Annotated in this window: 62 protein-coding genes, 1 tRNA gene and 1 pseudogene (1 of these 64 only partly in view); 16 read left to right on the top strand and 48 right to left on the bottom strand. The window is 44.0% G+C overall.

The features are described from left to right. Nucleotides 1-332 (bottom strand): LysR substrate-binding domain-containing protein (locus ACS8E3_RS07430; RefSeq protein WP_439242812.1); only part of this gene is annotated, 332 nt, incomplete at its 3' end. A 20-nt stretch (nt 333-352) separates the two neighbouring features. Here ACS8E3_RS07430 and ACS8E3_RS07435 point away from each other — a divergent pair. The 3 genes and pseudogenes from ACS8E3_RS07435 to ACS8E3_RS07445 all read left to right on the top strand — a co-directional run bounded on the left by ACS8E3_RS07435 (nt 353) and on the right by ACS8E3_RS07445 (nt 2372). Further along, nucleotides 353-856: pseudogene (locus ACS8E3_RS07435) on the top strand (lactoylglutathione lyase family protein). 273 nt (nt 857-1129) lie between these two features. Then, on the top strand, nt 1130-1684 hold the full coding sequence (locus tag ACS8E3_RS07440) for a carboxymuconolactone decarboxylase family protein (protein WP_439242814.1): 555 nt from the start codon (nt 1130-1132) through the stop codon (nt 1682-1684). A 37-nt stretch (nt 1685-1721) separates the two neighbouring features. Beyond that, nucleotides 1722-2372: a DsbA family oxidoreductase gene (locus ACS8E3_RS07445; protein WP_439242816.1), complete on the top strand. Its 651-nt coding sequence runs from the start codon at nt 1722-1724 to the stop codon at nt 2370-2372. Nucleotides 2373-2528: 156 nt separating this feature from the next. Here the strand turns inward: ACS8E3_RS07445 and ACS8E3_RS07450 are convergent, their stop codons facing one another. Beyond that, nucleotides 2529-3137 carry a TetR/AcrR family transcriptional regulator gene (locus tag ACS8E3_RS07450; RefSeq protein WP_439242818.1) on the bottom strand — a complete coding sequence of 203 codons (609 nt, stop codon included), beginning with the start codon at nt 3135-3137 and terminating at the stop codon, nt 2529-2531. 651 nt (nt 3138-3788) lie between these two features. Here ACS8E3_RS07450 and ACS8E3_RS07455 point away from each other — a divergent pair. Both ACS8E3_RS07455 and ACS8E3_RS07460 read left to right on the top strand, forming a co-directional pair. After that, nucleotides 3789-4478, top strand: a complete 690-nt coding sequence (locus tag ACS8E3_RS07455; protein WP_439242820.1) for a haloacid dehalogenase type II — start codon at nt 3789-3791, stop codon at nt 4476-4478. Between the two features lie 138 nt (nt 4479-4616). Beyond that, nucleotides 4617-5156, top strand: coding sequence for a peroxiredoxin-like family protein (locus ACS8E3_RS07460; protein ID WP_439242822.1), 540 nt, complete (start codon nt 4617-4619; stop codon nt 5154-5156). A 392-nt stretch (nt 5157-5548) separates the two neighbouring features. On the opposite strand, the gene ACS8E3_RS07465 is transcribed toward ACS8E3_RS07460, so the two are convergent. From ACS8E3_RS07465 to glpK, 8 genes are all read right to left on the bottom strand, one after another. Further along, a complete protein-coding gene (locus ACS8E3_RS07465) occupies nt 5549-7231 on the bottom strand; it encodes an NAD-dependent malic enzyme (RefSeq protein ID WP_439242824.1) in 1683 nt (560 codons plus the stop codon). A 142-nt stretch (nt 7232-7373) separates the two neighbouring features. Further along, entirely contained in the window at nt 7374-8021 is a 648-nt protein-coding gene (locus tag ACS8E3_RS07470) for a glutathione S-transferase (RefSeq protein ID WP_439242826.1), read from the bottom strand. Nucleotides 8022-8090: 69 nt separating this feature from the next. Continuing rightward, nucleotides 8091-8504 carry an alternative ribosome rescue aminoacyl-tRNA hydrolase ArfB gene (gene arfB, locus ACS8E3_RS07475; RefSeq protein ID WP_439242828.1) on the bottom strand — a complete coding sequence of 138 codons (414 nt, stop codon included), beginning with the start codon at nt 8502-8504 and terminating at the stop codon, nt 8091-8093. 334 nt (nt 8505-8838) lie between these two features. Beyond that, a complete protein-coding gene (locus ACS8E3_RS07480) occupies nt 8839-9531 on the bottom strand; it encodes a TetR/AcrR family transcriptional regulator (protein WP_439243165.1) in 693 nt (230 codons plus the stop codon). Between the two features lie 214 nt (nt 9532-9745). After that, entirely contained in the window at nt 9746-10768 is a 1023-nt protein-coding gene (locus tag ACS8E3_RS07485) for an endonuclease/exonuclease/phosphatase family protein (protein ID WP_439242830.1), read from the bottom strand. A gap of 315 nt (nt 10769-11083) precedes the next feature. Further along, a complete protein-coding gene (locus tag ACS8E3_RS07490) occupies nt 11084-12451 on the bottom strand; it encodes a sodium:solute symporter family transporter (protein WP_439242832.1) in 1368 nt (455 codons plus the stop codon). 151 nt (nt 12452-12602) lie between these two features. Further along, complete coding sequence (locus ACS8E3_RS07495) at nt 12603-13139, bottom strand: hypothetical protein (RefSeq protein ID WP_439243167.1); 537 nt, start codon at nt 13137-13139, stop codon at nt 12603-12605. 461 nt (nt 13140-13600) lie between these two features. Continuing rightward, nucleotides 13601-15181 carry a glycerol kinase GlpK gene (glpK, locus tag ACS8E3_RS07500; protein WP_439242834.1) on the bottom strand — a complete coding sequence of 527 codons (1581 nt, stop codon included), beginning with the start codon at nt 15179-15181 and terminating at the stop codon, nt 13601-13603. A gap of 215 nt (nt 15182-15396) precedes the next feature. Between glpK and ACS8E3_RS07505 the strand changes: the two genes are divergently transcribed. The 5 genes from ACS8E3_RS07505 to ACS8E3_RS07525 all read left to right on the top strand — a co-directional run bounded on the left by ACS8E3_RS07505 (nt 15397) and on the right by ACS8E3_RS07525 (nt 21942). Then, the gene (locus tag ACS8E3_RS07505; RefSeq protein ID WP_439242836.1) at nt 15397-17049 is read left to right on the top strand and encodes a TolC family protein; all 1653 of its coding nucleotides are present in this window, start codon (nt 15397-15399) and stop codon (nt 17047-17049) included. A gap of 120 nt (nt 17050-17169) precedes the next feature. Next, nucleotides 17170-18027 (top strand): YihY/virulence factor BrkB family protein, encoded by an 858-nt coding sequence (locus ACS8E3_RS07510; RefSeq protein ID WP_439242838.1) that lies wholly within the window; start codon nt 17170-17172, stop codon nt 18025-18027. 181 nt (nt 18028-18208) lie between these two features. Next, nucleotides 18209-19396 (top strand): HlyD family secretion protein, encoded by a 1188-nt coding sequence (locus tag ACS8E3_RS07515; RefSeq protein WP_439242840.1) that lies wholly within the window; start codon nt 18209-18211, stop codon nt 19394-19396. A 6-nt stretch (nt 19397-19402) separates the two neighbouring features. After that, on the top strand, nt 19403-20704 hold the full coding sequence (locus tag ACS8E3_RS07520) for an ABC transporter permease (protein ID WP_439242842.1): 1302 nt from the start codon (nt 19403-19405) through the stop codon (nt 20702-20704). Next, complete coding sequence (locus ACS8E3_RS07525) at nt 20704-21942, top strand: ABC transporter permease (protein WP_439242844.1); 1239 nt, start codon at nt 20704-20706, stop codon at nt 21940-21942. The genes ACS8E3_RS07520 and ACS8E3_RS07525 overlap by 1 nt, the downstream gene beginning before the upstream one ends. A gap of 180 nt (nt 21943-22122) precedes the next feature. Here ACS8E3_RS07525 and sthA read toward each other — a convergent pair whose 3' ends face one another. The 3 genes from sthA to ACS8E3_RS07540 form a co-directional block, all read right to left on the bottom strand. Further along, entirely contained in the window at nt 22123-23772 is a 1650-nt protein-coding gene (sthA, locus tag ACS8E3_RS07530) for a Si-specific NAD(P)(+) transhydrogenase (protein WP_439242846.1), read from the bottom strand. Nucleotides 23773-23907: 135 nt separating this feature from the next. Next, nucleotides 23908-24324, bottom strand: coding sequence for a hypothetical protein (locus ACS8E3_RS07535; RefSeq protein WP_439242848.1), 417 nt, complete (start codon nt 24322-24324; stop codon nt 23908-23910). 62 nt (nt 24325-24386) lie between these two features. Continuing rightward, the gene (locus tag ACS8E3_RS07540; RefSeq protein ID WP_439243169.1) at nt 24387-25226 is read right to left on the bottom strand and encodes a pyruvate, water dikinase regulatory protein; all 840 of its coding nucleotides are present in this window, start codon (nt 25224-25226) and stop codon (nt 24387-24389) included. Nucleotides 25227-25757: 531 nt separating this feature from the next. On the opposite strand from ACS8E3_RS07540, the gene ppsA reads away from it, so the two are divergent. The 6 genes from ppsA (at nt 25758) to ACS8E3_RS07570 (ending at nt 31415) form a co-directional block, all read left to right on the top strand. Continuing rightward, on the top strand, nt 25758-28142 hold the full coding sequence (ppsA, locus tag ACS8E3_RS07545; RefSeq protein WP_439242850.1) for a phosphoenolpyruvate synthase: 2385 nt from the start codon (nt 25758-25760) through the stop codon (nt 28140-28142). Between the two features lie 322 nt (nt 28143-28464). Then, nucleotides 28465-29496: an RDD family protein gene (locus tag ACS8E3_RS07550; RefSeq protein ID WP_439242852.1), complete on the top strand. Its 1032-nt coding sequence runs from the start codon at nt 28465-28467 to the stop codon at nt 29494-29496. Nucleotides 29497-29775: 279 nt separating this feature from the next. Next, entirely contained in the window at nt 29776-30162 is a 387-nt protein-coding gene (gene rpsF / locus ACS8E3_RS07555; RefSeq protein WP_439242854.1) for a 30S ribosomal protein S6, read from the top strand. Between the two features lie 16 nt (nt 30163-30178). Further along, nucleotides 30179-30409 carry a 30S ribosomal protein S18 gene (gene rpsR / locus ACS8E3_RS07560; RefSeq protein ID WP_010198808.1) on the top strand — a complete coding sequence of 77 codons (231 nt, stop codon included), beginning with the start codon at nt 30179-30181 and terminating at the stop codon, nt 30407-30409. A 20-nt stretch (nt 30410-30429) separates the two neighbouring features. Next, nucleotides 30430-30942 carry a 50S ribosomal protein L9 gene (gene rplI, locus ACS8E3_RS07565; RefSeq protein WP_439242856.1) on the top strand — a complete coding sequence of 171 codons (513 nt, stop codon included), beginning with the start codon at nt 30430-30432 and terminating at the stop codon, nt 30940-30942. Nucleotides 30943-31175: 233 nt separating this feature from the next. Then, nucleotides 31176-31415: a hypothetical protein gene (locus tag ACS8E3_RS07570; RefSeq protein ID WP_439242858.1), complete on the top strand. Its 240-nt coding sequence runs from the start codon at nt 31176-31178 to the stop codon at nt 31413-31415. A gap of 332 nt (nt 31416-31747) precedes the next feature. Here ACS8E3_RS07570 and ACS8E3_RS07575 read toward each other — a convergent pair whose 3' ends face one another. The 35 genes from ACS8E3_RS07575 to ACS8E3_RS07745 all read right to left on the bottom strand — a co-directional run. Beyond that, nucleotides 31748-32242, bottom strand: coding sequence for a glycoside hydrolase family 108 protein (locus ACS8E3_RS07575; RefSeq protein ID WP_439242860.1), 495 nt, complete (start codon nt 32240-32242; stop codon nt 31748-31750). Between the two features lie 64 nt (nt 32243-32306). Then, a complete protein-coding gene (locus ACS8E3_RS07580; RefSeq protein ID WP_439242862.1) occupies nt 32307-32471 on the bottom strand; it encodes a hypothetical protein in 165 nt (54 codons plus the stop codon). Between the two features lie 24 nt (nt 32472-32495). Beyond that, nucleotides 32496-32906: a hypothetical protein gene (locus tag ACS8E3_RS07585; RefSeq protein ID WP_439242864.1), complete on the bottom strand. Its 411-nt coding sequence runs from the start codon at nt 32904-32906 to the stop codon at nt 32496-32498. A gap of 508 nt (nt 32907-33414) precedes the next feature. Beyond that, entirely contained in the window at nt 33415-34185 is a 771-nt protein-coding gene (locus tag ACS8E3_RS07590; protein WP_439242866.1) for a hypothetical protein, read from the bottom strand. 3 nt (nt 34186-34188) lie between these two features. After that, on the bottom strand, nt 34189-36945 hold the full coding sequence (locus tag ACS8E3_RS07595) for a pyocin knob domain-containing protein (protein WP_439242868.1): 2757 nt from the start codon (nt 36943-36945) through the stop codon (nt 34189-34191). A 62-nt stretch (nt 36946-37007) separates the two neighbouring features. Beyond that, nucleotides 37008-39812, bottom strand: coding sequence for a host specificity factor TipJ family phage tail protein (locus tag ACS8E3_RS07600; RefSeq protein WP_439242870.1), 2805 nt, complete (start codon nt 39810-39812; stop codon nt 37008-37010). Continuing rightward, complete coding sequence (locus tag ACS8E3_RS07605; RefSeq protein ID WP_439242872.1) at nt 39790-40161, bottom strand: hypothetical protein; 372 nt, start codon at nt 40159-40161, stop codon at nt 39790-39792. The genes ACS8E3_RS07600 and ACS8E3_RS07605 overlap by 23 nt, the downstream gene beginning before the upstream one ends. After that, nucleotides 40158-40685: a DUF1833 family protein gene (locus ACS8E3_RS07610; RefSeq protein WP_439242874.1), complete on the bottom strand. Its 528-nt coding sequence runs from the start codon at nt 40683-40685 to the stop codon at nt 40158-40160. The genes ACS8E3_RS07605 and ACS8E3_RS07610 overlap by 4 nt, the downstream gene beginning before the upstream one ends. Next, nucleotides 40685-41161 carry a hypothetical protein gene (locus ACS8E3_RS07615; protein ID WP_439242876.1) on the bottom strand — a complete coding sequence of 159 codons (477 nt, stop codon included), beginning with the start codon at nt 41159-41161 and terminating at the stop codon, nt 40685-40687. The genes ACS8E3_RS07610 and ACS8E3_RS07615 overlap by 1 nt, the downstream gene beginning before the upstream one ends. Continuing rightward, on the bottom strand, nt 41161-44385 hold the full coding sequence (locus ACS8E3_RS07620; protein WP_439242878.1) for a phage tail tape measure protein: 3225 nt from the start codon (nt 44383-44385) through the stop codon (nt 41161-41163). Before ACS8E3_RS07620 ends, ACS8E3_RS07615 begins: the two co-directional genes overlap by 1 nt. 105 nt (nt 44386-44490) lie before the next feature. Further along, on the bottom strand, nt 44491-45123 hold the full coding sequence (locus tag ACS8E3_RS07625; protein WP_439242880.1) for a hypothetical protein: 633 nt from the start codon (nt 45121-45123) through the stop codon (nt 44491-44493). 63 nt (nt 45124-45186) lie between these two features. Beyond that, nucleotides 45187-45441 carry a hypothetical protein gene (locus ACS8E3_RS07630; RefSeq protein ID WP_439242882.1) on the bottom strand — a complete coding sequence of 85 codons (255 nt, stop codon included), beginning with the start codon at nt 45439-45441 and terminating at the stop codon, nt 45187-45189. Nucleotides 45442-45476: 35 nt separating this feature from the next. Further along, nucleotides 45477-45896 carry a phage tail assembly chaperone family protein, TAC gene (locus ACS8E3_RS07635; protein WP_439242884.1) on the bottom strand — a complete coding sequence of 140 codons (420 nt, stop codon included), beginning with the start codon at nt 45894-45896 and terminating at the stop codon, nt 45477-45479. 77 nt (nt 45897-45973) lie between these two features. After that, the gene (locus ACS8E3_RS07640; RefSeq protein WP_439242886.1) at nt 45974-46465 is read right to left on the bottom strand and encodes a phage tail tube protein; all 492 of its coding nucleotides are present in this window, start codon (nt 46463-46465) and stop codon (nt 45974-45976) included. Between the two features lie 4 nt (nt 46466-46469). Continuing rightward, a complete protein-coding gene (locus ACS8E3_RS07645; protein ID WP_439242888.1) occupies nt 46470-46847 on the bottom strand; it encodes a DUF3168 domain-containing protein in 378 nt (125 codons plus the stop codon). Next, nucleotides 46844-47347 carry an HK97-gp10 family putative phage morphogenesis protein gene (locus ACS8E3_RS07650; protein ID WP_439242890.1) on the bottom strand — a complete coding sequence of 168 codons (504 nt, stop codon included), beginning with the start codon at nt 47345-47347 and terminating at the stop codon, nt 46844-46846. The genes ACS8E3_RS07645 and ACS8E3_RS07650 overlap by 4 nt, the downstream gene beginning before the upstream one ends. Nucleotides 47348-47349: 2 nt before the next feature. Further along, on the bottom strand, nt 47350-47706 hold the full coding sequence (locus ACS8E3_RS07655; protein WP_439242892.1) for a phage head closure protein: 357 nt from the start codon (nt 47704-47706) through the stop codon (nt 47350-47352). Between the two features lie 2 nt (nt 47707-47708). Next, entirely contained in the window at nt 47709-47942 is a 234-nt protein-coding gene (locus ACS8E3_RS07660) for a hypothetical protein (protein WP_439242894.1), read from the bottom strand. 17 nt (nt 47943-47959) lie between these two features. Continuing rightward, nucleotides 47960-48196, bottom strand: coding sequence for a hypothetical protein (locus tag ACS8E3_RS07665; RefSeq protein ID WP_439242896.1), 237 nt, complete (start codon nt 48194-48196; stop codon nt 47960-47962). 1 nt (nt 48197) lies between these two features. Next, entirely contained in the window at nt 48198-48506 is a 309-nt protein-coding gene (locus ACS8E3_RS07670; RefSeq protein WP_439242898.1) for a head-tail connector protein, read from the bottom strand. A 2-nt stretch (nt 48507-48508) separates the two neighbouring features. After that, nucleotides 48509-48685, bottom strand: coding sequence for a hypothetical protein (locus ACS8E3_RS07675; protein WP_439242900.1), 177 nt, complete (start codon nt 48683-48685; stop codon nt 48509-48511). 32 nt (nt 48686-48717) lie between these two features. Then, the gene (locus ACS8E3_RS07680; RefSeq protein WP_439242902.1) at nt 48718-49059 is read right to left on the bottom strand and encodes a hypothetical protein; all 342 of its coding nucleotides are present in this window, start codon (nt 49057-49059) and stop codon (nt 48718-48720) included. 110 nt (nt 49060-49169) lie between these two features. Continuing rightward, nucleotides 49170-50369 carry a phage major capsid protein gene (locus ACS8E3_RS07685; protein ID WP_439242904.1) on the bottom strand — a complete coding sequence of 400 codons (1200 nt, stop codon included), beginning with the start codon at nt 50367-50369 and terminating at the stop codon, nt 49170-49172. A 9-nt stretch (nt 50370-50378) separates the two neighbouring features. Beyond that, entirely contained in the window at nt 50379-51053 is a 675-nt protein-coding gene (locus ACS8E3_RS07690) for an HK97 family phage prohead protease (RefSeq protein WP_439242906.1), read from the bottom strand. Continuing rightward, on the bottom strand, nt 51025-52275 hold the full coding sequence (locus ACS8E3_RS07695) for a phage portal protein (RefSeq protein ID WP_439242908.1): 1251 nt from the start codon (nt 52273-52275) through the stop codon (nt 51025-51027). The genes ACS8E3_RS07690 and ACS8E3_RS07695 overlap by 29 nt, the downstream gene beginning before the upstream one ends. Then, nucleotides 52272-53975 carry a terminase large subunit gene (locus ACS8E3_RS07700; RefSeq protein ID WP_439242910.1) on the bottom strand — a complete coding sequence of 568 codons (1704 nt, stop codon included), beginning with the start codon at nt 53973-53975 and terminating at the stop codon, nt 52272-52274. Before ACS8E3_RS07700 ends, ACS8E3_RS07695 begins: the two co-directional genes overlap by 4 nt. Nucleotides 53976-54029: 54 nt before the next feature. After that, nucleotides 54030-54221, bottom strand: a complete 192-nt coding sequence (locus tag ACS8E3_RS07705) for a hypothetical protein (RefSeq protein WP_439242912.1) — start codon at nt 54219-54221, stop codon at nt 54030-54032. Nucleotides 54222-54229: 8 nt separating this feature from the next. Next, nucleotides 54230-54706 carry a phage terminase small subunit P27 family gene (locus ACS8E3_RS07710; protein WP_207988527.1) on the bottom strand — a complete coding sequence of 159 codons (477 nt, stop codon included), beginning with the start codon at nt 54704-54706 and terminating at the stop codon, nt 54230-54232. A gap of 148 nt (nt 54707-54854) precedes the next feature. Continuing rightward, nucleotides 54855-55079: a hypothetical protein gene (locus ACS8E3_RS07715; RefSeq protein ID WP_439242914.1), complete on the bottom strand. Its 225-nt coding sequence runs from the start codon at nt 55077-55079 to the stop codon at nt 54855-54857. A gap of 5 nt (nt 55080-55084) precedes the next feature. Beyond that, a complete protein-coding gene (locus ACS8E3_RS07720; RefSeq protein ID WP_439242916.1) occupies nt 55085-55429 on the bottom strand; it encodes an HNH endonuclease in 345 nt (114 codons plus the stop codon). Beyond that, on the bottom strand, nt 55429-55593 hold the full coding sequence (locus tag ACS8E3_RS07725) for a hypothetical protein (RefSeq protein WP_439242918.1): 165 nt from the start codon (nt 55591-55593) through the stop codon (nt 55429-55431). The genes ACS8E3_RS07720 and ACS8E3_RS07725 overlap by 1 nt, the downstream gene beginning before the upstream one ends. A gap of 96 nt (nt 55594-55689) precedes the next feature. After that, nucleotides 55690-56046, bottom strand: coding sequence for a hypothetical protein (locus ACS8E3_RS07730; RefSeq protein ID WP_439242920.1), 357 nt, complete (start codon nt 56044-56046; stop codon nt 55690-55692). Between the two features lie 102 nt (nt 56047-56148). After that, nucleotides 56149-56224, bottom strand: a tRNA-OTHER gene (locus ACS8E3_RS07735). Between the two features lie 175 nt (nt 56225-56399). Continuing rightward, the gene (locus ACS8E3_RS07740) at nt 56400-56624 is read right to left on the bottom strand and encodes a hypothetical protein (RefSeq protein WP_439242922.1); all 225 of its coding nucleotides are present in this window, start codon (nt 56622-56624) and stop codon (nt 56400-56402) included. A gap of 126 nt (nt 56625-56750) precedes the next feature. Next, on the bottom strand, nt 56751-57318 hold the 3' portion of the coding sequence (locus ACS8E3_RS07745; RefSeq protein WP_439242924.1) for a hypothetical protein. It continues 239 nt past the right edge of the window; only the last 568 of its 807 coding nucleotides appear in the window; its start codon lies off the right edge, out of view; it ends in the stop codon at nt 56751-56753.

Below are 57318 nucleotides of genomic sequence, written 5' to 3' on the forward strand. Positions count from 1 at the left end.
AACTTTGGATAATTGGCGCTGAGCAACATGCTGGCATGATGTGCGCCGTCAGGATGATCAATAAATCCAAGTTGTATTAGAGTATCCCAACTTGGCGTCTCAATACTAGCCGGCGTCACTAACATCAAAGCTTCTGTTGCAATAGCTTGACAGCTTATCGTCTCTGACGCTGAAATAGTTGTCATAAAACCTATGTCAATCTCATGATTAACAAGTGCCCGTTCGATATCTAGGTTTGGAGCAAAGCGATAGTCAATGATGAGCTTAGGGTGCTGCTGTTGTAATGATAATAGCTTGGGATAGAGCTTGAGCCCGACACTACCAGGTGACATTAAGCGCACCTTACCTTCAAATGCTGAGTCATGTTTACCCAAGAAGTTTTTCACATATTGGTCTGTCAGTCCCAGATTTAGCCGCCGCGGTTAAGTTTTATACCGAAGTCATGGGTTGGTACACTATTATGGAGCCGACTAATATTATTGAGGATGACAGAGCGATTGGTGAGATGTGTACTGAGGTGTTTGGCGCTGATTGAGGCAGCTTTCGTATCGCCCATTTATCAACAGGTGATCGCGTCGGTGTTGAAATATTTGAGTTCAAAAATCAAGAAGATCCTGAAAATAACTTTGAATACTGGAAGACAGGTATCTTTCATTTCTGTGTTCAAGATCCAAATGTAGAAGAGCTTGCTGAACGCATCGTCGCCGCTGGTGGTAAGAAGCGTATGCAAAAACCTCGTTACTACTATCCTGGTCAGAAGCCTTACCGTATGATCTATATGGAAGACCCGTTTGGTAATATTGTTGAGATATATAGCCATAGCTATGAGCTTATTTATAGCGAGGGCGCCTACTAACCTATATCTATAGCAATAGGTTTTTCAAAGCGGTCTTTATACGTAAAGACCGCTTTTGGCGTATTGCAACTCGGCTAAGAAAGCGGCAATGTTAACGAGAATTACAAATACTTGAGCAATCATTCAATTTATATTTGAGTGATTGCTCAAAATGGTTTATAGTGGTCTCATTAAGTCAGCTAACAATGTATTACTTGCGTTACATGCCTTAATTTCTAGCTATCCATCAAAACCATGCTTAATTTCACTAAAATATTCTGCTGAGGATTTTATATGACCGATTTTACTTTATACAATAAAGAAACTGCCCAAAAAAACAGCCAAGCTTTGTTAGATAACTCGCTTAGCGCCTTTGGTATGATCCCAAACTTGCACGCCGTTATGGCTGAAGCACCTGGTTTGCTTGAAGGGTATCAGCGTCTTCATCAACTGTTCTTAGATAGTAGCTTTAATGATGAAGAGACCACCGTTGTTTGGCAAACCATTAACGTCGAGCATGAGTGTCATTACTGCGTACCTGCCCATACTGGGATTGCACAAAGCATGAAAGTTGATGATGCTATCACTGATGCATTGCGTGACGAGACCCCTTTACCAACCGAAAAGTTAGAAGCGCTACGTGACTTTACACTCTCCGTCATCCGCAATCGTGGTAATGTCGATGATGAGGCAGTACAAGCATTTTTGGACGCAGGTTTTACTAAGCGCCAAGTATTAGAGGTGGTATTAGGGGCAGCGCAAAAAGTAATGAGTAATTACACCAATCATCTTGCCAATACCCCAGTAGATAAACCGTTTGAAAAATTTGCCTGGCAAAAAGCAGACTAATTGAGCGAAACGGTCTGTACAAGATCAGGGAGAGATTATGAATCAAGCAACCCCACTCAGAATAGATATCATCTCAGACGTGGTTTGCCCTTGGTGTGCCGTCGGTTATAGTCAATTGGCTGAAGCACTCAAGCAAACGAACACTGAGTATGAGATTCATTGGCATCCGTTTGAGTTAAATCCTGATACCCCAAGCGAAGGTAGAAACTGGCGTGAGCATATCGCCAATAAGTACGGCTCAAGCAAAGAGCAATCTGATGCCATGCGTGCTCGTATAACGGAGGCTGGCGCAGAGGTAGGTTTTGAGTTTAACTTCACCGAAGAGACGCGCACTTATAATACCTTTGATATGCATCAACTACTGCACTGGGCTGATCAGCAAGGCTGTATGCATGAGTTAAAACAAGCACTACTCGCCGCTCACTTCACTCATGCAAGAGCGCTCTCTAGTAGAGAGGTACTTGCAGATATTGCAGCGGAGATTGGCTTAGATCGTAAGGAAGCGCTTACCGTACTCGAAGACCAACGCTTTGCTGACAAAGTTCGTCAAGCGCAGCAGCAATGGCGGCAGCAAGGCATTCAAAGCGTACCCTCTGTTATTTTTAATCAACAACACTTGGTCAGCGGCGCTCAAGGGGTCGAGAATTTTAAAAGCATCTTGCAGCAGTTGGCAGATATGCCAAGATAGAGCACTAGTCAACAATAAGAATAAGGGACAAAGCACAAAAATCAAAAGGGCGACTTATAATATTAAGTCGTCCTTCTAGATTTTATCGATATAAGCGTTAATACTTATGGTTCTAGCTAAATACTGACAAAGCGCACTTATCAAGACTACGCTTACTTAGTGAACAGACTCGTCATTACGTAAGCTCTCTATCGATGATGCCATATCTTCTGCCAGCTCGTGTACCGCTTGGCTTTCGACATCACGCTGAGCAAAGGCACGCAAACCCATAACCTCTGCCTGTAATCGACGCGCCAGCCTAGTCGCATCAAGCGTGTCATCCATCTCGCCTAACCGCTGCGCCTCAGCGAAACACTCGCCAAAACGCGCCTCCATGCCCGCTAGTAATTTTTCTACCTTATCTAACGCTAATTGTTCACGCGTACCAAGCTCAAGCAAGCTTTTGACCAACATACAGGCCCGACTCGGTATATCTTTATCACGTATCCCGCCAAGCTGACGCATATATTCAGCCAGCCCGAATATAGGCGACTGGTGCTTGGCGAGTATACGTTCAAGCTCAGTCAATGAAGCTTGGGCATAATGATCCAGCGCCTCTTGAAACAGGCCATCCTTGTTACCAAAAGCAGCATAAATACTTCCTGGGCGCATATCGAGAGCTTGCTCAATATCTTTTAAAGAGGTGGCATGAAAACCTTTTTGCCAAAACAGCTGTATAGCGCGCTCCAAAGCTTCTTGACGATTATAAAGTGTAGTACGTGACATCAAACCTTCCAATTTTTAAAAGCTATGACTGATAATCGTTAAAGGATAAACAGTTATAGCGTCATTTTTGAGCTCTTACTCAATCTTATCTTGGTCTATCTTTAGAGTTTAGTTAAAGCTTTATAACCACTCTTTGGTTGTTCTCTGAGAGCTTATCTTACATACATTATACCCTATTTAAGGTGAAGCTTTTAGACCACTCTATCTCAGGATTACCAACTATTATAGCAACCTGACTGACTAACAGAATGAGTTACTTCTTGAACGGCTATATTAGCTCTATAGATCCTTTATAGATAAAGCATAATACAATAACGATATGATATTGTAATAATCAAAGTTGAACGATTACTCAAATTAACTTGAATGCTTGCTCAACTACAGTTACTGTAGGGGCAATTGCTTGATGCTTTGGGCTAATTGTGGCCGAGGGAAGACTTTTATATTGGGTGTAGTTGACACATTCTAAAACCGATACAGTGCTGCTGGTACAAATTTTACTTGCGTGCTGTGTCTACGCTGACAGAGGCTGCGCAAAATTTATCCCAGCAGCACGCTCATATTAGCGTATCGATTTATTTCGAACTGACTATAACAATACTAACCGAAATATCTCTGACCTATAGCACTATGACTTAAAAAGGATCTTTTATGCGCGCTCATTATTCACCTTCAGTCATCGTATTTGATGTCAATGAGACCTTACTTGATATCGACACCCTAGCGCCACTGTTTTCTCGGCTATTTACTGATGAGCGCATACTCAGAGAATGGTTCGCGCAGTTAGTGCTTTATTCACAAACCATGACCTTATCGGGTCTTTATACGCCTTTTGGCGAGCTTGGCGTTGGTGCGCTACAGATGACGGCTGATATTCATGAGATTACGCTAACAAATAAGGATATCACTGAGTTTAAGCAGCGTATGAGCGAGATGCCAGCTCATGCTGATGCCATACCAGCGTTAACCAAATTACGTGACGCAGGGTTTAGATTGGCCACTTTGACCAACTCAGCGAGTAGCGCCTCCCCTACGCCACTCGAAAATGCAGGATTAAGTAAGTTTTTTGAGCGCTCTTTTAGTGTTGAGAGCGTGGCTAAGTTTAAGCCTGCGCCTGAGACTTATCAAAGCGTAGCAAAGGCGCTCTCGGTTGAGATATCAGATCTATGCCTTGTCGCCTGTCACCTCTGGGATACTATTGGCGCGCAAGCAGCTGGTTGTCAAGGAGCATTTCTCAAACGTCCTTATAATGCCATGTTGCCTGCAACTAATGTGCCGACACCAAACTTTATGGCGCCAGATCTTATCACGCTCGCTGAGCAAATTATCTCTAAAAAATAATTAATAGCGCTACTGTGAATCTTGAAATGACAGCAATAGGGGTGGTTTTTCTACTTTTTTCGCCTTTAGCATTATGTTTAATATAAAAAAGTATTTTAATTTCATTCACTTTAATATAGCCCTAAAAAGGATATAACTATGCAATCGGATAATACTCAAAAACTTCAGGCTGGCAGTCAATTTCCTGAGATACAAGTGCACAAGCTAAATGGCGAGACGACAACACTTGGCAAACCTGAAAATGGTCATGACTGGAAATTAGTGGTGGTTTATCGCGGTAAACATTGCCCAATTTGTACCAAATACCTTAATCAGTTAGAAACCATAAAGGAATCATTTGCTGATGCGGGTGTTGATATCTTAGCGATATCAGGCGATAGCAAGCAGCAGTTGGAAGCGCATTTAGAAGAACTAGAGGATATCAATTTCCCAATAGCTTACGGCTTAACCGTTAAGCAAATGAATGAGCTGGGACTTTATATCTCTGATCCACGCTCAGAAAAAGAGACCGATCACCCCTTTGCAGAGCCTGGTGTATTCGTTATTAACGCCAAAGGCGAGATTCAAATCATTGATATCTCAAACGCTCCCTTTGCAAGACCTGAACTTGAAAGGCTTGCAGAAGGCTTATCATTTATTCGCGAAAATGATTACCCTATCCGTGGTACACATGGTTGAACGTCATTATAAATAAGAGCTGATTATGTTAGGTAATCCTAAGCCGAGAACACCGCTGATTTTGGATTACCTTAATACCTCCGCTACTCGTTCAATCAAATACTCTTTGACCGCATTAAATAGCGGGTCAATTAACCGCTGTTTTGGATAAATTAGATATAGCAGATACGTCTCCACTTGCCAGCCATCTACCGCCACCTCAGCGAGTCTACCTGCTTTTAAATCAGCAGCTATGACTAATGAGGCAACTAAGCAGCATTTTACGAAATGCTTAGATGGCGTGGATGATATTAGGGTTTGATAACAGGTCTTGTTTTTAGAATCAAGTTTTGAAAGAAAAGCCGACTACTATATTTAATCACAGTCGGCTTTTCTCTTTATATTTTATAAACCTAAAAAGAAGTACGGCGATAACTACGATATCTAGGTAACCAAAAGTTAGCTTGTAATCGACGTTGTAGGTTCTCTGCCGTCACCGGTAAAGCTAGCTTATCTTGCACCGCTTGTAGAGCTACAGCATAAGCAATTTCTTTACTAATTTCTTGAATAAACCTAATTGGCGGTAAGATAGCACCGGGTGCCTTTTCGTACTGCACTGAGATATCTGCTAGGGCTTGACTTGCTGCCATAAGCATATTATCGCTGATACCTGTCGCTCGTGCTGCCAAAACCCCTAAGCCAATACCTGGAAATATATAGCTATTATTACACTGTGACACCTCAAAAGACTGACCATTATAAGTGGTGTTAGCAAAAGGACTACCCGTAGCAATGATTGCGCGACCGTCGCTCCAGTTTGTCACTTCTTGCGGTGTGGCTTCGACACGAGACGTTGGGTTTGATAGCGGTAATACAATTGGGTTTTCAGTATTAGCGCATAAAAATTTAATCACCTCTTGTGTAAACAGACCTTTTTGCCCACTGACCCCAAACAATACGGTGATTTTTGCTTGTTTAACCACTTGCGCTAAACCAAGCTTTTGACTCTTATCCCAATGCTCAATATCTGCTTTTTTCTGTACTAAGGGCACTTGAAATTCTTGTAGTTCTGTCATGCTATCAGTCAGTAGGCCGTAACGGTCCACCATAAATACCTGTTTGCGTGCCTGCTCTTCAGTCAACCCTTCACGCTGCATTTGGCGAACAATATGCTCAGCGATACCGCAGCCTGCGGATCCTGCACCCAAAAACGCTATTTTTTGTTGACTAAGCTTTTCACCTTTTTCTAAACAGGCGGCAATCAAGGCACCGACTGAGACCGCAGCCGTTCCTTGAATATCATCGTTAAAGCAGCATATTTGATCGCGATATTTATTTAATAGTGGCGTCGCGTTTTCTTGCGCAAAATCTTCAAATTGCAATAATACTTCCGGCCAGCGCCGCTTAACCGCTTGAATAAATAGATCGACAAACTCATAATATTCGTCGCCTGAGATACGTGGGTTTCTCCAGCCCATATACATAGGGTCGTCAAGCAGTTGTTGGTTATTGGTGCCGACATCCAATAAGATCGGTAGACAATAAGCGGGACTAATACCGCCACAAGCGGTATATAAAGACAATTTTCCAATGGGAATGCCCATACCGCCAATGCCTTGATCGCCTAGGCCTAATATACGCTCACCGTCAGTGACTACGATCACTTTTACTTTTTGTTTGGTGGCATTTTGCAGCATATCATCGATTTTATGGCGCTCAGGATAAGAGATAAATATACCCCGTTTGCGGCGATAAATTTGTGAGAATTTCTCACAAGCCTGCCCAACTGTGGGGGTATAGATGAGCGGCATGACTTCTTCAATATGCTGTTCAATCAAATGATGAAATAAGGTTTCATTAGTATCTTGGATATTGCGCAAGTAAATATGCTTATCCATATCATCAGTGAATGAGCGAAGTTGATGATAAGCGCGCAGAGATTGCTCTTCAATGGTCTCAATATTGTGAGGTAACAATCCTGTTAAATTAAAGCTATCACGTTCTTCTGAGGTAAAAGCGCTGCCCTTGTTTAATAATGGAGTTTCTAATAGTATTGGTCCAGCGAAAGGAATATACAACGGACGTTTGTTTGGCATAATAAAATCTTCTAGTTAAAAGCGTATGGCTAAAGAAATGTTCTATCGTCTCATTATACATAGCATTAGCTTGTACTTGCCAATAGATGACTAATTCATTTTTTATAATGTCATTTTAAACTGGCTGAATGATATATCTACTTTAATTAGGAAATATGATTACCTCATCTCCTTCCTGCCAAGGATCAAACTTAGTCATAGCTTGCTTGAATAGCGGATGTTCCAGCCAATACTGTAACCACCTTTGCAGCTTTGGATAAGGCAGACCATAAAAAACGTCGCGGTCTACGTGAGCGAATTGGCGTACAAAAGGCATAATCCCAATATCAGCAATACTTGTGCTATCGCCTAGCAAATAAGCGTGTTTATTTAACTGTGCCTCTAAAACCTGTAAAAACACCTCGCCCCTTTGCCGATACTCTGTCTGACTCATCTCAGGATAACGGTCTGCATATTTGTAGCGATCTAGCCAGTGTTTAAATTCATGATCATTTTTTTCGAGTAAGTCATTCGCCTGCTTGAGAACCTTAGCATCAAGTAACCCTTGTCTATCTCTTTGCTCAAGCGCCCATATCATGATTTCTCGGCTTTCTTCAATCACCCTACCCTCATTCAGCTGCAAGACCGGCACTGTACCTTTCGGGCTAATCGCTAACATCTGGCTTGGTTTATTTTTCAGAACGATCTCTCGCAGCTCTACTGCTACTTCGGCGAACAATAGACTAAGACGAGCGCGCATGGCATAAGGGCAGCGACGGAATGAGTATAAACGAGGAGATAAAGAGTTCATAGAAGGGTCTCGCAATTTAATTAAAGTCTATGGATGTAACTGCAGTGCTCGATGCATTTAGAGCTTTAGTTAGTAATCAACCTTGCCCCTTAGCGCCTTGATTTTGCCGCGCTGAGTCTTATTATCTACTCGCTTACGTTTGGCATTACGGCTTGGCTTCGTTGCTTTTCGAGTTTTACTCACATAAGTGCCTTGCTTGATAAAGGCCTGTAAACGCTCGATGGCATCTATTTTATTACGCTCTTGGGTTCGGTATTGCTGCGCTTTGAGCACAAACACCCCCTCTTTATTGATCCGGCTGTCTTTGCTCTCTAGCAAACGCGATTTTAGTATGTCGCTTAGGCTTGAGGCTTTTATATCAAAACGCAGATGAATAGCAGAGGCCACTTTATTGACGTTTTGCCCGCCAGCGCCTTGGGCGCGTATGGCACTAACTTCTATCTCATGCTCATGAAGGCTAATGCTTTTAGTAATAAAAATCATAGTGTTAAGTCATAATTCTAATTATAGTTCTTGCGTTATTTACACTTATCATGAACGCTCATTAGCTATCCATGATAAGCGTAATTGAGTAAAATACAATAGATAGCTGTGCTCATTGGTGTCTCAGTGCTATAAAGACGCTATAAAAGGATAGCATCTTACTGAGGATTTACTTTTGAGATGCAGATTGTATGGCTGCTGTCATGCTAATAAACAGTAGGCTAAAAGTCATTCAATCGCCTTTAATTCATATTTCACTGAAAACTATACTCTCAATAATCAAAAAACCGACATATAGTCGGTTTCTTGATAGTAGATATATTTAAATTGGCGCTTAATTGTTTTTGCGCGGTAGCTTCTCTGGTAAGTAGCAGCGTAGATACGCGATTGATGCCGTTCCGGCTTCTTGTACATAGTGCTCTGTGATACTAGCGTGACGGCGATAAGATAAGGTGAATATCGCGTTGATAATGCCATAAGTCACTAACAAAATCTCTTTCATACTTTCAAAATCAGGCATCTCATAACGCTCAGATAAGCGCTTGTGGACCAGTTCGATGACCTGATGATCCATATCCTCACCGAAACCGTCACCCTCAAAGTCAGGAGTGTTAGTATCATATATCAGTTTGGCTTTGGTTTGATCATCATGAAAGATATCAACGCAGCGCTTAATAAGTGCAGTCAAATAACCCTGCCATCTGTCATAATCTTCGGTCTCAACGGTCGCTAATATCTCTAAGATATCGATCGCATTTAAGAATCTTAATGCCAAAAATATCGCTTCAATATTAGGAAAAAAGTGATACGCAGAAGCGCGCGGTATACCCGCTTCTTCACATACTGCCGCTAAAGTAATATCATTGATAGGCATTGTTTCACTGAGCTTTTTAGCGCCCATCAATAGTTTTTGACGGCGAGCACGGCCTTGTTGGCTGGTAAACTTAAATTTATTCGGTACCAGTTTTTTGGCCAGCTCTGAGTCTACTAACACATCTTCAATCTTGTCGTCTTTTTGTCCACTCATCATAAACCTCTTAATATTAACCCTATTTCTATGGCTCACCTTTATCATCTTATCAGCACTAAATTAAGTGCTTTAATAGCCCTACAATAATAGACGTATGATAGCTATTAATATCGCTCGCGAATGCTAATATTGCATCGTTTGCACTTGAGCTTCAGGAGGCAAGAATAGGAGTTGGTCGAAACCACAATGTAATAGCTAATGAAATATCGCACTAGCCATGAATTTTTATTTTCGCTCGTATAATACCATGATCAGTGACTCTATCAGCATAGTCCCATTTTAGATGGTCGTTAAAATAATCTACTCGCTCGACATGACCAAGGGCAAATTTACTCTCGGGCAAAAACTCTTCTGAGACAAACAACTGATCAATCACCTCTGGCATACCTTGATAAATATGAGTATATGCCACGTCCTTCATCCAGCCATAACGTGCTTGCACGCGAGCTGCATCGAATAATGATACATCGCGCATACTTTTATCATAATTTACCTCCCCTGTCTCTGTCATCAACTGAGTAGTCACACTGCCAGTGACATCGTTCATGTCGCCAAGTAGTATCAAAGGTTCTCGAGTATGCTTTAGGCGCTCTATAATCGTCATTCTTATAGATGCTGCCTCTGCAGCCCGCATACACAGACTACGCAGTTTGGCGCGAACCCGAATGTTAGGATCATCCATATCTTCTAACAAATTACCCGCGTCATCACGTAAGAAAAAAGCACGTTTACTTTTTAGGTGAGCGGTGATAATCGTTATAGGCTGACCATAGGCATTGACTCTGACTAATAATGGCGGACGTTTAAACTGACGATAAAGACCAATATCTGGAATATCGATTGTCGCTTCATCAACGACTGTTTCTAGCAAACTCGTCTCTATCGGATCAAAGCGGCTAATAATACCAACGGCAGGCGTACCTGTAGCGCCTTCTCCATGCGTATAAGGGCTTGCTTGATCATTACTGGCTAAAGGAATAATAACATCCTTAGGCTCAAACCCTAATGACACCGCCAACGACTCAACTGCCTCGCTATCCCAAGCTTCCTGCACGGCGATGATATCAGCATGAGCGTTGGATAATAAATTGCTTAACCCTTTTAATTTATGCTCGTACGTCTTATTGGTATAAGCTGGCGCGTTATCGTAAAAGATACGATTGGGATTGGCAAGATTCAATAAGTTAGCAGTCGCAATATAAAAACTATTATTACTGGCAGTCTCTTGGCTCATAAACAACCTATTATTTTTATTATATGTTTAAAACAGAGTATAGATAAAAAGTCAAAGCATGCAAAGCCTTCTAGGTGAGCATACTAGAATAACGTGCTATATAACATATTATGTATAGTCACTCATATATCTACTATAGTCCTCACAAAGCTGACTTAAACATCAACTGTCTTAACATAGCACAAGTAGCCTATTTTAGTGTTGAACACGTGTTCATAAAGTATGTTTGCTTTATTACTGAATAATAGAACCAATTTAAAGGTTTTTATTACAACTAATACTCGTCAATATAGCTTAGGCATTTTGTATAATCATTTATGCCTTCGGTTGCGCCCTTATATGTGCGAATATAAAAGCCAAGCAACCAATTAATGAGGCTATAACGCAAAGTATTAACAGCTTGACGTATTTGTGCTCTGCACCGAACAGCGGGGTCATTATAACGATATAACCCGCGTTTTCTAACATATAAACGATACCCGCTAGTAAAGCTGAAGCGAAGCTAGCGAGCAATGCCCAAGGCTTAACCTCCCAATCGGACCAAATACTAAAAAATACTACCGGCGCTAAAAATAGCGAAGCAGTACCACTGATAGCGACGGCGTCAAATAAGTCCTTGCTCCCAGTAGCAATAAAACCTAAGCCTGCCAGCAAAAAGCCGATCATGACTAATCTGCCGTTTCTAACCGTAGGCTTGATGAGCTTCATATCGACAGCGACGAGCTTAGCGGCACTCGCATAAGTTGAGTCGAGCGTCGATATCGCTGAAACTATCAATGCAAAACAAAATAACAGCATCACCGCTGGCGAAAATAAAGTGTTCAGTGTTTGCGTGACCTCAGTAGCACCGCCGGCATTATTCAACTGAGCAAATACACCGAGTAGACCAAATAGCATAATGCAAATCATGGAGATAGGCGCGGCATAATAAAACGACTTTTTGGTGGTGTTGCGATCTGCTAGGAAACCGCGGTCCGTCATCACTGGATCATGGGCCGGATAACTCCAAACTTGAATAAAGGCAACGATCAATAATACCCAACCTTTATTATCGGCGGCGTTAGAAGAGCTGACAATATCGGCAAAAGAGAATAGCGGGTGCATAAACATAGCGATGGCTAGCACTGTGATTGCCACGATAGTCAGCGAGGCTTGCATGACATCGGTCTTTAGCGCCGTATGTAAACCGCCGATTGCAGAATAGATCAAAGTAGCAATGGCAATAAATACTATTAAGTAGGTCTCGTTAAAGCCCACAAACAAGGTCGTAATAAAACCAAACACTAATAAATTACTAAATATCTCGCTCACTAAGCGAAAGCTAATCACCGCATTAAAACAGTGTTCGCCGGCTTTACCGAACTTAGCACGCATAAAGGTTTGCATATTATTAAAACCATGCTTGAAGCGTAGGCTATCGACAATATGCGCGCCACTAACAAAGCTAAAATAATACATTCCATAAGCTAAAACGCCCGCAATACCATAGACAAAGCCTAAAATAGCGGCATTCATCAGTGAGCGGGCAAAGATCCAAGTGGTGACTTGAGATAGTACTAGTGTCCAAAGACCTGGCGCCTGTCCTTGTCGCGACTTACCTTGATAAAAGCTAGCAACATCGTGAGACAGCTCAGAGGCACTTAGTATAGGTTTATTTGCTGAAGGGTCATTGGTGATAGCCATTTGCTTTCTTTATAGAAGTTATGATAGATAATCTTAGAATAGCATAACTTTATAATCGCTTTACGCTAAAAATATGAGCACAAAAAAAGCTTCTAGAATGACTCTAGAAGCTTTTGATTTCTTAGTAACAAGTAGAATGCTTTTTATTGCATTATTTACTAACACGATGCCATGCATCACGTGATGCTAGGCGCGCTTCTTCCCATTCCATACGCGACTCACCTTTCACCTCTTCCCAAGAACGTTTAAGGTCATTTTCATGATCTTCAAAACGAGCATCAGCTGGGTATTTTGCGCGATTAGCGTAACCTACCGCATAAGCAGGATGCAGATCACGATCGAAGTCATGACCCTCTCTGTAATAGCTTGCATTCACATGCTCTGCACGCCAGTAAGCTTCTTCATGAGTCGGGTTAATCGCCTCAGCTGAAGCATGACCTGCACCGCCGCCTACGACTGCACCGATAGCGCCACCGATTAAAGTGCCTAGTGGACCTGCCATCGAACCAATAGCCGCACCTGCGGCTGCGCCACCGACGCCGCCGATACCAGTGCCTACCGGATGCGACCCTGGCTCACCGGTAATCATATCAGCATTTAGATCGTCTTTTGATTCTTTTGACATGTGTTTCACTTCACTACGATCGATATTGTCAGGATCGTTAGTGACAACTTTTCTATCGACCATTTCTTGATCCGCCATACGGCGTGCATTATCATCCATAATGCGCTGCTTATCAGCGACTTCCATATTATCACTAGTAATGACTCGATCGTTAGCATCAATGACATTGCCATTGACATCTACTCTAGGTTCATTATTAATGATATTGTCAGTTTTATTGTTATTCATTGCTTAATCCTTTAATAAATAGTTATAAATTTAAAATTATTCAATGAGGGCTGGCTGATAGCTCAACTCGACTCGTGTAAATGAAGTAGTTTAGTTAGCTATCAAATAATCAAACTCATCATTATCTAAGTATAAAATTATCTTAGTAGTGGTAGCTACAGCGGATATGTAAACTATGTCAATGCCAATATTAGCTTACGTTACAGCATGTATGTTTGTAGCAGATTTACACTGCTTAATAGCTTATTAAGTATCTATTAATTAAACCTTTATAAAGCTGCCGTCAAAACTCAAAGCTAAGTCAGCGCGCGAGTCACGGCATTCTGCCATTTGTCTAAATGAGTCTGACGCTCCGCTTCTGACATCATCGGCTCAAAGCTACGCTCTACTTTCCAAGAATCTATCATAATACTTTCATCATATAGTCCAGATTTCAGGCCAGCTAGTATCGCAGCTCCTTTGGCGGTAATCTCCGTATCTATCGGACGTAGTACTGGTACACCTAGCAAATCAGCCTGAAACTGCATTAACAAATCATTATTAGCTGCCCCGCCATCAACTCGTAATTCAGTCAAAGGATGAGGGCTGTCTTTTTGCATGGCAATCAACACATCATAGGTCTGATAAGCGATGGCTTCTAATGCCGCACGGGCGATATGGGCCTTAGTAGTGCCCCGACTCATACCCGTTATGCTAGCACTGACATCTGAGCGCCAATACGGTGCGCCAAGACCAGTGAATGCTGGCAATAGTACTACCTCTTCGCTGCTATCAACTTGCTGAGCTAAGCGCTCTATATCTTGGCTCTCATTAATCATACCAAGGTTATCTCGCAGCCACTGCACGATAGCGCCAGCCATAAATACACTGCCCTCTAACGCATAAGTGGTTTGTTTTTTTGGGATTTGTAATAGCCGCCTACCCGACTCTACCATTTGTCCGAAGGTGAGTTGCTCAGCGCGACTTTGTCCAGCTGTTTTTTGCCAAGCTATGGTGGTAAGCAGTTGCTGCTCGCTGAGTTTCGGCATCTGACCTATATTCATCAGCATAAAACAGCCCGTACCGTAAGTGTTTTTAGCCATGCCAGGCTCAAGGCAGCCTTGACCAAATAAAGCCGCTTGCTGATCCCCAAGCACGGCTTGAATAGCGATCTGTTTGGCAAATAGACCTCTTTTAGTTTTACCAAAGTCGCCATCGGAGGGTAAGACTTTCGGTAGTATCGACATAGGAATGTCAAAGCGCGCGCACAGCTCACTCGACCATGCCAGCTTATTGATATCGTATAGTAAAGTGCGAGAAGCATTAGTCACATCGATGACATGCGCGCCACCTGTCAGCTTATAAATGAGCCAGCTATCAATAGTGCCGATCGCCAGCTCCTCGGTTTTATTAGCATCGATGCGCGCTTTAATATCCGGGTTGTTTTCTAATAACCAAGCGATCTTACTGGCGCTAAAGTAAGGATCTAAGCGTAATCCTGTGATGCTACGTACCTCTTGTGCAACGCTACGCTGATGCGAGATGGTTTTTTTGGCTAGCGTCTCACAGTAGCTAGCGGTACGTCTATCTTGCCAAATGATCGCTGGGGCTAATGGTTTGCCTGTCGCTTTATCCCAAACCACAATGGACTCACGCTGATTGGTAATGGCAATACTGGTGATGTCTGTGGCTAACAATCCCGCTTGGTTAATGGCATCATGAGCACAGCTGATTTGCGTCTGCCATATTTGCTGAGCGTCCTGCTCGACAAAACCGGCTTTTGGTGTGATAAGTTTCGTCGGCTTTTGCACGATTTTGACAGTACTGGCCTGGTCATCGTATATAATAGCGCGGCTAGAAGTCGTGCCTTGATCCAAGGCTAAAATGTACCCTGCCATTCCCTACTCCTCAACGTTATAGTTGTTTTATATAATATCGACTATAGCATTATTTGCTATTGCACATTTTTATAGCCGTTGTAACTTTATAGCTGTTATAACTTTATAGATATTGCACAACGCTTAGTCTAAACCTAAAACTGGTGTGTCAACCCTAACAGGGCTATAATGCCCTAAAATCAGCACTATATCTTGATGAGTGGTTTACCTTTATTATGAAATTTGCGTTATTGTCTCTACCTTCTATGATAATCACCCTGATGCTCTCTAACGCTTCAGGTCAGGCTTTAGCAGATACTTATACTCCTACAGCCGCCTCTATTAATGCTAATACGCAAATTGTAGATAGGAGTGCTCCCGTAAATGAGATTAGCTACCCTCCATCAGAGCCGCTAGCAGCAACCTCTAGCCTAGACACCCTCATTGATCCCATTACTCATAAAAGTGTTGCCAATAGCTACCCGTTAGAAGTGTCCAGCTTTTTAAGCTTAGAGCAAGCACAAAGCACCTTATTCCAAGTGTCGCCAAAGCTCGCCGCTAATCAAGCCGCTATCGCCGCTAGTGAATATCAGACAGACGCACTTGCGACGGTAGATCGGCCTTTTGTGTTCGCTCAATTATCTGCAAATGCCTACAAAATCCAAGAAGATATCGATTTATCATCGCTAAGAAATAGAGTCATTGACGGTGTCAATAATGTGGGCAATGGTTTTGATAGCTCAGGTATGAATAATTTAGCGCCGCCTATTCCGCCTGTACCAGATTTGCCTAATTTTGGTGAGATTGTCGGTGAGCGTCTTCCCGACTCTTACGACTTTAAACGTTCAGGCTCCACCACAGGAGCAGGTCTTGGGGTGGCGTGGCCAGTGTATACCGCTGGACGTACCAAAGCACTAACCGGAGCCTCTAACGCTCGTACGCAAGAAGCTGTCGCTGATGGTATATTAGACAAAAACGAGCTTTATAACACGCTTATTGAGCGCTACTTCAAGGCGCAACTGGCTATTATTGCCGCTTATTTACGTGAAGATGCTTATGATACTTTACAACAGACGGATCACACCGCGCAGCGATTATTCGAAGAAGGCTTTATTTCGCGAGTAGATCGCTTGCAAGCACAATCTGCGCTTGCTGATGCAAAGAGCGAATCTATCAAAGCCAATAACGATGCCCGTCTAGCCATGATTGCACTGCAGCGACTGCTGCGTACCGATTACCGTATCAAACCGACTACCCCGCTATTCGTCTCGAGCAAGCCTTTGAGCGATGTCAGCTACTATCAGAACTTAGCACTTACGAACCATCCGGGGTTGCAAAAAGTCGCGGCAAAGCGCGCGCAAGCGCAGCAGCTGCGAGCTTTGTCAGATACTGGTTATAAGCCAACCGTACTACTGTATGGGTTTAGTCAAGTTGAAAAAGATCCGAGCTGGATTGCGGGCGTATCTGCCAGTTGGAAGCTGTGGGGCGGGCTTGATAAAACGGCATCGTTAGCTGCTAGCGATGCGCGCATACGTCAAGCCGACTTGTCTGAGATTGAAGTCAGTGACAATCTGTTATTATTAGTGGAAAAAAACTGGAATGACGTCAATAATGCTCAGGCTCGGTATCAAGCACTGCAGAGTAACGTCGATCTGGCACAAGAGGTATTACGTCTACGCCGTTTAGGACTGCAAGAAGGCGTAAACACGACTATCGATGTAGTACAAGCGCAGACTCAAGCGCTCAAAGCACGCACTGAACAAGCGCAAGCTGCCAATGATTATGTACAAGCATTGGCCAGTTTGATGCAAAGTTGTGGCACGCCGCTTGCTTTTAATGCTTATCTTAACGCTGCTGATATAAGGCTCCCTACTTTATATACTGAATAACGACTAGGGCTTTGGCATCATGACAGCTGTTGATGAGCCTTTATAATGATGATGAAAAAACTAACAATAACAACGTTATTTCTAACTAAACTGTATTAACTATCTTGTGATTATTGCTTTATGAAAAAGAATAAATTAGTAAGTGGACTGCACTCTATCTTAGAGACATGGCGTATCGCAAACACCTCTAACGTTTGGGCGCACTGCGCTAGTGTAGGGTTTTTTGGTTTTTTATCTATCTTTCCAGTAATGGCGGTATTCGTGCTGATTTACGGACTTGCTTTTTCACCTGCTGAGATGCAAGAACAGATCTTACTGTTACGTCAGTTTATACCACCAACCGTCTATGACGTTCTTGACTCTCGTTTGACTCAGCTGGTCTCTAATACCGCGTCAGCGCTGACTTTTAGTTTACTGCTTTCCTCATTGTTAGCGCTTTACGCAGGCTCCAAAGGGATCAAATCATTGATTATTCTTATTAATACCGCTTTTGGTATTACTCAAGAACGCAGCTTTATTCAAGGCACCATCCGCGCGCTTAGTTTAACTTTAGCAGCATTAGTGGTCTTGATCATAGCCATCTCCTCTATCGCGCTTATTCCACTGATCGCTAACTACTTTCCTTTTCCGCAAATCGCTAAGACTATAGCGCTTTGGAGCAGGTGGCCAATATTAGCAGGCATTATATTTATTAGCTTTTTGGGTCTCTATCGTCTCGCCCCAAATCGTGATGCCATAGCGCTAAAAAAACTAATGCCAGGGGCCGCCCTCGCTACTGTGCTGTGGATTTTGTTGTCGGTGTTATTTTCGATTTATGTGCAAAACTTCAATAACTATAGCGCTGAATTTGGCGCGCTATCAGCTGCGGTGGTCATTATGCTGTGGCTTTACTATTCAGCCTTTATCGTCGCCTTCGGCGCAATTTATAACTCCGAGAGCATAGAAGATTCTAAACCTTATGCGGTTCATGTTTATTGATAAGCTATTATTTGAACAAGCTATTAAAACCTCTCTAGTGCAATGGCGTGAACTGTTAATCTATATCAGTGAGCGCTGATTTAAAACAGGTCTTGCTAGCCTTGATGTGGTTAACTTATATATCTATTTTTATTCTCAGTGCCTTTTATTCTCAACTTACTTGCTTTAGGAACGTCATATCATGGCTAACTCTCATAACGACGCTGATGATGTCAATAAATTAGACCCGGTTCATGATAGGAAGCCCTCTAATGATACTGAGGAGCTAGAGCAATTGACGATGCCCTATCAGCATAAAAAACCAGCAGACAACGCCGCAAAAATAAAAAAAGCTCTCTTCGCAATAGTGCTGCTGATAGTAATGGCAGTGATCGCTTATGGGCTATATAAAAGTAGTCAATCAAATGCGCCTAAGAGCATCACTTTGCAAGGTCAGATGCAAATGAAGCAGACCTCTATCGCGGCCAAAGTACCTGGACGTATCGCACAGATATTAGTCACCGAAGGCGATAAGGTAGAAGCCGGACAACAGCTCATTGAGATGGAATCACCAGAGATCAATGCCAAAGTCAATCAAGCACGAGCGGGTCTTGATGCGGCGCAAAGCCAATTGGATAAAGCTGAAAATGGCGCACGCCCGCAAGAGATTGCGCAGGCAAAAGCCGCGTGGCAAGCGAATAAAGCAGCCTCAGACTTGGCGGCTAATACCTACGAGCGGGTCAATCGTCTCTATCAAGAAGGTCTTATGGCACGGCAAAAGCGCGATGAAGCCTACGCTCAATATCTTGCGACTCAAGACCAGACCGAAGCGGCGCGTTTGCAATACGAGCTAGCGATGGAAGGCGCGCGTAGTGAGGATAAGTCGGCCGCTAATGCGCAAGTGGCGCAAGTCGAAGCCAAACTAGAGGAGGCATTGGTTGCAAAAGAAGAAGCCAATCTAAAAAGCCCTATCGCTGGGGTGGTGGATAATATAATCGTCAGCGCCGGCGAGGTTATCGGCCAAGGCGTGCCAATACTAACCTTAGTCAATACCGATGATCAGTGGGTTGTGCTTAACGTGACCGAAGATTATCTGAATCAATTTGCTATCGGTCAACAGTTTACCGGCACCATTCCGGCTCTATCTGCATCTGAGCGTCCCTATACTAAGACCTTCACTGTCTATGCTTCCTCTAGCTTATCAGACTTTGCTACTTGGCGACCGACTAACAATGATGATGGCTTCGATGTGCGTACCTTCGAGATAAAAGCGCGCCCGAGCAGCCCTGATACCCGCATTCGCTCTGGTATGAGCGTATTAGTAGACATCAATCCTCAAAACGTGAACTTGCCGTCTTCTAGTCAAACGGCTTCATCAAACCAAGAGTAACTAATCATGCGTCTGATACAAGCTTTTGTACGCAGTGCTAGTTACGAGCGGCGGTTTTTTGCCAAAAACCCTTGGGATTTAGCGATGATTTTGTGGATTCCGCTAGCGACTATCCTCTTAGTTTGGTGGATTTTTTCACAGACGCAAATCACTGACTTACCGATTGGCGTTATCGATGAAGACAATGGTCCGGTCGCTAACACCTTGGTTCGTTATTTGGACGCACATCCTAATCTCAAGGTTGCGAGGCTTTATGGCTCGACAGCCGACGCTGAAGCCGCTATTTTGCAACGCGATATCTACGGCGTAGTGGTTATCCCAGATAGTTTTTCGACCAATATCTTAGCTAGCAAACCTGCGCCAGTGCTGCTACAAGTCAACGCGCAATATGGCACTCACTCTGGCATTATTCAGACTAGCGTACAAGCCGTCACCGGTACGCTATCAGCTGGGGTGGAGATTCAGCGTCTGGTTAAGCAAGGGATGTCGCCCTCGCAGGCAGCCATCAATTACTCGCCTATCAGTATCCAACGTACGAGCCTGTTTAACACCGTGACTAACTATCAGCAGTTTTTGGGCTCGACAGTGATTCCGGCGTTATTGCATATCTTAGCGATGGTGGTTGGTGCTACGACTATCGGTCGCGAGCTACGCGATAAGCAGCTCGGGCGTTGGTATCGCTTTATCGATACAGGTCATCCACGCTTAAGCATAGCCAACAACGAGCAAGCCGCACCGCCTTCTGCTGATAAGCCCACGCTGACAAAAGATGAGCAGTTATTATCCGCTGAGAATCCAAAGATCCAGACTAGTCTATCCGTATTATTTTTTGGCTTACTTGGTAAATACTTTTGGCCATTACTGGCTTATAGCTTATGGGCAGCACTGGCTATATGGTTAGCCACTTTACAACAGGTGGTCAGCTTTGATTCTATTATCATCACTTACTTAGGGTTTTTGTTGCTGATGATCTTATCTTTTTGGCTTGGGGCTTTTTTTACTTTGACCTCGTTTTCTTTGCGCATGGGCTTGTCAGCGACAGGCTTTATCTCAGTGCCCTCTTATGCTTTTGCTGGGGTGACTTATCCTTATATCGCTATTACCGACAGCGCCAAACATTGGGCGGATGCTCTACCTTTGACACACTATCTGCAACTGCAGATTGCCCAAATACAAATGCATGCTCCGGTGACGATATCATTACCTATTCTCTACGGTTTACTGTTAGCGGTGCTAATCTCGATGATACTGTCAGCGCTATTTGCGAAGCGTGCCCTAGCCCATCCTGAACGTTGGGGAGCACGCTGATGGCAAAACTACCCGTAGAGCAAAGCAAAAAAGCGACTATAGACTCAGAGCCTTTAGACAAAAATGCTGTGCCAACAGCTGATAATGCGACCTCTAAGACTTTTTGGGCAAACTTTAAGCAGACCCTTGTCGATGTGTTTAGCGATAAAGGTGTGCTGCTTATGTTAATTATTGCGCCAATTATTTATGGTTTCTTTTATCCTTGGCCTTACTCTTCAGAAGTCGTGAATAATGTGCCTGTCGGCATTGTTGATTATGATCGTAGCGATCTATCTCGGACTATCGTCCGCTATGCTAGTGCTAGCCCGCAATTAGACACGGTAAACTTCGTGGATGAGCAGCAAGCCAAAGAAGCCATCTGGAGCAATGAGATAGCAGGCTTTATGATTATTCCAGTCGGACTTGAACAGCAAGTCATGGCTGGCAAAGCCGCTAGCGTTAGCGTACTGGGTAACGGTGGTTATTTTCTATTAAATAAAAACGTGCAAACCGGGTTTTTGCAGGCGGTCAGCACCGTCTCAGCAGGAGTAGAAGTCAAAAAAAGCGTGGCGCAAGGAGCTTATATGCCGACTGCCGCGCAAAACACCCAGGCGGTGCCCTTACAAATCGCGCCTTTATACAATCAAACCGAAGGCTATGGTGCTTACGTGGTGCCGGCGGTATCTATTATTATTTTGCAGCAAACCTTGCTGATAGCGGCAGCGATGCTCGTAGGGTCTTGGTATGAGAACCGTCGTCATGCTACCAGTATTCGTGGTTGGCTAGGACGTATTGCGGCGCTCGGTACGCTGAGCTTTTTAGTGGGTTGTTTCTATTACGGCTGGGCGTTTGAGCTGCATAACTATCCTCGCGGTAAAAACATGCTCGGTAGCCTGCTATTTCTGCTGATATATTGCCCAACGGTAGCCACTCTTGGCTGCGTGTTTGGCTTATGGCTGCGTCAACGCGAGCGCAGTATGCAGATTCTAATTTTTAGCTCATTGCCAGTATTTTTTATGAGTGGCTATCCGTGGCCGGCCAATCAGCTGCCAGAGGTTTTACAAGTCGTGCGCTGGCTAGTACCGACCACCCCGGCTATTAATACTTCGGTACAGCTCAATCAAATGGGTGCTAGCATCGCGCAGGTGGCGACTGGCTTTTATGCTCTAGCTGGCTTGTGGTTATTTTACTTTATACTGTTATTATTTCTGCGGCGGCGATTGGCGCAGAAAGATAGCACTGTTTATAGAGGACAGTGAGGTTTATAAAGGACAGCGAGATTGAATATCAATTTTTAGCTTAATGTCCTTGAATTAGTGACCATACTATTTTACTAAGCGTAGATACCATCTTAAAAACTCTCACTCAAACTATCAAAAAAAAGCGCCTGCAAAATATACAGACACTTTTTAATAATAAAATCTAGCTTAATTAAAAATCTAAAACACGCGATTAAGACCATTAAGTGCAGCTACTCGATAAGCTTCCGCCATCGTTGGATAGTTAAAGGTGGTATTGACGAAATACTCAAGCGTGGCATTGCATTTCATCACCGCCTGTCCAATATGGATAATCTCTGAGGCATGGTTACCGTAGCAATGAATACCTAATATCTCTAAAGTCTCACGGTGGAACAGTATCTTGAGAACGCCGGTGCGCTCCCCAATGATCTGCGCGCGTGCGAGATGTTTAAAGAAAGCCTGACCGACTTCATAAGGCACTTGCTCATCAGTCAGTTCCTGCTCTGTCTTACCGATACTCGATATCTCAGGAATCGTATAAATCCCTGTTGGTACGCTAGAGACGGGTTCGGCATCGCTATCACCAACCATAAAGGCTGCCGCACAGCGTCCTTGGTCATAAGCAGCTGAGGCTAGTGAAGGCCAACCTATCACGTCACCTGCAGCATAAATATTATCGATTTCGGTACGATAATGATCATCAACTTTTAGCTGACCACGGCTATTAGCTTCTAGACCGATCCCTTCTACATTGAGGCCTTCGGTATTTCCTGAACGTCCGTTCGACCAAAGAATGGCATCTGACTTGATCTTTTTACCACTTTTTAGATAAAGAATGACATGATCGTCATGCGTCTCTAAATGATCGATCTCTTCATTATTACGAATGAGTACGCCAAATTGTCTAAAGTCATGCGCTAGAGCATCACTAATCTCACTATCCAGATAGTTCAGTAGCTTGCCTTGGTTATTAATTAAGTCCACTTTGTAGCCAAGGCCGGTAAAGATGGAGGCATATTCGCAGCCAATAACCCCCGCACCATAAATTATAATTTTTCTGACCACATAATCCATCTGTAGGATCTTATCAGAATCAAAAACGCGCGGATGATTGAAGTCTAAGATCTCTGGACGATAAGGACGGCTGCCTACCGTGATGATGGCTTTATTGAAGGTGACGGTTTCAAAGATATTCTCATCGGTTTCAACGCGTAAGGTATGCTTATCAACGAAACTTGCCCACCCTTGAATGACATCTATCTGATTACGCTCATAAAAGCGCTTGTGCGTACTAACTTGGTCGCGTATCACTCGGCGCGCATTAGCCAATACTTTATTGAGTGGTACTCGCTGATACTCTAAAGCTTTGGTGAACATAGGATCGCGGCGAAAGTTAATGAGGTTAAAAACCGATTGACGTAGCGCCTTACTAGGAATAGTGCCGACGTGCGTCGAGTTGCCACCGACTTGTTCACGAGGGTCAATGACTGCGACCTTTTTGCCAGACTTTGTTAGCTTCATTGCGGCCGCCTCACCAGCAGGGCCTGCTCCCAAAACCACAGCATCATATTCAAATTCATGCTGATCGCTTTTAATGCGCTGTGAGTCTTTAGTAAATTCTGATTTGATATCGATACGAGTATCATCTAGCGGATTGACCAAGTCTGGATGATGCATGATGTCATCGGTCACTTGTTCATGCGTTTGCTCGATTTTTTCTTTTTTACTGGCGTCTTTGGTTTGCTCAGGCTTCGTGGTTGGCGCGCTGCCGCTATCTTTATTCGAGACCTCGGTGCTAGTATCTTCACCCGTCTCATTAGTCGTATCGGATTTAGGTTTGTTGCCCATAATATCCTCTTTATTTATTCAGTTATTAATTTATTTAATTTTGAAGCTTTCAATGATTGCAGTCATAGCTAAGACAAGCTCATATCTAAAAACTAAGATAGTATTTTCAAATTTATAAGCTAAAGATGCTAAGCGTTAAGGGGTCCCTACCATACGCTGTGTCAAAATGCTTTGCAATGTCCAATGCCCGGTGAGCTGCTGTTTGCCTTCATCGATCTGTGGACGCGCATTTATCGTATATTCAGTTCCAAGAGCCGGCTTGAAATCATCGATCCAATCATAAGGAATCTGAAATACTGAGCCATCTTTGCTCGACTTAGCAAGCAAGCACTGCATAGGCAATGCTGAAGCGCAGGCTACCCTATTTGGCATAATAGTCAAGGTTTGCGCCTCCCCTAATACAATAGAAGGAATATAACGGGGCTCAGGTACGGGTTCACGAGCGAATGGCGAGGTTTGGCACGCACTTAATAAAGTAGCAGTGCTTAACAGGGTCGCTACTAGTAACGCTGATTTTGGTGATTTTGATGATGCGTTTTGGTTTAGACTCATAGTTTTCTCTACTTTTAATAATAGGACTAATAATCAGCTAAGCAAATAGCTATTAGGGCTTATTAACCAATGCGGCGCTTTAGGCCGGTCATTTGCAGGATTCGGGTGGCAATCTCTTCTACCGACATCTCAGAGACGTCCAAGTTTGGGATACCTTGAGAGATATAAATGCCTTGTATCGCGCGCTGCTCTTGCTGCACTTGCTGATAGCTAGAATAACGGCTACCGGCGCGGCGCTCTTGGCGAATTTTTACTAACCTATCGGTATTAATGACTAGCCCAAACAGCTTATCTTTATGCTCACGCAAGGATTTTGGTAATTGGTTGTCATACAAGTCGTCTTCAGTCAGCGGATAATTGGCCGCCCGGATGCCGAATTGTAAGGCTAAGTATAAAGAGGTTGGCGTCTTCCCTGAGCGAGAAACTCCAATAAGAATGATATCCGCCATACTATAATGGCGGGTACGCGCGCCATCATCATTATCTAAGGCAAAGTGCACCGCATCGATACGCTCTTTATAAGTCTCAGAGTCGACATTATCGTGAGCATGCCCTGAGTGACCATCCGGCTCAATACCGGTCTCTTCAGCGATACGGCCAATCAGCCCCTCATACATATCTAAATTACAGCTTTTGGCGGAGTTGACTGTTTCGCGAATCTCAGGGCTGACTATCGTATCGAATACTAGCGGCAATAAGCCATCACGCTGATAGGCCATGTTGATGCGCGCCACCGCATCCTCAGCGCGCTCTATACTATCGACGTAAGGTAGAACGTGAGTTTCAAAAGGCACAGAAGCAAATTGACTCAAAATCGAGCGACCCAAAGTTTCAGCGGTAATGGCGGTACCATCAGAGATAAAAAAAGCACTTCTTATCGTTTGTGAGTTATCCAAGCTCATTGCATGCCGGTTCTGTATAGTCGGTTTATCTGGTTCAGACGGATTATTGAAATACATAACTAACAACCTCAGTGCTCTATGGAGTGTTCATTAATGAGAAGCCGCTTATTTTTAGCCGCTCTATTTTTATGATGGTTACTTATGGCTCGGTCAGCCTAAAGGAATTCTTTGATATTAATGCCTCACATTATACTCATAATAGCGCCTGAATAGGAATCGATGTAGAGGCAAAAGTGTACGAGTGTATCTATAAAAAAGACTCTCAACTACTCTACTCGCTATTAGCAATTTACTTTGCTGCTTTTATAGCGACTTCCTATTAAGTTTTAGCAATATTCTCACTACATCTAGGTTACTGATAAGAGTGGTCGTTGCTATTACAGTATCGGCTGAGCTATAAAGACACAAAAAAACTCTAAATTTTGTATCTTTTTCCAAATTTTTTCCGTTATCCTCTCGAAATTCGCAAAATATAGGGGTATAATCCACCCTTATAATCCTTACTAAATAACCTTATTTTTTGGAGTTATCATGGCAGCGCAATCTACAGCACTTGTAATCAATCTTGATCAGTTAGGAAAAGACGATATTGAGATGGTCGGTGGTAAGAACGCATCTCTTGGCGAGATGATTAGCCACTTATCAGATTTGGGTGTTAGCGTTCCTGGCGGCTTTGCCACAACCTCGAATGCTTTTAACCGTTTTTTGAACGAAACGGGTCTGCTTGACAAAATCAATAGCGAGCTGAAAACCTTAGACGTTAATGACGTCAATAAACTTGCCGCTACCGGTAAAAAAATCCGTAATTGGATTATCGAGCAGAAGCTGCCAGCAGATCTCGAAGCTGAAGTGCGTCAATCTTTTGAAGCGATGAGCGGCGGCGAAGACATCGCGGTTGCGGTGCGTTCTTCTGCGACTGCGGAAGATTTGCCAGATGCTTCATTTGCCGGCCAACAAGAAACTTATCTAAACATTCGCGGTATCGATAACGTATTGATCGCTATCAAAGAAGTGTTTGCCTCTTTATACAATGATCGCGCGATCTCTTATCGTGTGCATAAAGGCTTTGAACACGAAGGCGTGGCACTATCTGCTGCCGTTCAGCGTATGGTACGTTCAGAGACGGGCGCGGCGGGCGTTATGTTCACTCTAGATACCGAAAGCGGTTTTGATCAAGTAGTGTTCATCACTTCAAGCTATGGCCTCGGCGAGATGGTCGTGCAAGGCGCAGTTAACCCAGACGAATTCTACTTATCTAAGCGACTACTTGCCGATGGCAAACCCTCAGTAATCCGCCGTAACTTAGGTAGCAAGCATAAAAAGATGATCTATGGTGATGAAGGCAGCACTGCTAAATCAGTCAAAGTCGTCGATGTCGAAAAAGAGGAGCGTATGCAGTTCTCTTTATCTACTGAAGAGCTAACCTCTCTTGCCAAACAAGCGATGACTATTGAGAAGCATTATGGTCAAGCGATGGATATCGAATGGGCAAAAGACGGCGATAGTGGGCAGATCTTTATTGTGCAAGCGCGTCCTGAAACCGTTAAGAGCCGTCAAGACAGCAACGTCATGGAGCGTTATGTCATCAATACTGGCGATGCTAAAGTACTGTGCGAAGGTCGCTCAATCGGTCAACGTATTGGCGCTGGTAAAGTGCGTATCGTCAGTAACCTTAACGAGATGGACAAGGTTGAAGAAGGCGACATCTTAGTCTCTGATATGACGGACCCGGATTGGGAACCGGTCATGAAGCGCGCTTCTGCTATCATCACTAACCGTGGTGGCCGTACCTGTCACGCTGCTATCATTGCGCGTGAGCTTGGCGTACCCGCCATAGTTGGTTGTGGTAACGCCACTGAGCTATTGGTTGATGGTCAAGACGTCACCGCCTCTTGTGCCGAAGGCGACACGGGCTTTATCTACGAAGGTCAGCTTGATTTTGATATCCAAACCAACTCTATTGAGTCTATGCCAGATCTAGCGTTCAAGATCATGATGAATGTCGGTAACCCTGATCGCGCCTTCTCCTTTACCCAAATGCCTAACAAAGGTATCGGTCTTGCGCGTTTAGAGTTCATCATTAACCGTATGATTGGCGTACATCCAAAAGCCCTACTCAACATGAACAGCTTACCTCGTGAGATCTCGCAAGCGATCAATGAGCGTATTTCAGGCTATGCCTCACCTGTTGATTTTTATGTCGATAAGTTGGTTGAAGGTATCTCAACTTTAGCCGTTGCTTTTATGGATCAGCCGGTTATCGTACGTATGTCAGATTTTAAATCGAACGAATACGCAAACCTGTTAGGCGGTAAGCTATACGAGCCATCAGAAGAGAACCCAATGCTTGGTTTCCGCGGCGCTAGTCGTTATGTGTCGGATAACTTCCGTGACTGCTTCGAGCTTGAATGTAAAGCACTAAAACGCGTCCGTGATGAGATGGGTCTGACCAACGTTGAGATTATGATTCCTTTCGTGCGTACAGTAGATGAAGCAGCACAAGTCATTGAGCTACTAGAGAAAAATGGCCTGAAACGCGGCGAAAACGGTCTGCGCGTCATTATGATGTGTGAGCTACCAACCAACGCCTTACTCGCTGACGAGTTCTTAGAGCATTTTGATGGTTTCTCTATCGGCTCTAACGATTTGACTCAGTTGACGCTAGGTCTCGATCGCGACTCAGGTATCGTCTCGCATCTGTTTGATGAGCGCGACCCTGCAGTCAAAAAACTATTATCTATGGCGATCGAAGCTTGTAACAAAGCCGGTAAGTACATTGGTATCTGTGGTCAAGGCCCATCAGATCATCCTGATCTAGCCTTCTGGCTGATGGAGCAAGGTATCAACTCAGTCTCATTGAACCCAGACTCTGTCCTTGATACTTGGTTCTTCTTAGCTGGTGAAGAAGCGCAATAGTAGCCTATAATGCGCTCTCTTTAAGTAGCTATTAACCTTCGAAGACAGTGACTAGTAGAGATAATCACTCGTAAAAAAAGTTATTAGGGTTTGTTTGCTGATCGTCATTAATTTTGATGAAATAGCGAGCAAACCCTAAATTGTATTTACTATTTATCTAAAATCCTATCCAAGACATTGTTTAAAGCGTCTGTACAAGGTTCTAGTTTTGAATTTTAACTCCTAACCATCTGATACTAACCTTGTTAAAAGCAGATTTGTCCCAATAACATCACTTATAAAAGCTAAAACTTATCATCAGCGAATTAAGATATAACTCATTATGCAAATTTTTCTTGCTCGAAATAATGTCCAAGCAGGGCCTTACACTTTAGATCAGCTCAATATCATGCTTACCTCAGGCGAGGTAGTATTTGATGATTTGATGTGGCATGAAGGCTTAGCAAATTGGCAACGGCTCGGTGACTTGACGGCTAACCAACCTTACTATCGTCCTACCATGAATAATACAACCGTCGTTAATGATAGTGATGATGACTCTATTATCAGTAATGTCACCGTCTTCCCAGAAGACTCTGATGACGCTAGTACCAGTAAGAATACTAGCGCCAATCAAGGCGGCTTAAATGGCAAAAAGCTCTCTCTTGATAGACTCTACGGCAAGCATGAGCGCTCAGCTACAGATAGTAGTAAAAAGTCTAAAGTAGACATGACGACCAATCGTGACCATTCACCAACTAATAATGTCTCGCTCAATAAGTCTAGTAACACTAGAGTGGCGGGCGCCAAAGATGTTGTCGTCGGTGATGTGATCTTAGCGCCTATCATGTCACGAATACTAGCCACTGCGGTCAATGGCTTGCTCTATATATTAGCCATCTTTCCGCTAGTATTGGCACTGACTAAAATGGATATCGACTATACTAAATTTCAAGATATTCAAAATATGGACGCCGCTTACCAGTACTCAATGACCTTGATGGAGAGTATCCCTAGCGGTACTTTGATGATGTCACAAGTCATGGTTTTTGGCTTATTTGCTCTGCAGATATTGTTCATTATCTTACGTGGGCAGTCTTTAGGTAAACTGATTACCGGTATTCGCGTGGTGGATCAAACCACGCATAGAATACCGTCCTTTTTTAAACTTATAGTAATGCGCACTTTGCTGCTACTTATTGTCTATAACCTATTGTTTTCTTTTACCAGTTTTTTAGGCTTTATAGTGATTGCCGTTCATTATTATATGGCCTCAAAAAGTCCCGAGAATATCGGTTGGCACGACAAACTCGCTAAAACCTTAGTGGTTAAAGCAGATAGCAAACAGCTGGTTAAACAGCCTAAAGTGAAGTAACTACAGTAAACTAACTCCTCCTAATCACAAGATTTCGAAAAGTAGCGCTTAGTCGCTACTTTTTTTATGGCTAGTCTTATCACGTATAAATAATGAGCTCTAGAATTAATTCCTTTTAGCCGCATTAACCTTTGTGTTAACGCTTGAGTGCTGTTATAATACGGCGCTTTATATCCTAAGCTTATTGCTCTCTATAATAATAGCTGAGACTAAGTTTACCTTATAAATCTCCTTGCTACCTGCATAGGGCCGGTAGCTACTAATCCGTAAGGAGTCCAAATGCGACATTACGAAGTGGTGTTAATTGTACACCCAGACCAAAGCGACCAAGTTGTCGGCATGGTTGAACGCTATATCAAGTTGGTTCAAGACAACAATGGTATCATCCATCGTCTAGAAGATTGGGGCCGTCGTCAACTGGCTTATCCAATCAACAAGATCCATAAAGCTCATTATGTGTTATTCAACATCGAAACTGACGGTGAGACTCTAGAAGAATTAGAAGAGTTATTCCGTTATAACGATGCCATCATCCGTAGCTTAGTCATGCGCCGTGATGAAGCAATCACTGAAGAGTCACAGCTAGCTAAAAATGCCGATGAAAAACGCGCACGTAAAGCTACGCCACGTCGTTCAGACGACAACGACAACAACAGTGAAGACTAATTAAAGGAGAATACTTATGGCACGTTTCTATCGCCGTCGCAAATTCTGCCGTTTCACTGCTGAAGGCATCACTCACATCGATTATAAAGATGTTGAACTGCTAAAACAGTACATCAGTGACAATGGCAAAATCGTACCAAGTCGTATTACTGGTACTTCTACCAAATATCAGCGTCAACTAGCGACTGCTATCAAGCAAGCTCGTTACTTGTCGCTACTTCCGTACACTGACAACCATCAGGGTTAACCGTTAACTAGGAGTGACTCATGCAAATTATTTTGTTACAGCGTATCGTCAACCTGGGTAAACTCGGTGAAACTGTCGATGTAAAACCAGGTTACGGACGTAACTTTCTTATCCCTCAGGGCAAGGCTCTTCCTGCTACTAAAGCGAATATCGAAAAGTTCGAAGCACGCCGTGCTGAGCTTGAAGCTGAAGAAGCTGCCGAGATCGCAACCGCCCAGACTCGTGCTGATGCGTTGACTGACGTTAACGTCATCATGCGTGCTAAGTCTGGCGACGAAGGCAAGCTATTCGGCTCTATCGGTACTCGTGATATCGCTGAAGCTTTGACCAACTCAGGTCTAGAAGTAGACCGTGCTGAGATTAAGCTTCCAGAAGGTACGCTACGTCAGATCGGCGAGTACAGCGTTGATATCCAACTGCATCATGATGTAACTGCTACTATCTTAGTTACCATCCTATCTGAAGATGGCGATGACGAAGACCAAGATGTAGAAGAAGCAGCTGATGAGAACGAAGAGACTTCTGAAGAGTAAGCTTTATACCCTCTATCTGAAGTTAAAAAAGGCCAGTGACTTTATGTTGCTGGTTTTTTTATTTCTATAGAGTTTTATTATGGCCTAATAAACATTCTATAGAGAACATATCTTCAATTTGATGTACTACCGCTCAGCATACCCATTCAACCGCTCAGCACCTTCTCCATGTTCTTTGATTATGAATTTGACTATCATAAGCGCGCTTCGTTTTGATTGATAGGAGAACGAATATGATTAAGACTGGTGATAAAGTAGTATGTATAAGTGGTAATGATTTTTATGCAGAAGGACACGTCTATACTGTAGGCAGTTTCATCAATGACAAGTTTTTTGAAATACCAACCGGTTGTAATGACGAATACTGGTACGCCACAAGAGATAGTTCTGGCATCTCTATTCATTTTGATACTATGGCAACCAAAGTGAGCAATGCCCATTTCAATAAATTAAATAACCAGATTTACGCTTAGTAGAGAATTTCTCAGATAAAACCAAACTTCGTAGCCCTTCCTAAGACCTACCCTAAGCTTTAATATTGATACCTTAAACTTTATCAGTAAAATGCACTTCTTATTTAAATGACATAAATAGAAAGCTTTTCCCATAAAAAAATCCGGTCACTTAATTAATAAGTGACCGGATTTTTAGTGTTTGGTGGAGATGGCGGGAGTTGAACCCGATTACATCATATACAATCACACGCTATCAAAAACGTATTAAGTAAAATCAATAACTTACGAAAAGTAAGTTTGATAGAATGTGATAGTTATTAATAGCAAGCTGTCAAAAATCCTGTCACAACTTAATTATCTGATGCTGCAAATCGTAAATTACCAGCTACACGGCGAGCCCAACCACGGCCAAATGTTTGCCAGTGACGTAAACGCGTATAATACTCGATGCGCTCAGCATTAAATAAGAACACCACATCGTTTTTGTCCATCGCTGCGACTGCAGCTAATGTGCGTGGTCCAATCAAACCATCTTGATTTGCACCTACAGCCGCTTGCAAGAACTTAACAGCGTGGCGGTTGCCGTGGTTATATGCTGCGTCTGTTAGTTGCCATGCAATTAGTCTATCTAGTTGATCGCCTTTAACCGCTTTATAGTATGACTTCTCGGTGATTTGCTTGGCAAGTGACTTGGGTAGCTTTCGCATATCACCCCAATAGCCGTGTGCGTTCGCAACACGCTTGGTCACACCATACATAGTTTCGCCGCCAGGGTCATTGGGATGGTTGACGTAACCACCCTCATGATCCATTAATCTATCAAAAATCATGTCATAGATGCTCATGTTATTTACCTTATTTTAGACATTAAAAAAGCCCCAAAATTGGAGCTGTATTTAATGATTGTTTTTATTTATCTGCGATACGCAGCGCGAAGTAGAGAGCATTGAGTGCTGCTAGCCCGCGGCGGTAATGTTTGGGCTTAACGTACGGTTGTACAATCTCGCTATTTTTGATAGCCGTGCTTGTGATGTGCCTTGCAATAGTAATAACTTGCTGACTATTAAAACGCATAGTTTGCTCCTGCCTATTTTGAAATTAGTTATCGGCATCTTTACCTGATACCAATACACGTATCGCTTCTTTGATCCGGTCTTTACTCTCAGCGAAAGAGATAACGCTTTTTGCTGCGATATTTACTAGCTTTTCAGCGAATGTTGGACTGATAGCACGTATAGTCATCATCATAGCGCCGCCAACACTGCCACAACTTGTGCCCAGCGCTGCATGAGCGCCAAGCCGATCATAACCAAGATTAAGTAGCATAAGGTCACTACCTACCATCGCGCTTAGTACACCGAAAAACACAAATACCGCGCTTAGTGCATAGCCATTTATTTTAGCTTTCGGCAGGGTCAGTGCACACGCTCCGATTAATCCGCCTATCATTGCAAATACCGTTTGCGGTGTTATCTGTGCTTGTAGCTCGATTGCTAACGCGTTTAGCATAACCGCCGCCTTTTTTCTTGATGATAATTTTGTAGTCGTATAGGTCCATCATGCGCCAGCCGCCTGTCAAACAGACAACTGCCCAAATTCCGTAAATAAATGTGCCGGTATTTGTAAATCCAGAATTGTCAAACGTTATAGCGACAAACGTCCAGACCGGAAAGCTGCATATCAAAACAAATCCAGATAGCGCACTACACCGAATTGATTTTGCCAGCATAAATATCAGCTGAAATACGATAATAGCTGGCATTATGAGCCACCAACGAGATTGATCAAAAGGTACAAACGCGCGGTAGATAGGGGCGATATCAACAACTTCGTCAGCAAAGCCGAATACATAAATAAAACTACCTGCATATGCAATATTGATAATTTGAGCTAGATTGGTACCGCGTCGGTACGTCCAATCCCGCGCGGTTGTAACTAGAGCTAAAAACCATTTTAAGAATCTAACGATTACTTTTAGCATGTTAGCGTCCCTTTTTAGACAAAATAAAACCCCGTTTTAAGGGGCGGTAATGTCGTACTTAGACATAAAATAATTCTCAAAAGCCTGTAGCGCGTAATCATCCAAACTCAAGTCTTTTTTACAGATAACAATATTACCCACGCTGCCCTGCCAAGCACCTGATTCAAAATCAAAGCCAAGTAATCGCATCTTCTTAGACGTTACTTTTGATTTTGCAGATGCACTATTAGTACTAGCAACTTCAATGCCGTCAACTCTTAACGTCAGCCCCCTGCCTTGTGAGCGCGTGATAGCATATAAATGGAATTTTTTAGCATCCTCTGGTAGCATTGCGTAGCTTAGCTGCAAGTCCTTGTTTGTGTGCTTACCGTGTATTCGCCATTCGCCACCGCTTATGTATGTGTACGATAGATTTGGAGTGTTGTTATAGCTATCATTAGCCTCTGCCGCGCCGTATGCCGCCGCAATACCAGTCTCGACAAAATCATCAGCGGCTTTTAAAACTGAGAATACGGTGTATTCATCAAGGTCAATAGGGGTATCAACAGCAGTTAGTCCGACATGGACTACTGGCTGTGCATTATGCTTAGCAAAATCATGGCGATATGTGCGACCTGATTTTGTAAATATACTGCGCGTCCAGATACTTTTGGCAGCTCTGTTTCTTACCAGTAGCGTGTCTGCACTGTAAAACTTAGCATCTGGCTCATACCAATGAGTAATGACAGGCCTGCCACTTTCGTCAACAAAGTTTGCTAGTTCGGTTTCATTAGTCACTTCTACAGGGTATTTGGCATTCTCTTTCATTTTCTACAACTCCTTAGCTAGGTTTGATTGGTATCCATCTGCGCTCACATAAATACCTTGCGGTGAATCTTCTGTCCCTTGGTACTCTCTACCGATTAAATGAGGTGGGAGGTGGACGTTGCCTTTTTGACCAACTAAAGCCTCGTAACCTACCGCAGTTTTGTTACCGATTTTTGCAATAAAAGCAGACTCAACGCTGGAGGTTATACCGATAGGCGCATAAGCATAGCCGCCACGCCATGAGTGCGTTTCATTAGTATCCATTGTGATATTCGTATGCAGGCCGTTCATGGTAAAATTGTAAAACTTCCAAGATCCTGAGTTCTTGTTTGCTATCACCTCACCTGCACCAATCTTACTGTTTTTTACCCCAAAGTCTCGGTCAATGTAGGCAGCCGCAAAGCCAAGTGTGTCAGACTTAACGACGGTAGCCCAAGCGTTAGGTGCTGTTTCCAAAGTTCCTGCAACCATTGCGCTATTATCTTTGTAAAAACCTTTTCTTACACCGTTGTAATGACTAGCCGCAACATTCCACCCATACCCCACTAACTGTGTTCCACCCTCATAATCTATACGCAAAGGCTCTAGCGCGGTGGTCTTTAGTATCACGCCAACATGTCCTGTCGTAAAATCCGCAAAGACGTTTTGCTGCAAAGTAAATCTTTTTTCTACAATAGTGTTACTAGCATACAACTTATTAACCCACTGGCACTGCACCGAGTCAGCATAGCCAAAAAAATCATCAACTAGCATTACTCCGTTAACGTAGAACTCGCAGTTAGTCATGTATGCAGTCAACTCACCTTCTCCGCCCACCGAGCCATGATTACCCCCTGTTGTTTTTGTGCCTATGTCGGTTCTATCTCCTGTTGTCGCCTCAAAGCTGACAGGAGGGATGTAGTCTGTAGTTACCTCTTGAATAAGCGTCCAATCAGCAGATTCGGGATTAGTGCCACTTGCGTAGCTTATTTTCTTAAAGTTAAAAAGAGAGTTGTGACCGTTTGGCGACCAAACACTTTTAAACATCATGTTTTTTGAGTGCTGCCAAGTTACCGCGAGTTCCCCAGTATCATACTTAAACTCGATATAGATATTTTTCGATGTTAGGTTTTGAGTGGGTGCAACACCTGTGGCGCCCACACTGTTAATGCCATCGTTATAACTATCGTACAATACACATTTCAACGATGGGTTTGTCTTTACAGCAAACCCATCGTTATAACTTGCATATAAACTATAAGGAGATTGCGAAAGTATTTGCAGTCTATTAGTTGCACTCATACTCTCAACGTATCTTGTTTTTCTTACGTTCTCTATTATAGCTTCATTTGTTAAGACGCATCCTTTACCGATAGCATCGGTAATTGCATCGGTCAAAACAACATCCATAGCTTCTGATAAATGGCCGTTATCACGAGCTAGTGACGGCGGTAAGTTACGCTTCGAGATTGCTGTATTGTCAGCAGCCGTTTTAGTTAATCCTAATTTTAACCAAGTTGCATCATCAAACAAAATGTCATTAATACTTAAGTACCTAGTCCAAAACCTAGCTCTTAGCGCCTCGTTAACGTTATTAACACGGTCAGTTCTTGCTGTTGAGCTATCGGTGTTTGAAAAGTGACCAAGTACAATAAAATCAGCGCCAAAAGGCAGTCCTTTTACCACCTCTATAGTCTTGTCTATGACGTACTGCGTGTTATCCTCTGGTGTTGTTAAGTCATTTTTACCGGAGTTAATAATATAGGTAGCATCTACTGGTCGCTCAGCTAAAGGTTTGGCATTAAAAACAGTTGATTCAGAAACAGTTGCATTGCTATTTGCTTTGAATTTTGAATTGAAAACATTAAGCTTGCCTGTCACGCCATTGTCTAGCTCAAAATCTACGACTGCACCAGTTTTTCCGAAACTTTTGGTAAAGGTAACTGGCACATAAATATCTTTAATTAACTCGCCACCTGTAACCTTGATAGTTACCTTATTTACACCTGATAGCATTCCAGTGCCTGCGATAGTGTCGCCGCTGACAGCATACGGGTACATCTTAATATCTTTATTATCTGCAAATGACTGCAACTCATCAGCCAAGTGAGCGAGTGTTGACGACCCGTAGGTAACGATAGACTTTGTTTGCTCTCCTTTTTTTACAAGCAAGTCTGCATTATTACCCTTCCATGAAAACCAAATAGTGCCGTTATAAACCCTTTGGTAAGTACTACCTCTTGCGTTAATGTATGTTTGAAAAACAAAACCACTACCATCCGCCCTTGTGTTTCCGCTTACATATAACTGACCGTTTTGGTTCTCGGGTAACTTTAGCGCCTCTGCGATAGTGGCCGTTGGGATGTGGTAAATCCCAGCAATAAATAATTCGTCTATGTCGGAATCAGCTTCCAACCTTTGCGGCTTAAACAATGGGTTGGCATTAACATACTCTTTTGATTGCTCGATGGGATTCCATTTAAGCAGCCTCCAGACACCAGATTTTTTTTGCCAAAAACCATTTTCAGCTATATCGCTATCATCAGTAACTACAGCGTAATCACCATTAACTAAAGACGATGCAATCATTAGTGCCTTAGTAGCGAATGGCGTTGCCCCTAACAAGCCGTTCTCAACAACTAATCTAGATACCATCGGTGCGGATGGGTACTCTAAACCCTTTCGAGCAACAACAACTTTATCTTCATTTGCAAACTCTCCAAGCGTACCCGCGTCAATATGCCCGTCAGCCAAATCCTGCAACGTTAATAGTCCAGCCATCTTTCTTTTCCCCATAAAAATGCCCCGCATATGCGAGGCTTTGAGTGATTGTTTAAATTAGTTTAGGCTATCAAGCCGTTTTTGTAGTCTTTATCATTAGGGTAGTAGCGCTTGTCATAAGACATCGCGCTGATAGTAGATTCAAACAAAGCTTTTGATGACTTTTCAGTGATCAAGTAGGCATCTGCTTCGACCTCAGTCGCTTCAGTAATGTTAAAGACAGTATGAGTAACGCCGCCGATCACCAATGGCATCGTTGGGATGCGCGCTACTTCGATTTGATAACCATTAATCTGACCAACGATTTCAATCACATCGACGATGTTATTTTTCAGCTGCAGATGGATAACGTATGACTTGCCAGCGTCAATCTCAACCGGATAATCAAGCGTAAGTATCGTATTCGCTTGATCTTCGATTTGACCGCTGCATAACATCGGTACTGTCGAATCTACGACCGCAATTCTGTCTCTACGAGTTACCAAGTCAGCTTCGCCATACGCGGTAAATTCGATAGCTTTGCGGTTGTATTTCAGCTTATTCCATGCGCGGTGTGCCAAGAAATGCGCTTGAATATGATTGGTGACGCCTTGGCTATCGATGGTCTTATAATTCGTACGCAAGTCATCGGGTAATTTGATTATAGCTTCTGAGTAATTATCGTCCGGGTCTCGCCATTTGAACTCTACGCCCTCGTATTTATCTTGGATGCCAAATGACTCAGTGACCACCATGCTCTCTGGCGCAATATTGCGATGATTAAATAATGTTAAGCTGTTTTGCGTCTCTCGCTCGAAGCTGAAGAAGTGCTCTCCACCTTCGCGCCTAGCAGTACAAAAAACAGCTTCAGCAACAGCGAATATCATCTCTTGATAGCTGGCGTATTTGTCATCAAAGGTATAATTAAACTCACACGCTTTGGTAGTACCGAAGTAAGCCGCTATTGCAGTGCTCACTTCATACAGCCCAGCTATATCGACTTCGTTTGGCGTCATACGACCGATATACTCATCGAGCGCCATGGCTATAGAGATATCAGCAAAGTCGCTAGTAGGTACAAAGCCGCTTGTAGTATTGAGCTTGCGATGGATGATGGCGTTGAGCTCACTGGCATTGGTCCCAGAGCCGATAGCCATCCGGCGTAGGCGTGCTACGGTGTCATATTCATAAACCGACCGTTTTGTTGTGTAGTAGCTGTAAGCACTCTCAAAGATAACATCGTCTATAAGGCTGCCATCTTTGCCTTGGTAGTCCCGATTATCATTGGTACGTCTCGCTCTAAACCGAAACGGCCCTGCCACTAGTAGGTTTATTTTTATGGTTCTGCCAATAGGGTTTCTGTTATTCCCGGCGCCGTACATCGTTTCGTTATAAGTATAAACATCCCCTGTCGGCTCTCCATTAACTAACATTTGATATTCAATCTCAATATCTACTTGCTTGTCTAAGTCGTCTTGAGAGATACCGTTTTGCGCCAAAAAGTTTAATATAAAGCCGGTGCTATCTTTGTTGCCAGCGTAGTACCAGCCAATGAAATTGTTTTTTGAGCTGAGAAAAGTAACCTTTCTCTCCAAAAACTCATTCGCTTGCACGGCGGTAATATCGCTTATTTTATTCCAGTCACTATTCACAGTGGACGGATTTACGAAAGTCAGCTCGTTAGTGGTCACGCTAGCTATCGTATATTCGCCAGATAAGTCAATATTGTTACTACTTCCAGTCAGCACACCAGATGTAACTCCAACTGTATCGTTGGTTAGTAGATAGAAACTAGGGTTAACCTCTTTATAACCTACGCTCAGAGTAACTTCATATACGTATAGATCACTGCTTCCCGACTTAATGATTGAATCAACATCATACTCGCCCGCTAGGTTTAAGCTCTCACCACTGTTGCCGTCTACCAATAAAGAGTTTATGCGTATTTTCTTATACTGGTTTGAGTTTGATATATTGGCTCTACTTGCAATCGTCAAAATACCATCAGTTACGTTGACGTTTGTGTTGCCCGATACCGTTTTATCTTCTGCACTACCGAAAACCGCGTTTTTTACATTCACCTTTTCACCGGTATTAAACTCATCTACAAAGTCATTTGTAGAGAACAGTATTTTATTCGGGGGCTCAATACGCAGACCTCGGCGGGTGACGTAACCCTCGCCTGGTGATTTTAGGGTTTGCTTACCATCGATTGATGAGACTTGTTTGGTCACAAGCGGCAACTCATTAAACGCAGCGCCTATCTTGATTTGTGGATTTGGGTCGATGAGTGATTGATTTGGCTCGTAAATACTAATAGAGGCCCCTTCAATTGTATTTACTGGCGTCTCACCTTCTTTAATGTCATTCTCATCGATAGCAAACCAACCGGTGCCAAAATCGAGTAAGCACTCTTCGACTTGTATATTGTCTTTGTAGTATCGATAAACTGAGGATATAAGATCGGGCGTAGATTTGACCTTGCCATATATGTCGGGCACGCGCTCATTAACTCGGTGTTTGTTTTGGCGTTGGGCCAAGCTGTTGTTTGGAGAAGATTTAACATCTTGCGGCGTATTTACATCTGGCATATTTACATAGGTGTAGACAGCCGCGCCTACTGACAATACTGCAGCGATAATACCCCAAGTCGCAGGCTCAAGCCCGGCATGACAAAGTATTTGATACTCACCTATTACGTCTTTGAGTGCCCACGCTTCAGCTTTGGTTTTTGGCGTGATGTCGTTCTGCACGCATATCGTCTCTTTATAAAGCCGTGCTTGCGGATATTGCTCACGCGCTGACATCCACTCGGTCAATAAGCAATCGAAGTCATGATCAGTGAAGTCGCTAGCGTCAAGCTCATTATGAAAAATCTTTAACGTCATAGAAACTTACCTTTTTATATCGGCGTTTAATGCTGCGTAAGGTCTCAAACCGTGGGCCAGCTTCTGGCAGATGCAGCACCCTATCGCAGTAACACAAACCCACATGATGTTTATTGTCTAAAGTGAGCGCTAACATGATAGTGCCATCAGACGGTTTATCAACTGACTCTACTTGTCCCATCCCCGCCTTTGTCGGACGCAGCCCGGTGTTTAACGAACCAGTTAAACCCAAAAAGCATCGGCTAAAGTCATGATTGAATAAATGCTTGCCGGCATCTATTAAAAAATGGACGCAGTGATAATAATCACGGTCAAACTTAGCAGTTAGTAAAGGATCGATACTTTTCATAGCAGCGCCTTTAAATCTAAATAGTAATTGGGCGAGTAAGGCCGCCCCGTCTTAACGGTATTCTTATCCGGCGTCTTGGCGTCAAACGTAGCAGCTTGATGGTCACGGCTCATTTGCTCAACGAACAAACCCTTCATGATATCCATAGGCTTTTCTTTAGCGAACGACATACTAGCGACATCGTAGGCATATTCGCGGTAGATAACTTCAGGATATTCATCGGTGGCGGCTTCGCGCAGCTTCTTAATCAGTGGCGGTAGTATCTCACCTAAATCGCCAAGAGTAATACCGAGGTTTTGGTCAAGGTCATCGGACGTTTTACCTTTATTAATAAGCAATGGCGCAAAATCGAAACGGACTATCTCGCCAGTCTCTAACATGGCATCGACGCCATCTTCGTGGTTGGTGACAATGCGGATAGGCTCCGGCCACATGCTATGGCTAATCTCTAATGTCTCAAGAGGTGCGATACTAGGCGAGCTATCGAGATGGAAGTCTTTTATATCGTCTATTGTTAGTGCCATTACAGACTCCCAAGCGCTTCTGGCAAATCTTCGTTCACCAGTTTTTCGAGTAAGTTCAGCATTTTGCGCGGGTCACCGTCATTCCACAGCCCAATGATAGTTTCATCGAAATCCTTGCCAGTATGGTTTGGTTTTAAGCGCAGGCCAAACGATACGCTATAGACTTTACCGTCGCGCTCATTAACACGTAGCGAGCCTGCGACAAACTGACAGACGTAAGTGGTTATTTCGGTATCATCGACAATCAGGCGCCAAAGAAACGGGCGTGGGTTTGTTTGATGACTGCGCCAAAACGCCCAAAAGTATTGCTGCTTAATCTTTTCATCGAGCATGACTGACGCTGTGACAGTGTGCACATTATTCACAAACTGCACGCGCTGACGGGCGAACCCGCCCATTAGTTGTTGTTCTAGTAGATTGTTCGCTACTTCAGGCGTGTAACCGCGCTGCAACGGACACAATGCAAAGTTATTCATTAACGTTTTACCCTCGCAGTCGTGTGACGTTGTATTGATTTGCTTTCGAGTGAGTTGGCACGGCCAATGCGTCGAAATGATTTTTCAATCATCTTATCGACCATATCGATAGTGACCTCACCGTTCGGTTGGCGGCGGGCGCTGACCTCTGCGCTAGAATTGTTGTTGATGGTAATATTGCCTTGAGTGGCCCCTTTATTCATAAAGTTAGTAAAATCTTTATTCTGGTTAGGAGAGAGTACGCGCTCATCTCTTTGCAGTAAGTAAGTCGCTTCTTCAGGCACGTTGGTTAGACCGCCGTGGGCAATACCTGCTACCGATGGCGCGTTCATGCCCTGAATACTAGCAGCACTTGCGACTTGTATAGCCGACGCGGCTGCGGCTCCTGGGGCTGCGATATAAGGACCGACCAGCGGGATAGCAGAAAGTGAGTTGAAAGTATTAGAGTAGGTTTCCTCTACATTCATAAGCGCTTTATGCACGGCATATGCTTTCTCTGCAGCGAAGGCTAACTTATGCATTCTCGAGCTTTCACCAAAAAACACGGACGCCGCTTCGGTCATGCCAGCGAACAAACCCTGATAAATAGCGACACGCTGAGCGGCTTGCTGCTCTTCTAGCGTTTGGGTCCTTAAAGCAAACTCTTGCTCCATAGACCACATGGCGTCTAAGTGCTCTTGCTTGGCAACTTCTAGCAGCTCAAAACGTTCAAGCTCTGGCAATGCATATTCGCCGCGCTCATCGACAGCGTTGATTTCGCTTTGCCGGTTGGCATACTGATCATTAACTGAATTGAATGCCTCATCGTGGTCTTGACCTAGTCGCCAGCCTGCATAGTCCTTATCGCTCATGGTGCGCTGAGCCATAGCATCAAGACCAGTCCCCACTGAGTTGATACCGTTTGCGCGAGCGCTATTAGCGATAGACTGATAAAGCTTGTCTTGCGCGCGCGCCTTGGCTTGTGATGCAAACTTAAAGTTATCTAGGTCCTCTTGATAGGCTGCGTTTTGAACATCAATATACATTTGACGTACGCTATCATCTTGAATATTAGCCGCTTCGATTTCTTTGAGCGCTTTTTGATGTTTGGCATGGATGCGTTCTTCTTCGCTTTGGTACTTCTCCATAATAGATAGAGCAGCAGCATTCTTTTCTTTAGCGTAGCGCGCCTCTTCACGCGCCATATACTCGGTGCGTTCAGCAGACCCTTCAGCGTAGGCTTCCTCGATAGATTCGACACGGGCGATATGATCAAGCTCAATCTTCTCTTTATCGCTAGCATATTGATTGGCGATAGAAAGTTGAGCGCGTTCAATTGCTTCTTGCCGGCGCAGTGCTTCAGCTGCGAGTCTTTCTTGTTCGCGCTGTGCATCAGCAGCGGCTTTTTGTTGCATTGCAGCAGCTTTGCTATTAGCGGAATCTATAGAGTTGTTACCGGTGCTTGGACCTTTATCAAGGCCCATAATGCCGGGCATTTGGTGCAGCAGATCAATGGTGACGCCATCTTCAAAGGCGATAGTAGAGACATAACCGCCGCCTTTTTCGTCATGCCATGTTTTTACGTTTTTGACTGGTACAGTAGTTGTGATTGGTGTGTTCTTTGGTACGCCAAAGTCAGTACCGCGATGATATTTTGATGCGCCTTTGATGCCTGTGTTGCGAGGCCCGTAACCTGATGTTTTAGCATAGTCAGTTACATTCTTGCCGCCAACTTGGAACCTGGCTAAGTCAGCAGCACTGACAGCGCGGCTTTTGTCTCGATACTGTACGTGCAGGTGAGCGCTACCAACACCAGTGTCGCCGCTAATCCCGACCAGTCTTTCCTTAGCTTTGGTCAGCTTGTCTGCCGCTTTGGCTTGGGCCTCTATCGCTTTAGCGTTCTCATCAGCAGTCTTAGTGCTAATGATGTTGCTTTCCTTTAGTAGCTCCTGTTCGCGGCGCAGCCTTTCAAGTTCACTAGTAGCGCCATAATTCGCGCTAGTCGGAATGGATGCCGCGCCAGTATTTCTTATGGCTTCAGCGGCGCGCATGGCTTCATCATGGAATCGCTGGTTGGTTGACTCGCCAGATGCTGCAAACGACCTGCTACCTTCTTGTAGTGCTCTAACTTTTGCAAACAGACCATCAGCGTTAAGAAATGCCGTACCTGTTTGGCCAAGTACAAAGAACTGATCCATCAAGCCTTGAAAGCCAATAACCGCTAGATTGACAACAGAGCTAAATCCGATTATTGTTTTGGCCACACCGCTAATAACCACGCCGATACCACTAACACTACTTGCAAAGCCATCGCCTTGCTTAGCGCCTTCTGCAAAATAGCCAACCACAGAGTTCAAGGCTGGCGTAGTATAGGTAACTAATTGATTGGACATTCCTTGGAATTTGCGCTGAGTGTCTTCGACTTGTAACTTCAATAACCTTGATTGTTCGATAGCTTCTTTGGTTCTAATGACGCCTGCATCATTTAAAGCTCTTTCATACTCATTGATAGTTTGACCACCAGACTCCCAAACATTAGAAATATCACCGAGTCCAGACGCTAACGATTCCATTGTGAAGCGAGTGGTTTGAGCAGTAGAGTTCGCCTCTTCAAGCTTATCCTTTACCATCTGAATAGCAGTCGCTCCATCGACATTGGATAACGACACGCCAAAAGCTTCGACTTCCTCAGCGGTCATCTTGGTATTATTTTGTAGTAGTTCTAATGTATCGACTAGCCCGCCTGCACCGCTCGCAGCAAACTCACCAAGTTTTTCTTGGACGTCAGCCAAGATATCGCTTAAACCTTCGTTATCGACACCATACCTCTCAGTTGCAGCGGTAAGGACCTGAAACTGAGTCGTAGTGACATTCGCACGTTTGGCTAACATTTCAAGCTGCTGATCTGTATCAGCGACTTGAATAGCCATGCCAGTCAAAGCGACACCAATACCTACAGTTGAAGCGATAATGCTTGCAGCGCCGATCTTAGCCGCGCCCGCAATGCCGTTATCGCCAAACGCTTCTGTAATAGTGCCTAATCTATCGGTAAGCGAATCAATAGCGCTACCAATAGGAGTGCCACTAAGATCATCAATCATCTGATCTTTAAACTTACTGACCGACCTACCCATATTTCTGGTTCTTTCTTCAGTAGCTCGTTCAGCCGCGGTCAAACCGTCGGTAAAATCACTTAGGCGAACCGCCAAATCGAGTGTGAGCCTGCCTAGTGAAGTGGTAGCCATTATTAGTGCCTTATCTTGGATGATAAAAAACCCCAATCATTTACGATTGAGGTTTCTGTAATTAATTAGGTTATAACTTCTTTTAAAGTAATTATTATTTCATAGTTAAAATGCAGACCACTCTAAATCAGAAATATTAAATTTAAACTGCTCAGCGCCATGATCATAGAAATTCACTTCGACTATCAACTGCTTCGACTGACTTATCTTTTTTGCAAAACTGCTAATATTGTTTGCTAAGAACAATACTTCACTACTGCCAGCTTCGGCTTCGCTCGCCTCATAGTTTTGCACATCGGCATTATCAAACTTAACTGTTACAGAACAATCTCTGTAACTACAGAAGATCTGGCCTCTATCTGCGACAAACATTATATCGTCACCATTCTTATAGTCATTTCTCAATATTATATTGAGCTTTATGTCGTTACCGTAAGGAAAACCTAAATCTACTGTGTTCAATGATGCGTTTGTTGCGAAGTATGAACTCTCTCCTCGCATCTCATCTAATGATTCATCATAGACCCAATTGCTGGCTTTACTGGATTCAGCAGCTGATAGTTGTTTGTCAACCAAGGCATTATTATCTGTTACTTCGGAAGCGATTTGAGGTTGTGAATTAGTGTCTTGCGATGCAGACTGCGTTTCTTGTAATGGCGGCTGAGAACAACCTTTCATAAAAGCAATAAAAAGTAGAAAACCAAAAAAATACAGGACCCATTTTGTTGTTTTAGACATTGAACACCTGAAGATGAAATAGTATTCAAAATATAATATTACGAAACCATACAAATATCTAGCCTAGTCCTCAATCTGATCTTCAAAATTAACAACCACATCATCTTCATGCGGCATAAATGTCAGCGGCTCGACCCAGCCATCTGCTTTACGGTCTTTATTGATATCCATAGCAATCATATTACCAACAGCCTGCTCCACACGCCTGCCTATATTAAGACTGCCACGACGGTATCTATATTCAGCCCATTGTAAAATCTCTAATCGGGTCAAATTACTCTTAACTTCGTTAACACTATTGCCGCCGATGCCATTCATCGCTAGCTCATAAAGCAATTCAAGCTCGCCGGCGATTATTCCTTTTTGTTCTTCGCCGCCTGCTTCTCTACAGCCTTTTTTATATTATCGATGCCCCACACTTTATCGAAGATAGCGCTGCCCATTGCTTGCACAAAGTTATCTTCTACTTGCTTTTGGGTAAACAGCTGCTTACCGTCATCATCCACAAGCGCTTTACTAATCCATTCGAATGTCACATCTTCTTTATTATTCATACGCTTATGCAAATCATCAGTGACCGCAAAAGGTAATTGTTTAATACGAATATCTACTTCATACTCTTCGCCGTTATGATAAAAGCTCACCGTTTCGTCACGGATTTCTGATACCAAACTGCCCGCCTTTACATCTGACAGCAAGATCTTAGGTGCTTTTTTTTCTTCTATAGGCTTTTGGGTGGCCGCGGGCTGCGTAGCTTTTGGAGTCTTTGCCATCTTTATAATCCTAAAAATAAGTAAACCCCAATTAAGGGGTTTGGTTTGATAGTAATTAACTACTTATTGCTTTGCGCTTATGCAGTCGTTTTGTACGCCGTAATCGCTTTTGACTGGCGCTTCATAGAGATGGTATGACCCACCAAAGAATCAGGCTCAAAAGTTGGCGCGCTGTTCTTAAGTAGGGCTGTGAATGATGTCCAAGTGCGACCGTCAGGCAGCGTTACAGTGTCAGTTGCTAAAGTGGGTTCAACAGTGCCATCCGACCAACCTACAAACACTTCAACATATTCGCGATCATCTGCAAGCTGCAACAAAGTGATGTGCGTGGCATTCTTAGGATCGGTATTGATAGTGATTGATCCTTCACCTGGTGTATTCAGTCCATAAGTAGAGGTTGCTGAATCAGTCTCTTCGAGACAGGTATCGGTGATATCGGTAGGCGTGTCATCGCCCAAATTGATACCAGTGATACATATCATCTTGGTAATTTCAGTGGCGGTATCCGCGCCATGCTTAATCCATACTTGCGTGCCTTGCGTGAGTACGCCTTTTCTAACTTTAGCCATGATGCTAATCCTCTGTGGTTGAACGATCCGATATCCAATTGGCATCAAAGCCACGCCCGTATAGTCGAGCGTTGGAATCATATTGATTGATTGTTGGGTTTAATATCCATGCACGTGATTCTAATGCGTTTCGTATAGCGCCACGTAGCGCGCTTGCATACTTAGAGCTAGTGTCATAGACCATGATTTGGAATTGTACGTTGTCAAAATTAGCGGGTGCATCCAAGTGGTTCTCAGCTTGTCCGCTGATGATTTGCCAAACTACATAAGGCGCTTGAGTGCCCTCTGGTGCAACACCCTCCCAAACCTTGGCCTCTACGTCTATAAGCGCAGTCACGCCAATGTTTGCATTAAGCGCGCGGTAAATAGGCAAATCGCTCATAGTTTGGCAATCTCTTTATCAAGTTCAGCGCTATAAGCGCGGGTAAACTCCGCTTGTACAGCGTTGATATTATTATTCAGCGCAGGACGTAAGAAAGGATCTGCGTTATTAGTAGCGGACCCAAACTCTTTGAAGCGCCAGTACCAAGTGTCGCCGCCGGGGTTCTTTTTGCTGCCTTGGGTTTGATAGCTGCGACCAGCGCGGTTTGCTCTTCTGTTAGCACGGGTGTTAGCGTATTTTTTAGCGCCGCCTCTGACGCCGACTTTCATCGTTACGTTGTCAGAGGCTTTGGTTTTACCAGCTTTAACGACGATGTTCTTCCAAATCTTTTCAGGACTGTCTTTATCATCGATACGTTTGGCATTCTCACGCGCGGCTTTTTTGACGATGTTCATAGCTTTGCGACTAGCGCGATTGGCGGCGTTTTTGGCTTTGCGCTTATTGCCGAGCTGTCGTAATTTAGCTTGGACTTCATCGAGACCGGTTATATCGTTCGCCATGATCAATCCCTAAACTGCTCAACACCGCCATCAAGATTGAAGGTCATATACTCGACGCCAGTATCATTATCCGGCAAGCCTTGGCTATCAATCGCATAAGTACGGCCTTGCCATATCACGCGCATAGTCGTATTGATATTAAGGCCGGTACGGTAACGAACCATCATTCTGGCTGTTATCTCTGACTGAGCCGCTTGCGCAGTCAATAAATCTTTAGTTGATAACGGCGTGACTTTGGCATAAATCTTTCTATGATCAAGCCATTCTCCACTTAGTTGATGGCCATCCTCATCACGCCCGCCGCTAACATAACGCTGCACAGTAACTCTGTGACGTAACTCGCCTGCCTTGACTACCATAATTAATCCATATCCAAAAATTGTGAGCCCGTCTCATCATCTTCTTGATCGATGAGCTCCGACAGTATTTCGTCATTCTGCTCAATGAGTTGCATGATGAGCGCTTCGCGTTCACTTGCTTGCTGAATCAGTATCGTGTTTTGTTCGACTATCTTTGTCATTAGCGCCGCTAAGTCTTTGCAAGAGCAGCTTGGTTCTTCGCTTTGCTTCACTAGTTCTGTCTTTAATCCACTCACGTCTGGCCTCGCATCCTTTACAATTCATTATCTTGTCTTGTAGCTATAATCTTTTCGGTATCATAAACACCAACATTGAAGACACCATCTGAATCTAGATTGCCAATAAATGTAACAGTGACTTGATCAGGGGTGCCAACGCCCTGTTCTATTTTTATGCTGGTCTGACTAGGAAGTAACTCGTCACCCAAGTGTAGGCCGTAATAATTCTCACCATTTCTATTAGTGAATACTTTTGCTGTTAGTTTTTTCATATCAAACCCCCATTCGGCGGTACGGCTGTAGTACATGATAAGCACCCATCGGCACCTCAACCATTGATGAGTCACTGACTGACTCACGATGAGCGTACCAATGCGCGACGATCATCAATGTCGCTTGATCAATAGACGCATTATCGATAACACCATCGGGATCAGTGGATGGTACCGCTGATTCGTAGATAGTGCGGTCAAGGTACATCTGAATATGATCTCGAGCGGCAGCCACATAATTAAGCAATAAAGCGTCTTCGTCATCATGATCGATGCGGCATTGGAACTTTACCTGCTCAAGAGTCACCATCGTTAATCTGCCTTGTCTTCTTTAGTCTTGCTGTCAGTCTTTTTGGTTGTTTCCGGTTTTGCTACAGCCGGTTGAGGTGTGGCCAATTCAATTGCAGCACCTTTGGCGACTAGCGCCTTACCTTCTTTTTCAGTGACTGAGACTTCATCGTCTTTTTGTACGATGGTTCGGCCAATCATTATTCGCTTTAGTGTTTTGATTTTCATGATTATTACTCAGCCTTGTTTTTAGGCTCTTCTTCAGCCTTATTTTTGGGTTTTGGCGCCGCCTTAGTTTCTTTTTCAGCATCCGCCGCGGCTTTCTTTTTAGCTTCAGATGCTTCTTTATCTGCTTTAGCTTTGTCTTCAGCCGCTTTCTTTGCAGCTTCATCGGCTTCTTTATCTGCTTTAGCTTTGTCTTCAGCCGCTTTCTTTGCAGCTTCAGCGGCTTTGGGATCCTCAATCATTCCCATACGTACAAGCTCTTTTGCGTCTGAGTCATTCTTGACTTTGCGCGTATCGCCTTCGAAGTACTGACGATCGCCCCAGTGTTGCTTAGTAACTTTATATTCCATGACGTACTCCTTTTAGTAAGACAAAAACAGCTTTATAAACTGGCTTTGGCTTAATAAAAAGCCCCACCAATATGGCAGGGCTTTGCTAGTCGAGGTGTAATTTACACCAGCTACGGTGTAGTTTTTGCAGCGAGCGTGCCCGTAATAAACGCCTCTGGACGATAGACAGCCAGTGCCAAACGCTCTTCGCAAAGAATAGTGACTTTGTTTTTCACAAAATCATCTTCGTTCTGAGTGGCGACCGCGACAGACGATTGCTGACGATCAAACACTTGCGCTGCCATATCGAATGCGCCAGTCAAGAACTTACCGTTACCCATAGCTTGAGTAGCAACAACAGGTAGGCCCCACAGTGTTGGGCTTGCAGTCCCTTGCGGCTGACCGATGATATAACGACCTTCGTTATCTTTGGTCAGCTCAATCTTAGCCCAGTCAATTGGGTTTAATACGTGGCCACTTGCAGGGTATTCAGCGAGTACCGCTTGCAACATTGCCAAGCGCAGCTGATCCATGATGGTATAGTTCGCCAATGACGCAGGATCTGCAAATGCAGTGGCTTGCGGGATGATGCCTTTGAGGTTACCGGTCAAACCATCACCGTTGAGTAATTGACGATCTTCGACCAACTTCAAACCATACATAAGTCGCTGGCCGATGTATGACTCAAGCTGTGAGGCGTCATCTAAGATTTGTCGAGACGCTTTAATAAAGTGCGCCAACGTACGCACAGCCGCTGTTTCATCATCAAACTGCAAATCAGACTGACCTTTCAAATCACCTTCATTTGCTTGCGCTTTTGCATTATTAGTAAAGCCAGTTTCGCGCACATACTCAATGGAGTTGCTATCGGTCTTGCCTGGAGCGATGAGATCTCGAATGCGTAGCACTTGATTTGGCGGTGTGATGATACCCGCCATATGCTGCGGTGTAGTTAACGCGCCTGCAGAGCCGGGCGCGGCGGTTGTAGCGCTAGTAAGGTCAGCCTTAACTTGTAAGGTGGCGCGCCCACCAGTACGAGGGTTATCAACAAACGACTTGAACTGGTCGCTTTCGTATAGTTGACGGCCCAGTGACTTTTGCTGTTCTGGCTCATTATTGCCGCGGCGCGCCTGTTTCTGTTCAAGCTCTTCATAGCTGGCTTTCGCTTCATTCATGGCAGTCAATGCTTCGTCAACCTGACCTTTTAGGTCTTCAAGACCTTGTTCGCCATGACTCATTTTGCCTTTAAGCTCTTCGCCAAGGGCATTCACATTATCGGTCGCTTTTTTAAACTCAGCGGCGAGCTCTTTAACTTGATCTTCTGGTTTCATAACCAATCCTTATGCATTGATACTTTTTAAGATACTGAGCGCATCGCTCATATCGGTGTCAGCTGATTTGGTATCATCAGGCTCGCCCTGATTCAGTGAGCGCAAGCCGTGCCCAGCTATGGCAGTCGCTTGCGATTTGGAGAAGCCGCCAGCATCGCGCAGGAACTTCTCAAATTCGGATAGTGTGGGCAAATCGCCCTTTTCTAATTTAGATTTGATGTTATCGACAAGGCTTTCATCATTAGCAGGAAACGTCACGATACTGACTTCTTTTAAATCAATCGCTAGTAGCTCAAGCACCTCCTCATCTTCGTTGTATGACCACTTATTGACGCGGTAACCGATAGATAGGCCATCAATCGCGCCATGCTTCATGAGTGCATGAGCTTCGCGCGCCTTAGCCACATCTTTAACCAGCAATCGACCTTCGCCATACAAGCCTTTTTCATCTTCGACAAGCTTGGTCCATACGCCGATGACATCGCTACGGTTGTGCTGCCACAGGATAGGTGGCATCTTGCCTTTGTCAGCCCATGCTTTGATAGTGTCGGCATACGCGCCGGCTTTGACGACATCGCCGTAACTATCTTCGACATCGAATACGCTGCAATAGCCGCTGAATGTGCCATCATCATCGATAGCCTTTACATCAAAACTAATCTGTTTGGTCTTTAGTTTGCTCATCATTGCGTCCTAATAATTCAAGCGGTGTGAGGTTGAGCTGCACAGTTAATTGATCAGCCCCTTTGTACTCTGGCAGGTCTTCGAGCGCCCGCACATCATTGCGAGTCATGATGCCGTTTTGCACTAATGTACTGTAGAAGCTAGCGCGGCCTTGACTGTCTGCTCTGAGCAAGCCTTCGACTGAGAACTTAGGGCGGTATTTGATACGGTCAGCGGGTGACAAAAGCTTTCGCGCAATGGTCTGCTCGATGCGCACTAGCGTTGGTTGTAGCGAGTAAGTCAAATAACCTTGATTCATCTGCTCAAGGCTAGATGCCCATGACGATGCCTTATCTAAGTGGTAGATAAGCTGCGGCGGTGTCTTAAACGTTCGACAAATCTCCTCAACACCAAAGTTACGCGATTCGAGCAGCTGTGCATCAGCAGGATTAATGCGAATATGGGTAGCGCTTGCAGGCTCCATGCCAGACTCAAGCACCATAAACTTACCCGCGTTTTCAGGTAAGCTAAATGTTGCCAAGTTTTCACGTAAGCGCTCACGTTGCTCTTTATTGAGATTTTTTTCGCCGGTCTTTAAAAACCCGCCAGCCTTTAGATTATTTTTAAATTCAGCGCCTGCAGCATTGTTAGCGTCAATCTGAGCGCCGATAACATCCGACTGGTAGCGAATTGGAGACAAGCCAACTAAGCCATCAAGTGTGAAGCCTTTAATGTGTAAGATATCGTCTTCGTGATACTTGCCATCGTCGCTTCTTTTGTCATACTTGTACTCAATCTCGCCGGACTTGCTGCGGCGCACTGTCATGCACTCGGGATCCAAGATATCGAGTGCGATAACGTCTTTTTTTGCATTGCGATGAATAAGCGCGTAAGCATTGCCCCATAGGTCAAGACTAGCAATCATTGCCTCCCAAAACTCGCTAGCAGTCATATCAGCATTAGGTTGATCATGCAAAATGCGGTAAAGCGGATGATTAACAGCTATGTTTTTCTCGCTATCGCGCAGATGCAGCGGTAGTGATGCAATAGTCTCGCTACGCAAACGGACACACGCCCAAACTGTTGCCAGTCTAAGCGAGGTATCAGCACTAACTCGATTGCCTGACTCGGTGCTGTTGCCGTTAAAGGGCGGCGTTTCGCTGTCTTTATCTAACCGGTTAGTGCCTGAGCGCCATGCGCCGCGAAAGCGTGACCACCAGCCGACGTCATTTAATGTACTCATGCAATTATCGGGTCCTGTAAAAAGTCGTCTAAGCTGCCATCGTCATCGTTATGCACGATCGCGCGTGCCAGTGCCATAATTCCTGCCACCGGGCCATCAATTTTGTTTTCTGCTCGCTCTTTGTTTGGGTAGATATTGTCTTTGGCGTCGAGCTTGGCGACTACGTTTGACATCATCCACGTCATTATTGGACAGCCGCCATGTGCCCAGCGCTGTGATAATACAAGCGCCTCATTCTCTTTCATGGGCTCAGATATGTTTTGTACGGTGTGGCGTATCTCAACCATAGTCACGCCATCGTTTGATAAGTTTTGCGCTAGCTGGGCTGCCTGCCAAGGATCGTAAGCGACCTCACGCACGTCATGCGTTTTCATATCTTCAGCGATATCATCTTCAATCATTGAAAAATCAACGACCTCGCCATCCATGACGGTCAGCAGCCCTTCTTCATCCCATTCTTGGTACCGCTCACTATTGACCTCGCCTTCTTCATAAAGACGCGCTTCTGGAATGTAATACTTACCATGGACGTGATAATTAGGATCGCCGCCGTATGGAGGAAAGACCATTACTTTGGCAACCACATCAATCTTGGTTGCTAAATCAAGACCGATGTAGCACGGACGGCCCTGTAATTCTTCGAGCGATAATCGCTCTGGCGCTTGATTCCACTTGGACATATTCATCCAAGCAGTCTTAGCACCAACAAACTCATTGACGTGCTTTGTGCGAAAGGTGTTTTGTTTGCGTGCTGACTGCTGAGCATCGCGGCTTCGATTGGCCAAAAACTCACCGCCGACCGATATATCATAGTTTGGATTGGCTTTGCGTAGCGCGATGTCGCTGGTCCAGTCGTCTTCCTCATCCTTGGTATAGATCATCGCCCAAAGATCAGGCATATCCAGCACGCCTTCAAGCATCTTTTGCGCGTCACGTACTAATAGATAACAAGGACCACCGATACCGCTACCCGCTGTGGTGATAACAACCATCATCGGCTGCTCACGGCTACCCATGCCCGTTTCCATCGTGTCGTACAGGTCTGAGTCTTTATGCTCATGGTATTCATCGATAAGCGCGCATGATGGACTTGAACCATCGCCAGGCTTACCAATAATCGGTTCGAAACGGCTTCCGTCTAACGCTACGTTTAAATTTGACGCATTGGATTCAACGCCGTAGTGATCTTTGAGCGCTGGCGTTCGATCAACCATTTGCTTAGCAGGACGAAATACCTCCCACGCTTGCTTCTCAGTAGTGGCGCCGCTGTACACTTCTGCGCCAAACTCATCATCAGCAACAAACATATACAAGCCGATGCCGGCGGCAATGATTGACTTGCCATTCTTACGCGGTACAAAGATGATCATGCGTGTATAGCGGCGCAGTCCGTCTTTTTTCTTAACCCAGCCGAACGGGATGCAAATGCTAAAAAGCTGCCACGGCTCAAGCTTTATCTTTAGCTGTTTTTGCGCCCATTTGCCTTTGGTATGCGGCAACAACTGAATAAACTTAGCTATCTTTTCAGCTTTAGCAGGGTCAAACTTATACGGAAAATCCTTTGAACGGCTGGCTTTCTTGTCGTCTAAATGACGCTGACACGCAAGCTTTATCCACTTGCATGCGATGATTTTGCCCGCAACAACATCACGAGCGTACTTTTCAGCTTTCGCGACGTTAGTGTATTTGGTACGGGCCATTTCATAGTTTCTTGTCTTTTGTTGGACGTAAAAAAACCACTGTTAAGGTGGCGGTTACTTATGTGGATTATGCAAAGGTTTAGGCGGCGCTTTAGATGAGATGGGCGTCATGTTCAATTCAGGACGGTGCGGATTAATAGTGGGTGGTTCTGGCAACATAATTAAATACTGTATAAGTAGACCGCCAACAAATCCTGATAAAAATAACAGCGTCAAAATGACGGTATCACTAACATATATGCACATATCAAACCCTATAAATCAGCAAATGGATTGCCGCTGCCTTGCTCACCTTTTGGACCTATTAATCTTTGACGACTGCTAGGATCCAAACCAAGCAAACTACCAAACTGCACCATCTGCCGCTTGGCTTCATTGACTACTGTTACTGCTGGGTTTTTGATCACCGTTTTTTCGGTAGTAATAGTAATTCCGTTTAAAGTAATATCTTTTTCAGCTTCACGCCAGCGACAATACGCCATGCAAAACGACTCAACGTTATGCAGGTCTGGCACGGTCAAAACTTCATTGGCCAACAAGTCAGGCACGATGGTCTCCCACATACCGATAGCAATATCAGGCATCCACGCAGGCGCTTCAACTTTGGTCAGCTTAGTAAATTCAGGCTCGTTATTATTGAGCGCACGCTTGCCTGGATTACCCGCCAGCTGTTTTTGACGTGTCGGTTTTGGCTTGCGTCCTCGCCCAGGAACCGTTGCAATGCCACTCATAATAATCACCCGTTGTCTAGTATTTTTGCATTGACCTAAGTTTTTAATTTCGCGGTCGTAAAAATGTGTCTTAGGGGGCGGTCACGCGGGGCTTCCGGCTGAACAATTTTCCCACCCTCCCCCTTATACAACAATTATTAAGCGAAATCTAAGCAGTTAAGCGCTTTAATTCCTCATGTAACTCAGCGTTCAACTGGTCGATTTCTTCTTTTGTTTTTGCTGCTGCCGCAAGCACTGATGAGCCATTGCTAAGTGTGATTTGTATGCACCAGTAGTAACTGGAATTGTATTCATTAACTCGCTCAACAACAGAGGTTAAGACAATGTTATTAACGTTAATCAAAGACTTTCCAATCTTAATAAACTTAGCCATATCTATTACTCATTAGCTGTTTTGGTTCGGTGACACTTTTTACAGAGCGATTGTAGGTTTTCAAGCTCATCCGTACCGCCGTTGGCTTTATTTATTATGTGGTCAACGTCGGTGGCTGGCACGTATCGGCCTGAGCGCTTGCAAGCCATGCACAGATGACCATCACGATTAAGTACTTGCGTGCGAAGCTTGCGCCAAGCGTGTCCATATCCGCGGCTCGTTGTGCTACCGCTCCGGTCTGGCCGCTTGGTCCAGTTGCTGCGCTGGTCTGCATGGTCATCACAGTATCCTTTATCTTTACGCTTAACGAGGTTAGGACAGCGATACTGTCGGCATGGTGTTGATGGCATTACTTGCTTTCCTTGGCTTCGATAAGCCGAATGAAGTCTTTAGCTTCTGGGTTGCCGCGGTCAGCGCGGTCTTGTAGTAACTTGCGCTGATGGTCCTTGAGTACCTGTGTCTCAGCATTGTCGTAGCTGTCATAGAGTTCTTTGCTTGAGTACTCGTATCGCATGCCAGCAACTCCATGACCAAACGTTAGACATAAAAAAGCCCACGCTATTACTAACGTGGGTAAATCGATTAGGTATTATCACGTATTAAGTAATAGCTACTTTTTATGTGTTCCTTCTACACCACGACGCATACGCTCAATAGTTCTTTGTTGCAACCAGTGCTGCGCTTCTTCAATATGAGTCAATGCGCAGGCATTTTCTTTGCAGCGATATTCGCCATCTTGAAAACCGCGCAATCGATCCGCAACAATCTCAAGCAACACTTCATTTGTTAAGCCATTTACACCATGTTCGTTAATAGGACCGTTTTGAAAACGAACATCAACTAGCGTGCTATTGTCATGCGTTACTTGATAATGATGATTGGCATTGCCCTGCCCTTTTTCATCCATCGCTACCAATGATAATGTGTCATTAGTTGGGTTAATGATGTGACCTTTAATCTCTCTCATGATAATACCTACCAAACGTTAGACATAAAAAAGCCCACGCTATTTCTAACGTGGGTAAGGAAGATGTTTGGTACCGTCATCGATGACGGTACCACTTTGATTTGGCCCGTTGGGCAGGACTCGAACCTGCGACCTCATACATCAGTGTAATGCGCTCTACCTGCTGAGCTACCGTCGGGATAAGAAGTTCGTCAACACATCATGATGATTACACGCCACATGCAACGTGCATCAATCAGTGAAGACTTCGATTTGTTTGCGGGGCCATCCGCTGGCTAGTGTCTCAGTGGCATGTGCTGATTGTGGCTAAATCAATCAGGCATAAAAAAAGCCCTATCAATTAGATAAGGCTTTTATAATTCTTCTTCTATCTTCTTTAGATCTGAGTCACGTAAGAATAAATCGATAGCCGTATTATGCATAGTAGTTGCTATCATAATTGAGCGCTGACTACGATGATACTGGTTACTATTACTATAATCCTGATCAGTCGATAGGCGCTTAGCATTCTCAAGCTTGAGTTGTTTAACTAACTCAGCCTGCTTTAAACAATAACGTCTAACTATGCGCTCAATCATTTGGTTCTCAGAATAAAAAAGACGATTGGCTGTTGAACCTATCGTCTTATAATCTTTTGCTGCTTTACCTGTAGGATTTAGCAGTATGACAAAATCATACCTCACAGTGCGTCATGGGTCAAGTGCTCATTCTTCTTCGTTTAATTTACGGCGGTACCAACTTACAGCATCGTTAATTGTTATCACTAAACCTTCTAAATCAGCAAGCATTTGCTTCTGGTACCATAGGAAGTGGTTGCTATATGTCCGGTCATTCATTTCGATACCACTGAATAGTAAGCGACCTTTCACAGTATAGACATCCCACAATTGATACAACTCAAAATACAACACCATACGCGCCATGAGCTGGGCTAAATCCGTTAGATTATGTTTGCAGCCTTTAGGTTCATTACGATCATGCTCTTTGCATTGCGCTATCATATGAGATGCTAAATGATTAGTAACCTCATTAAAAGCCTCTGACCAATCCCAGGCGCTATCGTTACCCCAAAGTATTATACTAGCCAGCGATTTTGCAGGTCTATTGTATACACTAGCAATGGCGGCGCACTTGTCTTCCCAATTCACTTCCGGGGCCATACCGCCTTGACCGATATCAAACTTCACTGTCTTGGCATGCATGCCGCGCTCAAGCCACTCTTGATGTGCAAGCTGTAGTATTTCTGACTTTCCTAAGCTTGTATGCAGTTCG

Source organism: Psychrobacter sp. 2Y5 (genome assembly GCF_051847375.1).
Classification (GTDB): domain Bacteria; phylum Pseudomonadota; class Gammaproteobacteria; order Pseudomonadales; family Moraxellaceae; genus Psychrobacter.

Coding starts and splice junctions, on each gene's coding strand:
- ACS8E3_RS07440 (WP_439242814.1), top strand. CDS start 1,130: ATGACCGATTTTACTTTATACAATAAAGAAACTGCCCAAAAAAACAGC.
- ACS8E3_RS07445 (WP_439242816.1), top strand. CDS start 1,722: ATGAATCAAGCAACCCCACTCAGAATAGATATCATCTCAGACGTGGTT.
- ACS8E3_RS07450 (WP_439242818.1), bottom strand. CDS start 3,137: ATGTCACGTACTACACTTTATAATCGTCAAGAAGCTTTGGAGCGCGCT.
- ACS8E3_RS07455 (WP_439242820.1), top strand. CDS start 3,789: ATGCGCGCTCATTATTCACCTTCAGTCATCGTATTTGATGTCAATGAG.
- ACS8E3_RS07460 (WP_439242822.1), top strand. CDS start 4,617: ATGCAATCGGATAATACTCAAAAACTTCAGGCTGGCAGTCAATTTCCT.
- ACS8E3_RS07465 (WP_439242824.1), bottom strand. CDS start 7,231: ATGCCAAACAAACGTCCGTTGTATATTCCTTTCGCTGGACCAATACTA.
- ACS8E3_RS07470 (WP_439242826.1), bottom strand. CDS start 8,021: ATGAACTCTTTATCTCCTCGTTTATACTCATTCCGTCGCTGCCCTTAT.
- arfB (WP_439242828.1), bottom strand. CDS start 8,504: ATGATTTTTATTACTAAAAGCATTAGCCTTCATGAGCATGAGATAGAA.
- ACS8E3_RS07480 (WP_439243165.1), bottom strand. CDS start 9,531: ATGAGTGGACAAAAAGACGACAAGATTGAAGATGTGTTAGTAGACTCA.
- ACS8E3_RS07485 (WP_439242830.1), bottom strand. CDS start 10,768: ATGAGCCAAGAGACTGCCAGTAATAATAGTTTTTATATTGCGACTGCT.
- ACS8E3_RS07490 (WP_439242832.1), bottom strand. CDS start 12,451: ATGGCTATCACCAATGACCCTTCAGCAAATAAACCTATACTAAGTGCC.
- ACS8E3_RS07495 (WP_439243167.1), bottom strand. CDS start 13,139: ATGGTCGATAGAAAAGTTGTCACTAACGATCCTGACAATATCGATCGT.
- glpK (WP_439242834.1), bottom strand. CDS start 15,181: ATGGCAGGGTACATTTTAGCCTTGGATCAAGGCACGACTTCTAGCCGC.
- ACS8E3_RS07505 (WP_439242836.1), top strand. CDS start 15,397: ATGAAATTTGCGTTATTGTCTCTACCTTCTATGATAATCACCCTGATG.
- ACS8E3_RS07510 (WP_439242838.1), top strand. CDS start 17,170: ATGAAAAAGAATAAATTAGTAAGTGGACTGCACTCTATCTTAGAGACA.
- ACS8E3_RS07515 (WP_439242840.1), top strand. CDS start 18,209: ATGGCTAACTCTCATAACGACGCTGATGATGTCAATAAATTAGACCCG.
- ACS8E3_RS07520 (WP_439242842.1), top strand. CDS start 19,403: ATGCGTCTGATACAAGCTTTTGTACGCAGTGCTAGTTACGAGCGGCGG.
- ACS8E3_RS07525 (WP_439242844.1), top strand. CDS start 20,704: ATGGCAAAACTACCCGTAGAGCAAAGCAAAAAAGCGACTATAGACTCA.
- sthA (WP_439242846.1), bottom strand. CDS start 23,772: ATGGGCAACAAACCTAAATCCGATACGACTAATGAGACGGGTGAAGAT.
- ACS8E3_RS07535 (WP_439242848.1), bottom strand. CDS start 24,324: ATGAGTCTAAACCAAAACGCATCATCAAAATCACCAAAATCAGCGTTA.
- ACS8E3_RS07540 (WP_439243169.1), bottom strand. CDS start 25,226: ATGAGCTTGGATAACTCACAAACGATAAGAAGTGCTTTTTTTATCTCT.
- ppsA (WP_439242850.1), top strand. CDS start 25,758: ATGGCAGCGCAATCTACAGCACTTGTAATCAATCTTGATCAGTTAGGA.
- ACS8E3_RS07550 (WP_439242852.1), top strand. CDS start 28,465: ATGCAAATTTTTCTTGCTCGAAATAATGTCCAAGCAGGGCCTTACACT.
- rpsF (WP_439242854.1), top strand. CDS start 29,776: ATGCGACATTACGAAGTGGTGTTAATTGTACACCCAGACCAAAGCGAC.
- rpsR (WP_010198808.1), top strand. CDS start 30,179: ATGGCACGTTTCTATCGCCGTCGCAAATTCTGCCGTTTCACTGCTGAA.
- rplI (WP_439242856.1), top strand. CDS start 30,430: ATGCAAATTATTTTGTTACAGCGTATCGTCAACCTGGGTAAACTCGGT.
- ACS8E3_RS07570 (WP_439242858.1), top strand. CDS start 31,176: ATGATTAAGACTGGTGATAAAGTAGTATGTATAAGTGGTAATGATTTT.
- ACS8E3_RS07575 (WP_439242860.1), bottom strand. CDS start 32,242: ATGAGCATCTATGACATGATTTTTGATAGATTAATGGATCATGAGGGT.
- ACS8E3_RS07580 (WP_439242862.1), bottom strand. CDS start 32,471: ATGCGTTTTAATAGTCAGCAAGTTATTACTATTGCAAGGCACATCACA.
- ACS8E3_RS07585 (WP_439242864.1), bottom strand. CDS start 32,906: ATGCTAAACGCGTTAGCAATCGAGCTACAAGCACAGATAACACCGCAA.
- ACS8E3_RS07590 (WP_439242866.1), bottom strand. CDS start 34,185: ATGAAAGAGAATGCCAAATACCCTGTAGAAGTGACTAATGAAACCGAA.
- ACS8E3_RS07595 (WP_439242868.1), bottom strand. CDS start 36,945: ATGGCTGGACTATTAACGTTGCAGGATTTGGCTGACGGGCATATTGAC.
- ACS8E3_RS07600 (WP_439242870.1), bottom strand. CDS start 39,812: ATGACGTTAAAGATTTTTCATAATGAGCTTGACGCTAGCGACTTCACT.
- ACS8E3_RS07605 (WP_439242872.1), bottom strand. CDS start 40,161: ATGAAAAGTATCGATCCTTTACTAACTGCTAAGTTTGACCGTGATTAT.
- ACS8E3_RS07610 (WP_439242874.1), bottom strand. CDS start 40,685: ATGGCACTAACAATAGACGATATAAAAGACTTCCATCTCGATAGCTCG.
- ACS8E3_RS07615 (WP_439242876.1), bottom strand. CDS start 41,161: ATGAATAACTTTGCATTGTGTCCGTTGCAGCGCGGTTACACGCCTGAA.
- ACS8E3_RS07620 (WP_439242878.1), bottom strand. CDS start 44,385: ATGGCTACCACTTCACTAGGCAGGCTCACACTCGATTTGGCGGTTCGC.
- ACS8E3_RS07625 (WP_439242880.1), bottom strand. CDS start 45,123: ATGTCTAAAACAACAAAATGGGTCCTGTATTTTTTTGGTTTTCTACTT.
- ACS8E3_RS07630 (WP_439242882.1), bottom strand. CDS start 45,441: ATGAATGGCATCGGCGGCAATAGTGTTAACGAAGTTAAGAGTAATTTG.
- ACS8E3_RS07635 (WP_439242884.1), bottom strand. CDS start 45,896: ATGGCAAAGACTCCAAAAGCTACGCAGCCCGCGGCCACCCAAAAGCCT.
- ACS8E3_RS07640 (WP_439242886.1), bottom strand. CDS start 46,465: ATGGCTAAAGTTAGAAAAGGCGTACTCACGCAAGGCACGCAAGTATGG.
- ACS8E3_RS07645 (WP_439242888.1), bottom strand. CDS start 46,847: ATGAGCGATTTGCCTATTTACCGCGCGCTTAATGCAAACATTGGCGTG.
- ACS8E3_RS07650 (WP_439242890.1), bottom strand. CDS start 47,347: ATGGCGAACGATATAACCGGTCTCGATGAAGTCCAAGCTAAATTACGA.
- ACS8E3_RS07655 (WP_439242892.1), bottom strand. CDS start 47,706: ATGGTAGTCAAGGCAGGCGAGTTACGTCACAGAGTTACTGTGCAGCGT.
- ACS8E3_RS07665 (WP_439242896.1), bottom strand. CDS start 48,196: ATGAAAAAACTAACAGCAAAAGTATTCACTAATAGAAATGGTGAGAAT.
- ACS8E3_RS07670 (WP_439242898.1), bottom strand. CDS start 48,506: ATGGTGACTCTTGAGCAGGTAAAGTTCCAATGCCGCATCGATCATGAT.
- ACS8E3_RS07675 (WP_439242900.1), bottom strand. CDS start 48,685: ATGATTGGCCGAACCATCGTACAAAAAGACGATGAAGTCTCAGTCACT.
- ACS8E3_RS07680 (WP_439242902.1), bottom strand. CDS start 49,059: ATGGAATATAAAGTTACTAAGCAACACTGGGGCGATCGTCAGTACTTC.
- ACS8E3_RS07685 (WP_439242904.1), bottom strand. CDS start 50,369: ATGAAACCAGAAGATCAAGTTAAAGAGCTCGCCGCTGAGTTTAAAAAA.
- ACS8E3_RS07690 (WP_439242906.1), bottom strand. CDS start 51,053: ATGAGCAAACTAAAGACCAAACAGATTAGTTTTGATGTAAAGGCTATC.
- ACS8E3_RS07695 (WP_439242908.1), bottom strand. CDS start 52,275: ATGAGTACATTAAATGACGTCGGCTGGTGGTCACGCTTTCGCGGCGCA.
- ACS8E3_RS07700 (WP_439242910.1), bottom strand. CDS start 53,975: ATGGCCCGTACCAAATACACTAACGTCGCGAAAGCTGAAAAGTACGCT.
- ACS8E3_RS07705 (WP_439242912.1), bottom strand. CDS start 54,221: ATGTGCATATATGTTAGTGATACCGTCATTTTGACGCTGTTATTTTTA.
- ACS8E3_RS07710 (WP_207988527.1), bottom strand. CDS start 54,706: ATGAGTGGCATTGCAACGGTTCCTGGGCGAGGACGCAAGCCAAAACCG.
- ACS8E3_RS07715 (WP_439242914.1), bottom strand. CDS start 55,079: ATGGCTAAGTTTATTAAGATTGGAAAGTCTTTGATTAACGTTAATAAC.
- ACS8E3_RS07720 (WP_439242916.1), bottom strand. CDS start 55,429: ATGCCATCAACACCATGCCGACAGTATCGCTGTCCTAACCTCGTTAAG.
- ACS8E3_RS07725 (WP_439242918.1), bottom strand. CDS start 55,593: ATGCGATACGAGTACTCAAGCAAAGAACTCTATGACAGCTACGACAAT.
- ACS8E3_RS07730 (WP_439242920.1), bottom strand. CDS start 56,046: ATGAGAGAGATTAAAGGTCACATCATTAACCCAACTAATGACACATTA.
- ACS8E3_RS07740 (WP_439242922.1), bottom strand. CDS start 56,624: ATGATTGAGCGCATAGTTAGACGTTATTGTTTAAAGCAGGCTGAGTTA.